Origin of the sequence: Paenibacillus glycanilyticus, from assembly GCF_023715145.1 — a bacterium.
In the GTDB taxonomy this organism is placed as follows: Bacteria; Bacillota; Bacilli; order Paenibacillales; family Paenibacillaceae; genus Pristimantibacillus; species Pristimantibacillus glycanilyticus_A.
This window is the reverse complement of sequence record NZ_JAMBNP010000001.1, coordinates 1,034,112-1,091,782: the sequence shown is the minus strand read 5'-3', so window position 1 is coordinate 1,091,782 and position 57,671 is coordinate 1,034,112. Positions and strand designations below refer to the sequence as shown.

Sequence of the window (57,671 nt, the reverse complement as noted above, 5' to 3'; positions counted from 1 at the left end):
GATGATTGAATTCCGCGACCGCAAGGCGAAAGAATTCGGAATCAAGATGCTTGTCCACTCCAATCAGGAAGGGATTGAGCAAGGGATCAACCCGTTTGATCATGGTTCGGCGTATACGGATATTATGAAAACCCAAGCCCTGAAGCAAGGGTTGGACAAATACGGGTTTACGGCTGCTTTTGGCGGCGGAAGACGCGATGAGGAAAAGTCGCGCGCGAAGGAGCGGATTTTCTCGTTCCGTAATAAGAATCATGCCTGGGATCCGAAAAATCAGCGGCCGGAAATGTGGAAGCTTTTCAATACCAGAATCAACAAGGGAGAAAGCATCCGCGTATTCCCGATTTCCAACTGGACGGAGAAAGATATCTGGCAATACATTCGCAGAGAGAACATTGATATTGTGCCCCTCTACTTTGCGAAAGAACGGCCTGTCGTTAACCGTGACGGGCAGATGATTATGGTGGATGATGAGCGGATGAAGCTCCAGCCGGGCGAGAAGATTGAAACGGCTAAGATGCGGTTCCGCACATTGGGCTGCTATCCCCTTACTGGAGGTGCCCCGTCAGAGGCGGACACGCTGGATGCAATCATTGAAGAAACGCTTGGTGCGGTATCCTCCGAACGGACAACAAGGGTGATCGACCAGGAAGAAGCGGGAAGCATGGAAAGACGTAAACGGGAGGGCTATTTCTAAGATGAAGAGTCTGCTTAAATTTATAACTTGCGGAAGCGTGGATGACGGTAAATCCACCTTGATTGGACATATGCTTTACGAGGCTAAGCTCTTGTTCGCCGACCAGGAGAGAGCGCTCGAGCTAGACAGCCGGCTGGGCAGCCGCGGCGGCAAAATTGACTACTCCTTGCTTCTTGACGGGCTTCTTGCGGAACGCGAGCAGGGGATCACGATTGATGTGGCTTATCGGTATTTCACGACGGATCACCGTTCGTTCATTGTAGCGGATACGCCGGGGCATGAAGAATATACGCGCAACATGGCCGTAGGCGCATCCTTCGCCGATCTTGCCGTTATTCTGGTGGACGCAACTAAAGGAATTATTACGCAAACGAAACGCCATACGCGGATTTGTGCCCTCATGGGGATTAAGCATCTGGTTTTGGCGGTAAATAAAATGGATTTGGTCGATTTCGATACGGATAAATTTGATGCCATCAAAGAAGAATTCTCCCGCATCACGACGGAATTCCAGTTTGAGAGCATTCAAGTGATCCCTGTTTCCGCAACGGAAGGGGATAACATTACGACCAAATCGCCTAATACGCCTTGGTACCAAGGGCTTGCTTTGCTGCCGTATTTGGAGAGCGTTGAAGTTCATGCAAGCGACGACGCGAAGCCATTTATGATGCCTATCCAGCGTGTATGCCGACCAGACCACACCTTCCGCGGATTCCAAGGCCAAATTGAAGCCGGCAGCATCGCGGTTGGCGATGAACTGATCACGTTGCCTAGCCATGAGAAGGCGAAGGTGAAACGGATCTTGGTAACCGACCAAGACCGGAATTCGGCTCATGCCGGGCAGCCGGTTACCATTCAATTGGACCGGGAAGTCGACGTGTCCCGCGGCTGCGTATTTACGAAGGACAATCAGCTTCAAGAGGCGGACAGCTTTAGCTCCACGATTCTGTGGATGGATGATTCGGTATTGACACCGGGCAAAGATGTTCTGGTGAAGGTAGGCACAAAGGTTCTTCCTGGCACGGTAACGGCCATTAAGCACAAAATCGATATTAATACGGGCAATACGGTTACCGCAGATCAATTGGTTAAGAATGAGTTGGCAGTATGCGAAATCTCATTGTCGGATGGAATTGTTTTTGACTCGTTTGAAAAAAACAAAAGCATCGGCGGGTTTATTCTCATTGATCGCGTAACGAATATGACTTCCGCTTGCGGCGTTATTGACGAAGCTCTACAAAGCTCTGACAATTCCGGCCGGATGGACACGGAAATCACCAGAGATGTTCGTGCCCAGCAAAAAGGACAACAGCCGTTAACGATTTGGCTTAGTGGCTCCGTTGCGGACAATACGGCTATTGCGAAGGCAGTCGAGAGACGGTTGGTTGCGAGAGGCTACCATACGATGCTAATCGATAATAGTGCAGGAGAGTCTGTGCGGCAACTGGCGGCTTATGCCGCATTGCTAAACGATGCGGGACTTCTTGCTTTGGTACCGGCCGGTTCTGCGAACGAGAGCGACCTAGCCATTGCGAAAGAAATGATTGGCCAAGCCTTCTTGCCAATCGAGGCTGCTATCAATAGCAATTTGATCGAGGAAGCGGCAAAAGATATCGTAAAACGTGTTGTGAAGGCTCTCATTCAAGATAGTTATACAATTTAAAACTTTATCAATTTTTTAAGAGCACTGTGTTGACACAGTGCTCTTTTTTATTTAGAGAATTTCTGATGTTTTATTTCTTTTGAAGCGGCGGACCGGATATGATGACATGATATTTGGTTTTGGACAGCTCGATGATTTCTTCAGGCGTTTTGCCGATAACTTCTTTAAACGATTGTTCTTCTCCAGCAGGGATGAAGGTCGCCTGCATATGCAGCGGAGTATCGCTGAAATTGGCGAAAGTATGCGCTTTGCCTTTCGGAATGACAACGACATCGCCTGCTACGGCATCAAACTCTTCCCCCTCCAAATAAATATGCGCGGTGCCTTCAAGGATGCGGAAAATTTCGTCCGTGCGCTGGTGGATATGAATAGGAGGTCCGTTTACGTCGCCATCCGTAGCATAGATAATGGCATCCACAATCGCATACGCGCCATTCGTATCCTCTCCCGATACGCGAATCGTTGTTCGTTCACCTGGAATATGGGTCTGGTAGAGCCACTCGATATCCGAGCTCCGATGAAAAATGGCGACGCGGTCTTTCTCTGTTTGTTGCTGGTTATTCAATGGTAATTCAACTCCATTTATAATTTTATTTATAAAATATCTATTAATATATAATATAATACTAGGATATTCTCGAAAAGTCGTAATGGCTTGGTAATATATAACATAAAGGTCGTGCGCGAAGCTGAAACGAGGCCACAAGTTCAAAAGAAATCGATATGCATCGTAAGAATCTGAGATAGTGTGGTGACGATTTCACGATATACGATAAGGCTGTATTCATAATCCCGAATTGGAGGTTTTTTATGAAACGCCGCATCGTCATATTGACAGCGCTTACTTTGTTGTTGGGAACCGGTAATACAGCTCCGTTGTCTGCTACTGCTGCTCCTTCTTTGCCCGTAATCAATGAAGTGGCTCAAACACCATGGATGGTTAAGGATGATCAAGGGAAGTTAAAGTCGGAGACGGAATTGACGATTCAAAACCCAGGAGCTTCCTTCGATGCCTGGGCAAAAATCAAGGTCGCGGGGGAAGATGCCTACGTACAATCCCTTGGCAAGCTTGAAAACGGCAGCAACAGCAAAACCGTGGACGTGCTGGAATTACATCAAGACGGAGACTCTGTAACCTTCGAAATTTATGACAATCCCGCATGTAACGGAGCCCCGCTTGTCTCCGAAACGAGGGAACAGAAGAAAATCCCTCATTGGAAGGTGTACGTCGCCCATGACATGCACACGGACATCGGCTACACCGATTACCAGGAAACATTGAACGAAAAGACGTTCCCGGGATATCTCGATGATGCATTCTCAGCCATTGAAGCGACTCGGGACTGGAAGAAACGGGATCAGTTCAAGTACCCGGTAGAGGCTTCATACATGCTCTACGAATCGGCTTGGAACCATCGGGACGCCGAATGGATCGAGCAGCTCAAAGAACATCTGCGCGAGGGGACTATCACATACCCGGCAAGCTATGTCAATGAGGTTTATGCCAATATGGGAACGGAAGAACTGGCGCGAATCCCCTACTTTTCGCAGCGATATTTGAATGACAAACTCGGTATACCGTCAAACAAAGTTATGTATATGTCCGACGAACCCGGCTTTTCCTGGTCCGCCGTCGATGTCATGGTGGAAGCTGGCGTGAAATACGCCATGATGAGGCAGAATCCGGACCCTCTGCACCCGTACCCCAAACTGTTCTACTATCAGGGACAGAACGCGGAAAATAAGCTTCTGGCCTATAACTATGGACATTACAGCACGGATGAGATGGATTTCAAAAATCCTGACAGCAACGAGGTCATCCAGACTGTAACGGACAAGCTGCTCGAGTACCCTGCAAGCACCTATCCTTATGACGCCGCAATCGCCGATTTCACAACGCCGTATGATAACAACGGCATAACAACGACCGTGAAGGAAAACATTCGCAAACTCAATGCCCGCAAGGACAGCAAGGGCCGGGAATATGCTTTTCCTAAATTTATCTCCTCGACAGTGGAGGATTTCTTCTCTTACGTCGACAGCACCTATGGCGATCAGATTCCGACCTACAAAGGCAATATCGAGAGTTGGTGGAATTATGGCGTATCCTCTACTTCAAATGAGACGGCTATTAATAAGGAAAATCACGACAAGCTGCCGGCTGCGGAATTTCTTGCCACTATGGCAAACGTTACGGCTCCAGGCACGACATACCCCTATGAGGATCTGCTCGGCGCGTACAATAACATGATCCTCTACGACGAGCATACGTGGGGAAATGCCTCTCCGCAGGCAGACGATCTATGGAAATGGAAAAGAAATACCGCTATCGCCAGCAATATGACGGCTGATCGGATTCTATCCGATTCGATGGATTCCCTCAGCTCGCAGATTCCTACAGACGGTAAAAGCATTGCCGTCTATAACACGCTCTCTTGGAAACGCACCGACATCGTCCGAGTGAATAGAGAAAAGCTGCCCGTTCACTTTGAAATCGTCGATACCGACACCGGTAAACCGGTTAAGCACCAGATCCTTGAAGACGGGACGGTATTATTTGCGGCTTCCGATGTTCCGGGCTTAGGCTATAAGGTTTTTGGCGTGCGTGAAACGAAGCAAGACCGTGAATATTCCTCGAAGCTGAAAGCAACAAAGGATACCTTGGAGAATGAATATTACAAGGTGGTTTTTGACAAGACAGGCGCTATTATCAGCATTGTTGACAAAAAGAACGGAAAACGCGAGATGGTAGATTCCGCATCAAAGCACCGGTTGAACGAATTCGTTTATTATACAACCCGGAAAATGGGGCCGGAAGCATTCAGCGAGGATACGGTCGAAGAAGCGCAAATGGCTGGAACAGCCGGTCCTGTCATGGGAATGGTAACGGCTGACGGAGGGACTAAGGGAGTCGACGGAATGAAGCGCAGCGTCATCCTGTACGAAGGCCTCCCTCGCATCGATATTGTTAACCAGGTTGTGAAGAGCGATGCTCCGTCTCTTGCGCAGAAGGATGAAGAAGGCTTCTTCACCTTCCCTCTTCAGGTACCGGATTTTACTTTGCGGCACGAGATGCCGACAGGGCACGTGCGGCCTCATGTGGATAAGGATATCAATAATCCGGACAATGAACAGTTCTATTCCTCGAGCACGGCTTATTACACGGTTAACCGATGGATTGACGCTTCAGATGGTCAGGGCTACGGCATTACGCTATCTCCTGTGTCGAACCCCATCGTAGAATACGGCGAACGCCGTTCAGCGATCGGCGATTGGGATTACAATACGGAAAAACCTTGGATCTACAGCTTTGTGTTCAATAATAAATGGCATACGAATTTCCAAAAAACGCAGCCTGGCCCGGTCACGTTCAAATATTCGCTGACCTCTCACGGAGGCGGCGATTGGAAATCCGGCAGGGCCGATAAATTCGGCATGGAGGCGTCCAGTCCCCTTCGTTCGACGGTTATTCAGCAGGCTCAACGCAAAAGGGCATTAAGCGGCAAAAAAGCAGGCTTTATCAACATTGACAAAGATAATGTCGTGTTGACGACGGCAAAGCTCGCCGAGTCGAACGGGGAAGGCATTATCCTGCGATTTAATGAAACGTTAGGCGAGAATACCAAGGTAAAAGTGGACTTGAGCTTATTAGAGCCGGTGTCGGCCACTGAGACCGATCTTGTGGAAAATGACAAGGAAGCGATTCCTATCAAAGATTCGACCATTTCCTTTACGATCCAAGGGCACGGATGGAAGACGATTCGGATCAAGCGAGGAGAGCAGCCCCGCAAGATAACGGGTGTCAAAGCGGTCACCGATGCATATGGCACTCAGATCATTTGGAATTCCGTTCCGGATTTGAATTTGTCTTACTATGAGGTATTTCGCGGTAAGGAACCATCCTTTATACCCGGAAAAGGCAACTACATCGGTTCGGTAAGCGATACGCATTTTTTTGATGCTCAAGTAACTAAAGGGAAATATTTCTATAAGATTCGCGCCGTGAACCCCGGAGAGAAGGGAGCTTTCTCAAATGCAGCTCAAGCGGCCGCAGGAAAGATTGGCGATCAACAGCCGCCGACCCAACCGGGCGCGCTTCAAGGAGAAGCGTTATTTGGTACCAGAGTGACGTTAGCCTGGGTACGCTCCAAGGATAATGTTCGCGTTAAGGGGTATAAAGTTTACCGTAACGGTTCGGAAATTAAGGATTTGGGGCCTATGTTCAGTAGCTATCTGGATACCGACGCGAGCAGCGAGCATTCCTATGAGTATACCGTCAAAGCCTACGACGATAAGGGGAATTTATCCCTGTCCTCTAATACTTTGAAAGTCACGACTCCGGAATGGGTAGTTCCGGACGGCAACATTGCCCGCCTGGCATCCGTTACCGCATCGTCGGCGTACCATGCGGATTACGGGGCAGCAAAGGTCAACGACGGCGTATCCGGCATTCATGGTTCTGGAGAGTGGGCATCCAACGCAGAGTTGAACCCATGGGTGAAATTAGAATGGAACGAAGCAAAGAAGGTCCGGCAGGTTATTCTCTATGACCGCATGAACCTAGCGGATAATGCGAATAAGGGCCTACTGCGATTCAGCGACGGCTCCTCGCTGGAGGTATCGGACATTCCGGCTGACGGCTCGGGTAAAGTGATTACTTTTCCTGAAAAAGCATTCACTTGGATGAGCTTCGAAGTTACGGGAGGCACCGGCTCACACGTCGGTTTGTCGGAAATAGAAGCGTTTGAAACGGCGGATCCGGCAAAGACTGCTGTCGTGACCGCTTCTTCCGAATATAATCCGGATTACGGCGCGGCAAAAGCCGCCGACGGTATTATTGCTGTTCAAGGAACCGGGGAGTGGGCTTCCGCGGGGGAATTAAATCCTTGGATTCAGTTAACTTGGAGTGAAAACATGACGATTAGCAAAATGACGTTGTATGACCGTACGAATCTGCAGGATAATGCGAACGCCGGCACACTGCTGTTTAGTGACGGCAGTGAAGTTGAGGTCGACGGCATTCCGACGGACGGATCCGCTAAAGAAGTGGATTTTCCAGCCAAAACGGTTACTTGGGTAAGATTCGAAGTGAAAGGCGGTACGGGAGCCAACGTTGGCCTATCGGAGATAGTAGTGGAGTAGATGAATAACGTCATTATTGGGGCTAGGGGAAACCTTAGCCCCAATTTTATTCTGTTTTGCGGCAGCGCCTGCGTACAATCTCAATGCGCCCTCGTCAACTATTCTGCTAACAACACCCATACAGTTTGTGTTCATTTGTGTTAGAATAAGAAAAAACTAGACGAGGTGTCGTTATGCTGCCATTACAAAGAAAACAAGCGTTACTTGCCTATCTGGCCGACAAGGGCGCTGCTACATTAAAGGAGATGAGTGACCGCTTTGGTGTCTCGGAGATGACGATTCGCCGCGATTTGAATGCTTTGGAGCAAGAAAACCGTATACGTCGTTCCCATGGGGGAGCGGTCTACGAAACACAAAAGCAGGAAACGGGCCAGGACGAGCCGGAGATGGCAGACAAGCAGGCCGTCAACCAAGATATCAAGGACCGGCTGGCCGCCTATGCCGCACGGATGTTTGTTCGGAGCGGAGATACCATCGTGCTTGAGAACGGTACTACGGTATCGAGAATGGCAGAGCAGTTGACCCATCTGGAGGAGTTGACGATCTTGACCAACGGGATCGATACCATTAGCCGTTTTCGTCCATATGCAAGCGATAAGCGCATGATGATTAGCTGCGGAGGCATGTTCAGGGACATATCCGGCACGTTCGTCGGACCCGTGGCGGAGGAATTCTTCTCGCGCTTTCACGCCGACACCTTGTTCTTGTCCGCACTTGGTTATACACCGGAAGCGGGTTTTACGGATCCGAATCTCATGGATACGCAGGTAAAAAAAATAATGATACGCTCTGCCGAAAAAGTCGTGATGCTGCTTGATTCCTCCAAAGTCGGCAAACGGTTTTTCTCGCCTGTTGCCGCTCTGACGGACATCCATGTCTTCGTGACGGACGGGGGCTTGACGCAAGAAAATAGAAAACTCATTGAGGAGAGCGGGGTGGAGCTTCACATTATCTAGAGCGGTTGTCTATGTGAATATTTGTTCACGATAATCTTTGAAAGGTTGTGTTAGTTTGTGTTAGTTTATGTTATATTATAATAAACCAACACAAAGGAGCTGCATCATCTATATGTTATCAAGCTATGATAAAGAGCCCTTTATCGCGATTCGAGGATGGGAAGACGAGGCTTGGCACGGGTATGAAGCGATTGGCGGCGAGCTTTCTGCCGCGATCGAGCGCCTTGGGAAAAGAAAAACCGTAGTTGTTCTGGAATGTTACCCAGGCGTTCGACAGGAGGAAGTCATCGCAGGCTTCCGTCGAGCTAATCATTCCTTAACCGTTGTTAAAGCAGAAGAGGCGGCGTTGACCCCTGATGCGGTCGACAATATAGTAGAGCGTTATCTTACGGATGACCGCGTATTCGGTTATACGGCGCCTTTTCGGATCGAAGAATTTTATGATTCGGAACGGATCTCTTCTCTTCGCAGCCGCATTGATGGGTTGGAGGAAGGCATCGTTCTTGTCATTGGCTTCGGGGCTTCGCTAATCGCCAGGGGAGACCTGTTTATCTATGCGGATCTAGCCCGTTGGGAGATTCAGCAGCGTTACCGGGCGAGAGAACTCGGCAATTGGCGCGCTGGTCGTCAGGAGGACGATATTCTGCGCTTATATAAGCGGGGGTTCTTCTTCGAGTGGCGCATGGCGGACCGGTTAAAGAAGAAGCGGCTCGGCGAAATCGACTACTATCTGGATACGAACGCGCAGGATTCTCCCAAGATGGTTACCCGTCAGGCGCTGTTTGAAGGGCTGGCCCAAGCGGCAAGCCGTCCGTTCCGGCTGGTTCCTTATTTCGATCCCGGCGTATGGGGAGGAACATGGCTGGAGAAGCATATCGATTTGCCCAAACGCGAGCATCCCTATGCCTGGGGGTTTGACGGCGTACCGGAGGAGAACAGCCTGTATTTTCAATATGGCAGCACTTTAGTAGAGTTGCCGGCGATTAATCTGGTAATCTTCCAATCTATTAGATTGCTTGGCGAGAAGGTATACGCGCGATTCGGGGCTGAATTTCCGATCCGTTTCGACTTCCTCGATACCATAGGCGGACAGCCTTTAAGCCTGCAGGTTCATCCGACAACGGAATATATCCGCGAGCATTTTGGAATGACCTACACCCAAGACGAAAGCTATTACATTCTGGACGCCTCCCCGGGAGCGCAAGTTTATCTCGGGCTGCAGGAGGGCATCTCTTCCAAGGAGATGCTCGAGGATCTGCGCAAAGCGCAAGCGGGAGGGTACACGTTCCCTGCGGAGAAGTACGTCAATTCGTTCCCGGCAGCGAAGCACGACCATTTTCTCATTCCCGCAGGCACGGTGCATTGCTCGGCCGCAGGCTGCATGGTACTGGAGATCAGCGCCACGCCTTACATTTTTACCTTTAAACTATGGGACTGGGATCGGCTTGGGCTGGACGGCAAGCCTCGCCCGGTTCATTTGGAACATGGCGAGCAGGTTATTCGCTGGGATCGAACAACGCCTTGGATAGAGTCGGAATGCGTCAATAACATAGAGTCTATTGGGGAAGGGAAGGGCTGGCAGGAAGAGCGTACGGGGCTTCATGAGCTTGAGTTTATCGAGACGAGGCGGCACCGGTTCTCCGAACCCGTCTTGCATACGCAGAACGGAAGCGTCCATATGCTCAATTTAATTGAAGGAGAAGAAGCGACGATCGAAAGTCCGGACGGATCCTTCGAGCCTTTCGTCGTTCATTATGCGGAAACGTTTATTGTACCGGCATCCATCGCTTCCTACACGATTCGGCCTAGCGGACCGAGCGTGGGCAAGACGTTAGCTACGATAAAGGCGTATGTCCGAGCATAGGAGGCGCGGCGCAAATGACATTATCTTTGATCGTTGCATTTGATGTGGGCGGGACGCAGATTAAAGCGGCCGCCTTAAGAAATGGAACCATTGCGGAAGAAACCGCCGGTCACTATGAGTCGCAGGCCGATCTTGCAGCCGGGCCAATGATAGCCCGCTTTGCGGACGTCTTCGCGGACATTCTCCGCAAAGCTGGGCCGGATGCGGTGGTAGAAGGATTAGGCATTGCTTTTCCCGGACCGTTTGATTATGAAGAAGGAGTCAGCCTCATTCAAGGGTTAGGCAAATTTGACTCCTTGTACGGATTGCCTGTCGGACAGCTGCTCGAGGAAGCGTTGCGCGCGGATGAGCGGACGAACGGAAGACTCTCGCAACATTTTCGGATCGCTTTCGAGAATGACGCGGCTTTGTTTGGTCTTGGCGAGACAAGCCCGGGCGGAGCGGCGGAAGGGGCCGATCGAGCCGTCTGCTTGACGATCGGCACGGGACTGGGATCTTGCTTTCTAGAGCGCGGACGATTGGTGAAACACCGCCATGATGTGCCGGCCGAAGGCTGGTTATATACCGTTCCTTATCGGGAGGGCATTGCAGACGACTATGTCTCCCGCAGAGGCGTGCTGCAGCTGGCCGGCCAGCTGAATCTGGATGCCGGGCATCTGGACGTTAAAGGCTTGGCATACTTGGCGGATGCTGGCGATAAAGAGGCGTTGCTGCTGTTTGAGCAATTCGGGCTGCGTATGGCGGATATCTTAATCCCTTCGCTGCTCCGTTTTAATCCCGATCGCATCGTGCTTGGCGGGCAGATCTCCAAGAGCGCGCATCTGTTCGTGCCTGCTTTCCGGGAGGCTGCGGCTAAGTCCCACTTGCAGGCTGAAGTTCGCGTCAGCCGCGATACGTTGTCCAGTACGCTTCTTGGCGTATACGGATTATTGGGGCTGCCGGACGAGAACGAAAAAAACTGATATGAATCGCAAAAATGTAGTCTATCGCTTTATTTTGCCTGGCGCTATACTGATCGCAAGCAGGGAGAAGAACACTTGATTAGGGGAGAGGCAGCAAATGCAAACCGCAAAGAAAAAGTGGAAAATGTACGTGATTCATCACTCTCATACGGATATCGGTTATACGGAAAGACAGGAAAAAATCGAGCAGTATCATGTGGATTTTATCAGGCAGGCCGTAGCGATCTGCGAGGCATCGCATACGGAACAACATCCGGAATGGAAAGGCTTCAAGTGGACGTGCGAAACATTCTGGGCGGTCGAGAAGTTTCTCGAGAATGCAACGGATGAAGAGAAGAGTCGATTTGTCAATGCCTTGACCAGAGGAGACATCGAGCTGTCGGGCACTTATTTGAACATGACGGAGCTTATCCAATACGAGCTGCTTACCGAGATGCTCGCAAGAGCCGGAAAGTTCGCCGCGCCATATGGCCTTAACGTTAGATCGGCAATGACCGCGGACATCAACGGCTACAGCTGGGGATATGCGGAGGCCTTGGTTGATGCCGGCATTGAGCATCTGCTGAGCTGCATCCATACCCATCATGGCATGTTCGCCATTGGCCGCAAGCAATACCCGTTTTATTGGGAGGCGCCAAGCGGCAAGCGAATTCTCGTTTGGAGCGGCGAGCATTATATGATGGGCAATGATCTGGGGATTAATCCCGACGGAACGTTATCCTACTCCGTACGGGACGAGACGCCGGTTTGGGGCATAGCCGAGGATCATTGGAGGCTCGCCGAGACGAGAATAACGCGTTATCTCGAGCAATTGGAGAAGGAAGAATATCCGTACGATTTTATATTGGTAAACGTCATGGGGCTTCTGCGGGACAACGCGGCTCCGAACGGCCGCATTATGAGCTTCATTCACGAGTGGAACGCGAAGCATGGGGATCGCGTCGAGATTGAGATGACTACGCTGAACCGCTATTTCGATCTTGTTAAGCAGCAGGATGTTGAGATCCCGGTTTACAAGGGAGATTGGCCGGACTGGTGGTCCGACGGCGTGGCTTCAACGGCGATGCATACGCAAATCTTCCGCAACGCCCAGCGAATGATGTCCGTCGTTAAGCGGCTTGATCCGGAAGGCAAAAGCGTTCAAGCTCATGAGATGAAAGAAGCCGAGCAGCAATTAATGATGTACGCCGAGCATACCTGGGGGTATCATTCCTCGATCTCCGAGCCGTGGCATCAGATGGTGCAGGAATTGGGCGTCCGCAAAGAAGCCTATGCCGCGAATGCAAGCCGGCTGGTATACCGGTCGCTGGACCGAGTGCTGCAGGACCGAGGGGACGTGCTGCTAAGGCCGAACCGGGAATTTACTTATAAAGTGATCAATTCGTTTGACTACCCCGTTGAGGATCTCGCCTTCTTCTACCTGGAAGAGCAGTGGGAGGCCGATTATTTCCGGAACGGCATGGAAGTCATCGAGGAACAGAGCGGGGAGATTGTGCCCCACCAGCAGGAAAAAGTAAGCAGAGGCTATCAAATTGCCGTTATGGCCAAGCTAGGCGCGCGGGAAGAGAAGCGATACGTTATCCGCAGCGCCACTGCTCCTGCCGCTGGACGCACCACGAGCAGCACGCGCCTAGTAGGCGCCGACCGCATCCATGACATTCCTGATCTTATCCCGCAAGCTCAAGCGCCTGACCTCATCTCCATAACGGAAAATGGCATCGAATCCGCCGAGGTACGAATTTCCTGGCAGCGCGGAGAGGGAATTGTATCGTGGCTAGACAAACGTACGGGCAAGGAATTAATTGATGCCGATCAGGCCTGCGGCGCCTTTACGCCCGTCTATGAAGTGACCAAGGGCGAACACGGCGACCAGATGACCGTCAGAAGAATTATGGGCCGAAACCGCAAAGGGATGAACGTCCAGCGCTTCTATGGCCAGCTTACCGGAGTTAAAGAAGTAACAAACGGAGCTTTGTATGCCATCGTGGAGCTTACTTACCAAGTGGAGGGAATGAGTCATTACTCGCTCTTCCTGAAGGTTTATAAAGGCCAGCCAAGAGTTGACGTGTCCGTCCGAATGCACAAGATGAGCGTCTGGGAGCCCGAGAACGTGTACATTTCCTTGCCTTTCCTGCGGGAGGACAACGGGGAGCTGTGGTTCGATAAGGCAGGGGCAGCCATCCGGCCGGGAATCGATCAAATTCCGGGTACGTTGACGGATTTCTACTGCATTCAGGAAGGACTGGCGCTTGCCGCGCCGTCTGGCGGCCTTGCGCTGGCCACGCCGGACACTCCGCTCATGCAGACAGGGCCGTTGGAATTCGGCGAGAGAAGAGTTCAAGGCCAGGAGCCTCGGGATCGCAAATCCTTGTACGCATGGGTTCTGACCAATTATTGGGAGACGAATTTCAAGGCGACGCTGGGCGGGTTCTACGAGTTCCGCTATACGCTTCAATGGGGTAAGCCGTTCGATGCGGTAGACGAAGCCGTGCGCGCTAATCATTCTGTAAACGCGGGTACGGTAGCTTTTAGAAGTATATAATTCAGCAAGCACAAGAAGGGCGGTATCTCGCTTGGCGAGAAGCCCTTTTTGTGCTTGTCCGTGCAGGAAGGAGTCTCGTATGCATCGCATTCTGATTGTTGACGACGAGAGAATAGAACGAGAAGGCATCCGCAATTTGATTCGAAAATTAAAGCTGGAGCTGGATCCCCTCGTGGCGGAGAACGGCGAGGCTGCTCTTCGCATTGTGCAAAGCGAGCCGATTGATATTGTCATTACGGATATCAAAATGCCATTTATGGACGGTCTCGAATTGTCCGAGAAAATTCGGGAGGAGCACCCGGATATCGAGCTTATTATTTATAGCGCTTTCAATGAATTTGAATACGCAAGAAGAGCTATGCGCGCCAATGTTTCGAATTACTTGTTAAAGCCGATTCAGGTGCCTGAATTTCTGGCGGCAATTCAGCGGGCGACCGACGCTTGCCTGGAGAAGGAGGCCGAAAGCAAGCGGGAGCTTGAGCTGCTGGAAGGCTACCGCCTGGGCATGGCTTACGAGAGAGAAAAAATGCTTCTGGATGCCATAAACGGAACCAGACCGAGCAAGCCTCTCCCAGCTCCTGCAATAGACGACGCGGAACCGGAGTTCATCCATCTCTTGCTCGTGGAGAGCCCGCGGCTGTTTTTCGATATGTATAATGACGATTTTATCTCAATGCTCCATGAACGCCTCAGTCTCCCTTTCGACTATTTGAACGTGAATGAAAATCAAAGCCTTCTGTTCGTCCGCAATCCCGTTCCGTTGTCAAGGGAAACCCTCCGGTTCTTAGCCGAAACCGTCTCCTCCAGCACCTTGGAGCGTTTCCGGCAGCAAGTGGGCATTATAGTAGGCGCCCCTGCCGAGGGATGGGAGAGCGTTCATCCTGCTTACTGCGGGATTGAGCGTCTGCTGGAGTTCAAGTTTTTCATGCATGAACAAGCGATCTTGTTTGCCGAAGAGCATTTCTCCGAATCCTCTTTTGACGAGGCCGAATTACAATCGATTTCGGATAAAATCTACCAGTGCTTAAATTTCAGCGACTTGCGGGGCGCCAAGTACGGGGTCGAGCTGCTGTTTTCCTATTTAAAAACTACCGGTCATTTCTCCTCGCTGTACACGAAGTTTTTAAGCTCGGAGATTATGAACAGGGTGCTGGTTAAAGAGCGTAAGAAAAGTCTGGCAGTCATTAATGATTACTTGGACAAGATCTCCCGAACGTCCTCCTTGCATGAGCTGAAGGAGCTGATGTTTGGCGTCTTCGACCTTGTCGATTCCAGCTCGGGCACCAAACACAAGGAGGAATCCGCCAATAAGATCATTGAGCAGATCAAGCAGATGATCGAGGGACAGTACGATCAGGATCTCTCCCTTGAAGGAATTGCCGAACAGGTCTATCTTACGCCCAGTTATTTAAGCTACCTTTTCAAGAAGGAGACAGGTCAAAGTTTGATTCGGTATATTACGCAAGTACGCATGGACAAGGCCGTGATGCTGCTCAGAGATACGAATATGAAAATTGTAGACATTTGCCAAAAACTTGGTTATCGCAATTCGAACTATTTTATCCAGTCCTTTCGTCAGCATTACGGCGTAACCCCGGCGAAATACAGAGAAAGAACTCCGTAAAAAAGTGGCTCAAATCATAAATATGTGAGATAGAAGGCGTTTGCATAAGGCTGGTATGATGGACACGTTACAAGTTAAATCATTGGAGGTTGGGGCATGAACAGAAAAAAATGGCTCATCTTGCTTAGCATGACGGCACTCCTCGGCATGAGCGCTTGCAGCGGCGGGAATAACGGTCCATCGTCAAATTCTGGGACGGAACCGGATAATTCGCAGCCGTCCGCCGAATCCGGCAACGCGTCCGTTACGGACGGACCGTTCACCAAGTATCAGGACACCGTCAAGATTACGCTGGGACGGCAAGGGGTGTCCGGCAACAACTTGCCTGCCGGAGACACGCTGGAGGACAACGAGTATCTTAAATACGTGGAGGAACGTCTCAACGTTGACGTCCAGTACGAATTCTCGGTTGAGGATCTGAAGGCTTACAATCAGAAGGTCACGTTAGCTATTGCCAGCAACAGCATACCCGACGTGATGATCGTCGACGAGCAGCAGTTCCACCAGCTGGCTAAGGCTAATATGCTGGCGGATCTTACAGACGTCTATGATACCTACGCTTCCCCGTTGATCAAAGAGTACTACAATTCTTATACCGGAGACCGCGTGCTGAACACCGGCAAAATCGACGGCAAACTGTATGCGCTTCCGAACACGAATATCGACGGGAATTTTCAGCTGCTCTGGATTCGCAAGGATTGGCTGGACAAACTTAAGCTTGAGCTTCCCAAGACCGTTGATGATGTTAAAGGCATCGTCAAAGCTTTCGTCGAGCAGGATCCCGACGGCAACGGCGTGAAAGACACTGCCGGTCTTCTGGGAGATCCGGGGATTGTCGGAGACGGAGGATTCTTCACCTTTGATCCCATATTTAACGCCTATCATTCCTATCCGAAGAGCTGGTTTAAAGATGATGAGGGCAATGTCTTCTACGGCTCTACTACGCCGGAGACCAAGGAAGCTCTTGGCGTATTGCGCGAGATGTATGCCAGCGGTCTAATCGACAAGGAATTCCTGACGCGGAAATGGGAGGATAACGCGGGGTTGGTATCGAGCGGGCGCGCGGGCATTTTATTTGCGCCTTGGTTCGCCGGCTGGGCCATGTCCGATGCGGTTAAAGCCAATGCGAATGCCGACTGGGTACCGTTAGCGGTTCCGCTCGATGATGCAAGCCAGCGGAACATCGTACCTTCCGTTCCTTCCGGTTCGTTCCTTGTCGTCAATAAAAACGCGAAGAATCCAGAGGCTGTCCTTAAGATGCTGAATGTGGAATATGAGGGCATTCGCTTGATTGATCCCGCGACCCAGGAGCTTTATAAAGGGCAAGGCGTAGGTTGGCTCAATTACCCGCTCAACCTGCAGCTTGATTTCCAAGATTCGCTTGCCAGAGACATTCCGATCTACGACAAAGTCCTTCAGGACAAGAATACGAACGATCTGCCTGCCCGCATCCTGCCTCGTGTCGAGTCGCTTCTGAAGAATCAGGATAATCCGAAGAAGGATATGGCGGCGTACGCGGATTCGCTGGCGTTCTATACCGCTGCCGCCGTAACCGGCGCCAAGGAATTGAAACGCATTGATCCTGTTTTCTACGGCAATACCGAAACGATGCTCAAGAGAGGCGCAAACCTGGATAAGCTTGAGAACGAAACCTTCTTGAGAATCATTACGGGCGCTTCGCCACTGGATGAGTTCGATAAATTCGTCTCAACGTGGAAATCCATTGGCGGAGATAAGGTTGCTGAAGAAATCTCGGAATTAGTCAAACAGAAGTAATCAGGCCGATTATCGCGTTGCTATTGCTATTCAGGGGCTGCCAGGAAGGTGAGGCGGCCCCGTATTCATGAATTCAAATTTTTCGCGTGGGTGGAGATGTAATGAGAAATCGCACGTTTATCCGTAATTACCACATCATGATGATGCCCGGCATTGCACTGCTTCTCGTGTTCAGTGTCATTCCGATGTTCGGCATCGTAATTGCGTTTCAGGATTTTCAACCGACGCTTGGCATTTTTCATTCGCAGTGGGTGGGCTGGGAGAACTTTAATTATATGTTTGCCTTGCCGGACAGCCGCGTTGTTTTTGTAAATACGGTCATCATTGCTTCGCTGAAGATCGTATTCGGCATGGCCGTTCCGTTCACGTTCGCTTTGCTTCTCCATGAAGTGATAAATATGAAGTTCAAACGGATCGTTCAGACGATCGTTTATCTGCCGCATTTCATGTCCTGGGTTATTCTTTCCGGCATTATGATCAATTTGCTCAGCCTGGATGGCGTCGTTAACCAAGCGGTGCAGCTTTTCGGCGGAGAACCGGTTATGTTCCTGCAGAGCAACAGTTGGTTTAGAGGCGTGCTGGTTGCGAGCGACGTGTGGAAGGAGTTTGGTTTCAACACGATTATCTACGTTGCCGCTCTTACTTCTATTAACACGAATTTATACGAAGCGGCTGCCATAGACGGAGCCAGCCGTTTTCAACGATTGCTCTATATTACGATCCCTAGCCTGCTGCCAACGGTCATCCTGCTTGCGACCTTGAGTCTTGGGAACGTGCTCAACGCCGGCTTCGAACAAATCCTGAACCTGTATAATCCAATTGTCTATCAGACGGGCGATATTATAGACACTTACGTGTATCGGGCAGGTTTGCAGGAAATCCAATATGGCTTGGCCACGGCTGTAGGCTTGCTGAAATCTATCGTCAGCTTTCTTCTGATCGCTGTCTCTTACGTGCTTGCTGCCCGCTTCGCCAATTACCGCATCTTTTGACGGGAGACGATTTAAATGATTCGTGGAACGAACCGGTATGCTGATCTGACGATCTATCTCATTTTGAGCGTTATCGCTTTTTTGTCTATCGCACCGATAATCAATACGCTGGCCATCTCGTTCAGCGGCAAAATACCGGCGATGTCGGGGCAAGTCTATTTCTGGCCGGTTGACTTTAATCTGAGCGCGTACGAGTCGATTCTTAGAGACCGCAGCTTCTTTCTATCCTTTGGCGTTTCGGTTCAAAGGGTGCTGCTTGGCGGGGCCATCAACTTTATCATTACGGTATTAATGGCGTATCCGTTATCCAGGACCGCCAAGATGTTTCCCGGCCGAAATATCTACATGTGGTTTGTCATATTCTGCATGTTGTTTAGCGGGGGATTGATTCCTTGGTATATGACCATTTCTTCGCTTGGTCTGCTGAATACACTCTGGGCGCTCGTGCTGCCTACCGCCGTTCCCATTTTTAACGTGATTTTGCTGATGAATTTTTTCCGGGGCATACCGAAGGAGCTGGAGGAAGCGGCGAGCATGGACGGAGCGGGACCATGGAGAATGCTGCTCGTCATCTTTGTCCCGATTTCCTTGCCTGCCTTGGCCACCGTAACGCTATTCTCGATCGTCGGGCATTGGAACGCCTTCTTTGACGGCATGATTCTCATCAATCACAAAGAGCACTGGCCGCTTCAAACCTATATTCAGCAGCTAATCATCAGCGTCAGCTCGATTATGAATACAACAGACCCGGAAGAAATAAGGCGGTTGACGAATATGTCAAGCCAACTGCTTAATTCCGCTAAAGTCATGGTGTCCATGATACCGATTCTGCTCATTTATCCGTTCCTGCAAAAGTACTTCGTGAGCGGCATCGTGCTTGGGGCGGTAAAGGAATAGAGGAAATCGGCGCTTCGAGTGGAATGTACGATGGTCGGATTGGCGAAGCCGTTAAGCAACGTGCATTCTTAATCCGCGAGGCAGGATCATGCACAAATTGAAAGGGCGGAAATGCCGTTGCTTGCGAATTGGTTCAACTCCATCAAACTAAGGCACAAACTGTTTTTTTCTTATATGGCCGTGATATTAATACCGCTTACGATTCTGGGAATCTATTCTTATCAGCAGTCCAAAAAGCTGCAGCTGGAGCAGGCACATATTGTATTGCAGGACAACTTAAGAAAAATCGACGATAACCTGAGCTACAAGCTCCAGAGATTTAACTCGGCAATTGAACTAATCAGCTATAACCCGAACTTCTCTCAGATTTTCAATAAGGAATACAACAGTTACTACGAGATGTACATAGATCTGAAGGAGACGGTGGATCCCCTTATTAATACCACGACGTCCTTGAACAAGGACATTGAACGGATTGTCATATTCACGGAAAACAACTTGACGCAACGGATGAATTCCATCATGCCGATTGCTTCCTTGGAGCATGAAGATTGGTATGAAGAGGCCATGCAGACGATAGATACGCATTGGTATGCGCGCGGCGGCAAGGTTTTTGGAGTCAGGCGAATCTTCGGAGATGTGAATTACGAGAAAAAGAACCTTGTCTATGTAGAGCTGGTTCCTCATTTTTTGTCCAGCTCTTTGGATCTCTCCGACATTAAGCAGGCGATAGCGGTAATTACCGATCCCCAAGGCAAGGTTGTATACACGACGGAGCAGGATACGAATGCGGGAATGACTTCGGGCAAGCTTGCGGAGATGCGGCTTCAGGAAGGAGTTAAAGAGCTTCCGGGGTATATTTTGCTGCAGCGCCAGCTGAGAGAGTCCAACTGGACGTTGTCTTTAATAGTCCCCGTCGAGACATTGACCGTCAGTCCATGGAAAATCATTCGGGCAACCTTGATTATCGAAGGCATCAGCGTTGCCGTGCTCTTACTTATCATAGGCCTGTTCACCCGCGGATTCGTAAGAAGGATTCAGCGCCTTAATCATAAGATGAGATTAGTTGAGGAAGGCACGCTTACGATCAACTTGAAAGTTCATGCTAGCGACGAGATCGGAGAGCTGGAATCCCGCTTCGGCAAGATGCTCGCGAGCATCAACCTGTTAATTGAGGAAGGATACCAGAACAAGATTACCCAGAGAGAGGCCGAATTAAGAGCCCTCCAAGCGCAGATCAATCCTCATTTCCTTTATAATTCTTTGTCGGTTATTAATTGGAAGGCTATTGACGTTGGGGCTGACGAAATAAGCCGGGTGGCAGGATTTTTGTCCACGTTTTATCGCACGACGCTGAATCAGGGGAAGGATCATATCCTTGTCAAAGACGAATTGCTGAACACGAAATCTTATCTCGAGATGCAATTAATCATGCATGATTACAATTTCGACGTCACCTACGAGATTGACGAGGAGATCGTCGAGCAGCAAATCATTAAGCTCATTTTGCAGCCAATCGTGGAAAATGCCATCGAGCACGGGATCGACCAGAAGCGAACCGGAAGAGGGCTTCTGCGGATCATTGGAAAATTGGGCGAAGACAATGAAACTCTTGTATTCACAATCGAGGATAACGGCCCGGGGATTCAACCCGGCATAGCCGAGGCGCTGCTGACCAAACAGTCTGAAGGCTACGGTCTTCGCAATGTCCACGAGCGAATAAGGGTTCAATACGGAAGCCCATACGGAATTACCATTGCCAGCGAGCCCGGGTGTTGGACGAGAGTGAACATTACTATACCTAAATGTAGATAAATAGGATTAAAGAAGGAAAGACAATTCACTCTTTGTGTGGATTGTTTTTTTATGGCATTGGCTACGGTCCGTTTACACCTTGCGTAATTCACAAGAAATGAGAATGAATCGCATGTTTTGGGAAGAATTCCAGTCCATTCTCCAATAGACTTGAAGCAAGAGGGAAATTCGATTGGAGGTATTTAAATGGCTGGATGGACTGGTCTAAAAGACTTATTAATCGCGGAAGTGAAGCAGCGCAGCGATGAAGCATGCTTGGTAGAAGGCTTTCTGGAACGAATTGAAGGATCGGGTGATAATCAATCGGAATTAATGACGATCTATGCGGAATTATGTGCTTTGGAGCCCATGCGCGCAAACATAGATGAACCTGATGAATTGGAGGAAATCCGGCTCCTTCGCCCAGACGGTCCTCGTCAATTGGACAGTGAGCTCAGCCATGAACAGTGGTCAGATAAATTTTATGGCGCATGGCTCGGGAGAGCGATTGGCTGTGCGCTCGGAAAACCGTTGGAAGGGCCCGATTTCATGGCCGGTTCGCATGGCAGAGCAGGCTGGGAGAACGTGCAGTTATGGTTCAAGGGAGCGGATGCTTGGCCGATTAACGGTTATACTCCGGGCCAATCCGCAGCGAAGGACGAATTCGGGATCGAGCTGGCTTCCTGGTGTTCTGCCAGTACAAGAGAACGTATTTCCTACATGGAGACGGACGACGATATTCGTTACACCGTGCTTGGTTTAATGATGCTGGAAAGAAAAGGTCTTGAATGGGACTCGTGGGATATAGGAAAGCTCTGGCATGAAGTCTTGTCCTATAGTCAGGTTTGTACGGCTGAAACGCAGTCTTATCTGAATTTCGCCCAAGTCACGTATCATCACGGAGGACAAGGCAGGCCGGCTGATTGGGCGCGGAAGAAAAATTGGGTGCGTACGTACTTGAATCCCTATCGCGAGTTTATCGGCGCGCAAATCCGTGCTGACGGCTTGGCTTATGGAGCAGCAGGCCAGCCTGAGCTAGCCGCTGATTTTGCTTGGCGGGATGCCTCCTTCTCTCATGTTCGTAACGGAATTTATGGTGAAATGTTCGCGGCAGCCATGATTGCGGCCGCATTTGCGGAATCGAACCCGTTAAAAATCGTGGAGATTGGTTTAAGCGAAATTCCCGCAAATTGCCGTCTTGCACAAGATGTTCATAAAGCAGTGGAAATTGCGCAAGGTACAGAGGACCAGCTTGACTTAGTTGCGAAGATTTGGGAGGCATTTAAACACTACGACCCTGTCCATACGAATAATAACGCTGCCCTGGTAGCTGCATCCCTGGTATTTGCCAAAGGTGATTTTACAAAGGCGATTGCTACGTCGGTTCTAGGCGGGTGGGATACGGACTGCAACGGAGCGACGGTAGGTTCAATAGTGGGTGCCTCGCTTGGTGCCAAGCAATTGCCTGGCCATTGGGCAGAGCCTCTTCACGATACTTTATATGCGGCTGTTATCGGCTTTCACCCGATTGCCATTTCGGAGTGTGCCCGCAGAAGTCACGAAGTCTATTTGAAATTGAAGCAACAGCAGAAAGCACGCCGTTAATGCCCGTAAGCACCAGCGCCCGAGTGAGGAAGGATTCTTCCTCGTCCGGGCGTTTTTCAGTTACAATGGGAAGGAAAGCGGATTATGATCGAAGGAAGGTACGGCGCATGATACTGCACATTATCTATGAGGATAATGAACTTCCCGTTAATATTTTCAAATGGACGCCGAGCTATGAGCTGGAGACCCAGCATCATCATCAAAGCTTTGAGATGGGCTTGTGTCTCTCGGGGAGCGGGCAGTTCTACTTTGGCGGTACGGTCTATCCCGTAGTTCCGGGCGATATCTTTGTTGTGAATATATTGGAAAATCATATTGCCCAATCGGACCAAGGCTTTCCTTGCGAGTTTATATTTCTTAACTTTGATTCGTGGCTGCTTGCCAAGGAAGAGCCCGAGCTTATGGTGCCCTTTCGCTATTATCCGTTTCATGTTCAGAACCGGTTACACGGTAAAACCGATAGCATGGAACGTCTGCGGTCGATGATCAAGCTGATTTATACGGAGAAGGAAGAGCGTGCTCCCGGTTATCGGACGGCGGTCAAAAGCCTGCTGATGGCCATATGCGTGGAGCTTCTCCGTATGTCCAAAGAAGAAATCAGCCATACGACATGGCTGGACGGCATGCGGAATTATGAGCATATCAGACCGGTACTGCAGTATATGGATCAGAATTACCAGAAAGAAATTAACTTATCTCAACTAGCCTCGATATTTCACGTTAGCGAGTCTCATTTATCCCGATTGATACTGGAAGCAACAGGAAGAAAATTCAAAAGCTATATGTCCACCCTTCGAATACAGCATGCCAAGCGATTATTAGCGACGACCGTTATGCCGGTTACCGAAATCTGCTATGAGTGCGGATATCAAAGCATGGCCACCTTTTATCGCAATTTTAAACAGTTCGTAGAAATGTCTCCCGAAGATTACCGGCGTGTCATGCTGACTACGGTCTGATCGTTATAACAAACAGCCGCAGAAGCATGGCTCCTGCGGCTGTTTGTTATGGTTTATTACCTAGTTGACGAGGCCCTGCGTGTCACCAGCTAAGATGTCTTTTAACGCCCAACGTGTCGGTAACGTCAATCGTCAGATTGCGCATGCTCCACCGTCCGCGCTTGTAGCTATTGCCTTGATCGTCAATGAATTTTGAAAGCGGCACGCTGGATTTGCCGGAAGTCATCATCGGTGCTACATAGGTATATTTGTGGTCAATCGTAATTTTCGCGTCATACCATACAAATCCGGTTTCGTTTTGGATAAGCAGATGGTTATTCGTAAGGCCGATGTCGGCAATTGGGATCGAGCTCTTTGGAGCGGAGACGCATCCGGTCATTAACAAGACAAGGGAAACAATTGCCAAGCATAATGCGACTTTACTCTTTGCTGGCTTTCTGATAGAACTGTACAGATCTGTCCGCATTATCTAGATACCTCCCCGTTGGATTCGACAGACAGGCCGAGGTCAAACAATAAATTAGGCGCTCCGGGGTGGCCGCGGTGCACTTCAACGGCAATGACATTAGTCCCCTTTACAAGCTTGTTCAAATGGGCTTTTAGATCAATTCTGCGATAGTAGGTAAATTCATTTGGAATCGCGAGTGAGGAATCGTTCAGAACCCCGGTTAGAATGGAGTCCCGAGAGACTTCCTGGCCGTTTAGATAAACAACGTAACCATCCTCATAGGCGATATGCAGAAGTAAACCGGACAATTTCTTCGGATCGCCATTTAAGTCAAACGTCCTGCGGAAATAATAGGTTGGAGACGAGCCGGATTCCAATTTGGTCTGAATATAGGTCTGCAGCTCTTTGTTAGTCGTATAACCCAGAGGAGATCTGCCGGTCTTCCAGCCGGAATCATCGTATTCCGGACTGCGCCAATCGGATGACGGCAGGGGAACCGGTTCCGTGTGGGATGTTTCGATAATCGGACCTTCTCCCACCGGGTCCACCCCTTCCGGAATGGTCGATTTGATTGAATCGTCACCTAAATGATAGTGCCATAAGGATTGAATGCCCACCAGGGAGATGTCCTGTTTTTCTCGCAATGTGCTCAGGTCCCACGAAGCCAGGTTATCCGCATTTAGTTCCAGTTGATCCAGAACCTTCCCTTGTTCCTTCTCGGCCATCATGGTTAAGGCGTTACCGTGCGCCTCCAATACCGTAATTAAAGGCTTTTCATCCAGCTCGGACAAGTCCCATATTTTCCAGTCCTCGTATTCCGTAGACTTATAATCGGAAGGTGCTTGTGTAACCGCCAAATCAAGCACATAGACGGAATTGCGGATGAATACCGCGCTTATTCCCGCTTTCCTAAACGTTGTCCAAACCTCGGGAAGCTTCGGATCCTCGCTTAGCCACGCAAAGGCAAACGTTTGCTTATTTCCAGCAATCGTCTTGCGGATCCATTCCAATTGTCCGTCTCCGGCATCTTGCAGCCGATCGGCATTAAGAAAGAATAGTCTTGCGGTTCCTTTCGTAATCGAGTAGACCGATTTCCCATAACCCGAGAGAGTTTCGGTCGGCACATGCGGATAAGCTTGGTTAAAGCTCTGTTCCGTTGCAGAACCGTCATAGATTGGGTAAAGCTGGAACGACTGCGCTTCCGGATGCTGCTGCAGCAATTGGTTGGACGCGGCAAAATACGAAACGTCCTTGAATTGCTTGACCCAATCCCCGACTTCTCCTTCCTGCTGGCCGAAATAGCCAAACCGAAACGATGCCGCGGCCGCGACGCTTGACTTGGAGCCCTCCATGGGTACCCTTGTCCAATAGAACGAGCAGAACAGAATCCCAATCAACACGAGAAACGATAAGGAAAGCTTGTATTTATATAAGGACGCCATAAGTTTAACCCTCTCCTCCCGGTAAAGTGTTCGGCAGGGCTGGCCACCACATGATAGCGTGGTAAACGGTGGGCCAAAGAATGATCATATTGGCAATAAAGGCAATCACAAATCCGAGTGTCCAAGGCTTCAGATCGACCTCTTTCCGTCCGAGCGTCCAATGGAGTATCGCCCATGTGCAGAGCCAAACGACGAGCCCCGCCGTTTCTTTTCCGGTGTAGGGACCGATGGCCCACCAAGAGGGGATCCAGGAACCCATCTTCAGCAAAATAGGATTAGCCTGCAGCGGATTGTAGTAGCTCCATAAGTGAGTGACCGTTGTCGCTGCGATGCCAAGCCATACGGAAATCAGAATGGCGGCGACTTCACCCGTTTTCCGTTGTTTTGATTCTTTCACTTTTTTTCGCTCCTATCGACTATGTTGAAATCACACCATTTTCAGTTTGGTCATGCCGATTCCGCACGCAAATCCGATTAATAAACAAATCCAGAATAGCGTGACCAGCAAAGCAATGATTCCGGAAAGCATCGAGCCCGCCCCGAGATTATGCCGGAACCGGCGCAATAAAAAGGCCGCCGCGATTCCCAAGGGAAGCGGGTACAGCGAGACGAATTCCTTGTATTCCATCACGATTAAATGCACCTCTGGGCTATGGTACATCAGCCATTGCTGGGGACCGTCCGGTCCGCGGTAAGGGATGTAAAGCCAATTGCCGAGCGCGATGGTTACCAGAACCAATAGGCTCGTGAGCCAGAGCACCCATTCCAGATTGGCCGCGGCTCCTTTCTTGCCCCGCAGCATCGGGTAGGTCAGGTGAAGCGCTTGGCAGCTCATAATCACGGTGACGGTCGCGCCTAATCCGTGCAGGACGGCCTCCAGCTTATGGTTGCTGAGCCCGATGATATTAAATAAAGGGATCGATAGAAAAAGCAGCGCGGCTACGCTCGCTTGCGTAACCGCCAAATCTTTTGCAGTGAACATGGATTTCATCGGCTGTTCAACTCTTTCATATTGGAATGATGATGTCGATTATTGTAGAAAAGTTTTATCAGAGGAATGTTAATAATATATTGTGAAATTGTAAATGTAGAGCTATTTATCGAAGAGTTATATGTAGCGTTTTTTTTGTCATTGCTATGTTTTTATTGCAGGCATGATGAATTTAATGGTTAAAATTGGGTTTCTTGAAAATTTACATTCTCTTAACTTCAAAAATAATACTTTACTAGTATAATAATTTTGGCAGTTGGACATCAGGATCTGTGAATTCCGCAAACCTTTCGTGTTAAACAGGGAGAGTAAGCATAACAACGGATTTGGTGGTGTGTCGGAAGTCAGCGGGGTAAGGAGGAAGATGATATTGGTTTTGAATTGAGCATGGAAGAAACCGAGCAGGGTTCCATCGTTCTGACTGCTAATGACGGAGAAGGGGATGACAAAGTGAAGGTTAAGTTAAAAGCCAAGTGGAAAGGTTTAACTCTGGCTCTATTTGTATGTACGGCTCTATTCACTATAGGTGCTTACAACGTGTCGGCTGACAGCACGATTATCAAGGGACCTTATTTGCTGTTCGAAGGACAGAACAGTTCGATGAGCGTCATGTGGCAGACAAGCGACAACCAGCCGAATACAATCAAGTGGGGGACGGATACCTCTTATTCATTAGGGGAACAGTCCGTCGAAACCTATGGTGCGGACAACCAGCACAAGTACACCATCACCGGGCTGCAGCCTGGTACGAAGTATTACTATGAGGTGGAAGGTCAAGCCGGCTCGTTCGTCGCCGCACCCGCGGATGACGCTACTTCCGTGAAGTTTCTCTCTTACGGAGACAGCCGTACCCAACCGGCTTATCAGGATCAGGTAGCCGACCTGGCTCGGAAGGCGTATACCGAAGACCCAGCCTACCAATCCATTCTCTTGAACAGCGGGGATATTGCATCAAGCGACTCCGAAAGCAACTGGACCGCTCAATATTTCGTTCCTGAATCTGCCTATCCGCAGATGCATGCTCTCCAAACAGAGGTGCCAATGATGGGGGCAAGGGGTAATCATGAGGGCGTTGGCTCCGTTTATGAGAAGTACTACCCGTATCCCTATGTGGAAGACTTCTACTGGTCCTTCGATTATGGTCCGGTCCATGTTTCGGTAATCGACGAATATGCGGACTTTAAGGAAGGCTCCGCGCAGTATAACTGGCTGGAGAACGATCTTGCCACTACGGACAAGCCATGGAAAATCGTAATGGGCCATCAGCCTGCCTGGGGCGCCGGTACGCACGAGAACAATACCGATGTTCAAGAATACATTCACCCTCTCCTGAAGAAGTTCGGGGTACCGCTTTATCTGAACGGACACAATCATAACTATGCCCGCGCTGAAGTTGACGGGATCGAGTATCTGACTTCCGGCGGCGGCGGCGCTCCATCGTACGATGTAGACCCAAGCTGGCCGAATATCGTCAAGGCCGATAAATCGTACTTCTTGACCTTGTTCGATGTTCAAGGGGATACGATGAAAGTGACCTCCAAGCGGATTGACGGCACGGAAATCGAGACGATCACGGTTCACAACACACCGCAGGAAGCTCTGGATATTGCCAAGGCAACTCTTACTGCGGATAAAGATACGCTGCAAACGGACGTTTCGGACAGCAGCGTTAAGCTTGGTCTAACGGCTATTGACAGCCATGATGCCAATGTGGATCTGTCGAATGTCAATAAGAGCTACAAAACGGATAAACCGGATTTAGTTTCCATTACTTCGGACGGAACAGTCACCGTTAAGAAGAAACCCGTGTTTAATGAATCGGTTCAGGTTTGGGCCGAGATCTATAACGCAGGCGAGATTGTGAAATCCAATACGGTAACGATCAATGTCAAAAATCCGGACGGGCTGGCCGAAGCAACGCTTGCATCGGATCACGATACGTTGACCGGCGATGCGAATTCTTCCGCTAAGCTAAGCTTAACGGCGAAGGACAATTTGGGAGCGGCCATGGATCTTTCTTCGGCCGAGGTCAAATACACTTCCAGCGCCGATGATATCGTAGCTATCTCTGCTGACGGCATTGTTACGGTGAAAAATAAACCTCTTCGCGCTACGTCCGTATCGATTGAGGCGGAAGTAACCGTGCAAGGAAAAACCGTTAATAGTAATAAAGTATCCATCCTTGTCGGTTCGTTGCCGAATGGAGATTCCCATTTGCTCGTATCGCCATTAAAAAGCCCATATGACGATATGGAAGAACGTGCGGACGGTTCGCTCGATATGGATAGTTCCGACTTGGAAATTGTACAGGAAGATAGCGTGCAACAGATCGGACTTCGGTTTGCGGGTCTGAGTCTTCCTAAAGGGGCAAAGATTGTTGACGCCTATGTTCAGTTTTCCGTTGATGAGCCGGACAAAAACCTTAATCCGTTTGACGTGAGCATTTATGCGGAGGCAGTTGCCAATTCGCTTCCGGATAAACCGGGCAATATTTCTTCACGTGTGAAGTCAAGCGAGTTTGTAAGCTGGAAGGATATACCGGAGTGGACAGTGGAGCATGAATCCGGTCCAAATCAACAAACTCCTAACCTGGCATCCTTGGTTCAGCAAATCGTAAATATGGATGACTGGAAGGAAGGGAATGCCATGACATTCCTTCTCACCGGTAAAGGTACAAGAACCGCTGAGTCTTTTGAAGGCGCAGGCAGCAACGCGGATCAAGTCGCACATCTTTATGTTGTTTATACAACAGAGGGAACAGACGACGGCGGCGGAACCCCAGGCGGCGGAACACCGGGCGGCGGTACACCGGGAGGGGGCACTCCAGGTGGAGGCACTCCAGGCGGCACACCGGATAACGGTGGTACTTCGGGTAACGGTGGTACGGGCAACGGCGGAAATCCTGTCATTCCGGCTAACCCGTTCAAAGACGTCGACTCGCATTACGATTGGGCGAAAGACGCCATTTCAGTGCTAGCCGATAAAGGCATTATTAACGGCACGACATCCACAACCTTCGAGCCGGGCAAGCAAATTACGCGAGCCGATTTCATGGAAATGCTCGTTCGCATGCTGGACCTGAAGGCGGACGTGACGTCCAACTTCAGCGACGTGAAATCAAGCGACTACTACTATCAAGCGCTTGGCGTCGTTAAGGCGCTTGGCATCGCGAAAGGTACGGGCGACAACGAGTTCAATCCGCGCGCGAACATCTCGCGTCAGGACATGATGGTTCTCATGAGCCGCGCGATGGAAGTGACCGGCAAGCTGGCCATGAGCGGCGATCCGGCAGAGCTGAACGGCTTCAAGGATAAATCGAAGCTCGCGCCTTATGCGGTCGATGCGGCTGCCGATATGGTAAAAGCGGGCATCGTTCAAGGCAACGCTTCGGCGCTGAATCCGACGGGTCAAGCAACGCGGGCGGAAACCGCGCAAATGATCTACCGTCTCTATCTGTTGCTGCAGAAGTAAGGCAGCCTGAATAGTTAAACCAGAAGCATAATTAATCTAAATGGCGGCGTGAGGGTGTCTATCCTTTCGCCGCCATTGTATGTTTTGAATTTGCAGCCTTAGGAATTTACGAGACCTTAATATGAAATTAACGTTCGGCACACATTTATTTAATAGTATTAATAAGTAGGTACAAAGATATTGGTTTCAGCCTGATTTGCCTACTGGCAAGTGGTTATGGGCCGCATCCTAACATAATGAAGAAATGAGTGCATCGTGATGCTTACAAAAGGGTTCAGAAAACTAGCGGCATTGATCCTGGGAATTGCCTTATTGCTTATCGGAGTTACTCCCGTTTTTGCTCACGACATGTACCTTGGAGCATCGAAATGGGCTTTTGGCAAGGATCGAATCTTGTCCACGATAGAGCTCGACCCCGCTATATTCCAACAATTGAAAGGGATTAAGGAGCTTGGATATGACCTTGAGAATCTGAACGATGAACAGCTTGGCGTTATAACGGGCGACATTCTTCAACCTTATATCGACGAGAAGCTGTCTGTTTCCATCAATGACCGAGAATATCCGATAAAGGTGGACCACTTAAAGAGAGAAGGAACATTTTGGGTTATCTGGCTGAGAATTAATGATGTCCATTTTGATTGGACAGAAAATAAAGTAAAAATTAACTACCATCTATTAAATGAAGAAACCAAGGGCCAGCATGTGAATATTGGCTATATCTATTATACCGATGCGGATGACGATTCGGTTCAGGGGGTCTTCGACAAGACCCAGCCGGATTTGCAGTATATATTCGATTCCAACCATACCGTATGGGAATTTTCCGACAAATCCGCCGCATTTTTGTCTGAGATCTCTACCTATTTCATGCTTGGAATCAAGCATATCTTAACCGGCTATGATCATATCGCTTTCTTGCTTGCTTTGATTGTGATTGGACTATCCGCGAAAGAGGCTTTAAAAATTATTACGGCGTTTACGGTGGCGCACAGCATTACGTTGCTGCTGGCAGCCTTGCATATCGTCAATCTCAACTCCAGGTTTGTCGAGAGCGTCATTGCTTTATCCATCTGTTATATCGCGGTGGAAAATCTGTTCATGAAGCAGATCAATTATCGGTGGCTGGTTACCTTTATGTTCGGATTGGTGCATGGCTTCGGATTTGCCAGCGTGCTTCAGGAATATGTCGCGGACAAATCGAATCTTGTTCGATCCGTCGTTTCATTTAATGTGGGCGTAGAATTCGGACAGCTGTTGATTCTGTTCATCACGCTTCCGCTTTTATATGTGATAAAGAAAAAATTCTCTCTTCGAAGAGTAACCGTGGTATCATCCGCAGCCATTTTTATTGTTGGATTCCTTTGGTTCGTCGACCGGATGTTCAATTTGCATCTTGTACCATTCTAAGAACAGGAAGAGAGAATCTCATGAAGAAAAGAATGCTACTTGCTTCAATTCTGACGACTATCATGGCCTTCCTTACAATTTCAGGCACCAGCTTGGCTCAAAGCAGCTCCGATGACATCGCACGCGAGTACAGCAAAAAAGCGAACCAATTTTTTGCTGCCAAGGATTACGAACAGGCGGCTAAGACGCTGGACGAGCTGCTCGATAAGGAACCGGATCTGAATAATGAAATGGTGTACAAGCAGTTGACTCATATCTACGACGATTACTTGTTTGATTTTGAGAAGGCGTTGTTTTTTTACGAACAATATCTGAACCGCTTCCCCAATGGTATCTTTTCGAAAGATTTTCAGGACAGAATAGCTTATCTCAAGGAAAGACGATCCGAATGGCCGATCATGCAACGTTTTAGAAGCATTCAGCTCGAAGACGACAATATGACCGTGCAGGAAAGTTTGAAGGAAGTGGAGACCATTCTTTCGCAGCATGCGGACTCGGAGCTTGCGCCCGATATGCAGCTCTACTTGGCTAACAAGTATTTTGAAACCTCCGAATACAAAGAGGCGGAAGAGCATGCGGAAAAATACATGGACGGCTTCGGCAAGCCCAGTCTGTCAAGTGAGGATAAGTCCTCAGCCTTGCAGTTGTATGCCGACATCCTCCTTAAACAGCATCGTTTCGGCAAGGCCATTCGGGCTATTGATCAGGCAATTGCGTTGAACGGACCGGGTGAAGACTTTAATTACGCGTTGAAAAAAAGCGAGATTATTAAGCAGCGTAACATGCTGTATGCCTTTATTGGTTCTCTTCTGTATGCTCTAACGGTGGTTGTGATGTTGATTTCGCTTCGATTTTGGCGGTATTTTCATTTACGCAGCTATGCAAGTCAGCTTGCCAGGCCGTTGCAGCTGCTTGCCCTCGTTACGCTTGGTCCTATGTTAACCTTGTTTATCACGCGAGAACCGGACACGAACATTCGATTTTTCTGTTGGCTGTTTGGCTTAGCCGTCTTTTTCGTGATCGTTACAAGACTATTTGCTCCGTTCTTCGAGAAATCAGGCCGAGTCGCTTATATTGGCCTAAGTGTCTTGCATATAGCGGCCGCTTCGTTCCTGGCTTATTACTTGACGATTTACAGCGGAAGGCAGACAAGCATTAACGCGTTAATAGAAATTTATGCCGATCCGCTGACAACGCTATTCAAATGGTTAATGTGGGGTTCAATCCTTGCGATTTTATTAATCAGTGCCGTTTCCAGTTTTGCTTTCTCCAAAAAAATGAATGGCTCATCAGGAGGGCTCATAAAGTGATTTCATCTTTCTTTCCGTTCTTGAGACTAGGCATGGAACATATATTAACCGGCTATGATCATTTGTTATTTATCTTTTCTTTGTTAATTGCAAGGCAAACGATTAAACAATACGCGGCGGTTATTACGGCGTTTACCGTCGCGCACTGCTTAACCTTGACCTTAACGGTGCTTGACATTATTAACGTACCGGCTATTATCGTGGAACCGGCGATTGCCCTTAGTATTTGTTATGTTGCTATCGAGAATATTTTCAAGAAAAATGTGAAGAAGCGTTGGATGATTACTTTTGTATTCGGGTTAATTCACGGAATGGGATTTGCCGATTTATTAAAAGGGATGCATTTGGCGAAAAACTATTTAGCGTTTAATATATTTAGCTTCAATTTAGGAATAGAGATCGCTCAGCTGGGAATTCTTGCAATCTTGCTGCCGCTTCTTCTTTTGATTCAGAAATGGAGATATTCAGCAAGAGTAGTCCATATATGTTCAGCGATCGCTTTTTTATTAGGTGGCTTATGGTTGACCGAAAGACTACTTTAACGAAACGAATCGCATGGGTTCTGGTTAAATCATTGAAGATAACCGTGTAAGGGATCGGAATTCTGAGCCGGTTAAAACTTAATCGCAAGAGAATGGAAAACCCCGCCGAGCATTCGGCGGGGTTTTTAGGCAACTTGGAACTTGCTTACGATTTGACAAACTTGACGATTTCATCGTTGAATTTGTCTTTTTCTTCAAAGAAGAGACCGTGACCGCTATTTTGGAACGGGATAAGCGTGGAATTCTGAATGCCTTTATGCAGCTGTTCCGCTATAACGAACGGTACCGCCTTGTCGTGAACGCCGTGCAAAATGAGCGTAGGGACTTTGATCGTTTTCAGGCCTGCGCGCAGATCCGTTTCCGCGACCGATTGTATGCTTTCAATCGTCGCGCGTGGATCTGAGGATTGTCCCATTTGATCGAACCATGCCCGGAAAGCCGGGCTTGGTTGTTTGTAGAAGAAGTCGTCGCCGAAGCTTTTCAGCATGTTAGGGCGGTCCGCATTTAGGCTGGCCACGATGTTATCGATATCTTTCTTCGTAATTCCGTATGGATAGCCTTCGCGCTGGCTCCAGCTAGGGGAAGCGGCTCCGAACAGCATCAGCTTGGACACCGCATGTCCTTTATGTCTAATCATATAGTTCGTCGCTACCGTGCCGCCCATCGAGAATCCGGCTAGTGTCACATCCTTTAATTCAAGCTTGTCGATGACCTGGCGCACGTCGTCCGCGAAGGTATCCATATCATAACCATCATAAGGGTGATCGGACTTGCCGAAACCACGCAGATCTATTCCGATGAAGCGAATTCCTTTTTTAGGCAATACGGTTTGTTGGTATTCATACATTTCGTGATTGGCCGGCCATCCGTGGATGAAGACCACGGGTTTACCTTCGCCTACGTCCTCGACGTACAGCTTTACGTTGTTTCCGACCGTTACGTAGTGGCCGCTGCTCGTATTCACAACGCCGGATGAATAATGCTGCGCATCCGCGACATGCGGTCTTATAAGGCTCGTACCGATTCCTGTTCCCGTACCAATAAGTGCAATTGCAAGCGACAGCGTCAATACTTTTTTGCTTTTCAACGTTTTCATCATCATTTCCTCCTCAAAGTTGTGGGTTTTGCGATCCGTCTGTTCTACCTCACCTCGTGGTAAGTTTTGGTTGGTTTGCTCCTTTATAATATTTGTGCACAAATGGTTTGTCAACAAATTAATTTGGAGAAATTCGGTTTGGTGCGAGCTTTAATGTAGAAATAAAATGATCCGAATATTTAGTATATAAAACATGGTATTTTGGTACCGACAATCTAATTGTTTAAAATTAATTTGTTGACAAACTAATTTGGAGGGGGTATGATCAATGCATAAAGTTTGTGAACAAATGATTAGTTGGCAAACGAAATCGAGGAGGAAATCATAATGCATCATCAAACGGTTATTATAGGAACGGGTCCTGCGGGATTAACGGCGGCCATCTATTTGGCTCGGGCGAATCTGTCACCACTCATTATTGAAGGATCGCAGCCGGGCGGACAACTTACGACAACGACAGAAGTCGAGAACTTTCCCGGTTTTCCGGAGGGGATCACGGGGCCAGAGCTCATGGAGAATATGCGGAAGCAAGCCGAGCGATTTGGAGCACGAATTCAATCCGGCTACATAACCCGGGTGGATGTATCGAAGCGTCCGTTCACGTTGTACTTGGAAGGCGGCGGCGAAATCACGGCGGACGCGGTAATCCTATCGACCGGCGCATCCGCGAAAATGGTCGGCATTCCCGGCGAAGTCGAGAATATCGGCCAAGGGGTTAGCACCTGTGCAACCTGTGACGGATTCTTCTTCAGAAACAAGAAAATCATTGTCATCGGAGGCGGCGATACCGCGATGGAGGAGGCGCAATTTTTGACGCGATTTGCTTCCGAGGTCCGCCTTGTGCATCGCAGAGAAGAACTTCGTGCATCTAAAATCATGCAGGACCGTGCCCGCGGGAACGCGAAAATCGAATGGAGCCTTAATTCGACTCCGCTCGAAGTGGTAGCCGGTGACAAAGGAGTAACCGCTCTTAAAGTCCGCAACAACGCCACAGGGGAAGATGAGCTTCTAGAAACGGACGGCATCTTCCTTGCGATTGGCCATCGTCCGAATACCGGATTCTTAGGCGGCCAGATTCAAACCGACGAGCACGGCTATGTGAAAGTCGTTCCGGGAACCTCCCGTACGAATGTTCCCGGCGTATTCGCCTGCGGAGACGTCATGGATCCGATTTACCGCCAGGCGATTACCTCGGCAGGCAGCGGCTGCAAAGCGGCTTTGGATTGCGAAAGCTTCTTATTCGAGCACAGCAGTAATTAACATGGACAGCAAGAAAAAAACTAATTATCTAATGGAGGTTATTATGATGACACAAGAACGTACTGGTATTGCAACAATTGGCGGACAACCGATTACATTAATGGGACCGGAATTGAAAGTCGGGGATAAAGCGCCTGCTTTCACTATTAACAAAGACCTTATGACTGAAGTCAGCCTTTCCGACTACGCAGGCAAAATCAAGCTTATTTCCGTCGTACCTTCGCTAGATACCGATGTATGCGACGCGCAAACACGCAGGTTTAATCTAGAAGCGTCGAAGCTCGGAGATGACGTGGTCGTTTTGACTATTTCGGTTGACTTGCCGTTTGCGCAGAGCAGATTTTGCGCGACCGCCGGCATTGAGCGCGTTGTTACCTTATCGGACTACAAATACCGTTCCTTTGGCGAGGCCTATGGCGTCTTAATTAAAGAATTGCAGCTTGATCAACGGGCGATCTTTATCGTCGACGCCGACGATACCATCCGCTACGTCGAATATTTGAGCGAACTGTCGGATTCTCCAAACTTCGATGCCGCTTTGTCAGCCCTGCGCGGTGTTACAGAATAAGTAACTCTAGACCTGGAAAGCCCTTTGACAATTGTTGCTCATAGGGCTTTCTCTATTTTCTAATCCGATTTCTGTCAAGCGACTAGGAAGCACATTGTTTTTTTGGAAAAGGGAATGTAATATGAAGGACAATGGGCTGAAGATAAAACGTAAGAGGAGGGATAATCAATGAAACAAGATAATAAGGGACCTCATATACCGTTGGATGCTCATTTGTGTTTTTCGTTATATGCATGTTCAAGAGCAATTTTTCGCATGTACCGACCGTTGCTGGACGATTTGGACTTAACCTATCCGCAATACTTGGTTTTGCTTGCTCTATGGGAGCAAGAAACGATGTCGGTCAAAGATATCAGCGATCAATTAGTCCTGGATTCCGGTACATTGACACCAATGCTGAAGCGCATGGAAGCAGCGGGACTTCTACGGCGAGAACGTTCGAAGGAAGATGAACGCGTCCTGCATATCCGGATTACCGACAAAGGAATTGCGCTCAAAGATCAAACGATGTGCGTACCGATGTCGCTTCTAGAAGCAAGCGGGATGACCGAAGCGGAAATCGGAGTACTTAATAAAACGATCCAGAAGCTGCTTTATCAGATAAACGAAAAATCATTGGAGAAATAAGATCCCTCTCGGAAAACAGCGTACTCATGGTTCATGAAGCCTGAGTATGTCTAGTTGACCGGAGGGATTTTATCTGTCATTAAACGATATTCAAATGAAACATTAAGACATGTATGGTCGAGTTGAAAGGGAGCGATCTTCATGTTGAAGTTTCGTCGTATGAGTATCCGATTCCTAAGAATGGTTTGAAATTGATAAAAAATTTGAAAGATTATGTATGGAGAGAGCACGGCATTACGCTTATAAGTTTGCGGCTTATTGATGATAATGACGACGCTTCAAACGGTAGAGAAGTGTTGACTAATGAGGAACATTAGCACAATAAACCGCCTTATTCAACAAGGCGGTTTTCTTATGCTTAAAAATCAACATCAGAGTTTAACATAGCCATCTGTTAAAATAAGAAATGCGGCCATCTTCGTAATCCAAGGGGCTGCATTTCAAGAGGGGGATGTGTTTTGATTTGTCGGTACCTGTATCCCTAATTTACGTACCGTCTGTAATCCTTCGTCCTGCGAACAAGCCTGCAGTGCGACATATAGAGGCGTGTGCTTTTCTTTTGCGTATGACTGTTCGTATTCCTTCTTCTAATGCAAACATAATGCCGCTTGGATACCGAATACACGCGAAAGCCTCTGCGGATGCACCGCCCAACCCAGCCGGAATCCGTGCCGACCTTTTTGAACTCGGGAAACGGGACACGCTTCCAGACCGACTTCCGAAAGACCAACGTGCCGCCCTTTATGCTGCGCGCGTATTTCCTTTCTCCCCCCCTGCGGAAAACCATCAGCGAACGAGTTGCCTCAAAGTAAACGTAAGAGGTATGTTTCCCCACGATGGACGCTTTGCCGCTTTTGATTGCACGGGCAGTTTCACGCAAAAATTTGGGCCCGTAGTAATCGTCATCGTCAAACTTGGCGATGATGCCGTCCTGGGCCATATTGATGGCGTAGTTCAGGCATTTGCCGAGCTTGTATTCCTGGGGAAGCTGGATCACTCTCACTTCGTTCTCCGGATATTGGCTTGCCCTTTCCTGATAGAGTTCGATATCCATTTTATCGTTATTCAAGACAATAATCATTTGTTTGTCCTTCCAAACCTGCCGATCGTAATTGTCGAATACATTATCAATGAATGAGGATCTCATCGTACATGCGATTACGGTGATCATCTTACTTGTCATCTCCATTCGGCGCAGCCAGAAGCTTGGCTTCGCGTCGGTTCCATAATGTATTTTTTTTAATTTTGTACAGTTTATTATCGATGATTTTTTGGTACAAACTTAAGAATCGATCCGTCATGATGTGGTCGGAGTAGCGGGTTCTGGCATAACGTCTGCATTCGCTGGCTTTGGGCAGCCTCTTCTTGCGGTATTTAACCTTCATCGCCATGTCGGATGTCGTTCTGCATAGGAGCTGAGGCATTCCTTTAAGCACCTCGGCAACGCCGCCTTTCTTGAAGCCTAGTACGGGCGTGCCGCTGGCCAGCGATTCGATGAGGACTAGTCCGAAGGGTTCATCCCAAGTCGACGTGAACAGGACGCAGCTTGCGTTGGCGAGCAGCTCGCGTTTGCGGTCTCCGCCGACAGGGCCGATATAACTGATTTTGCTGCCCAGATGAGGTTTGATTTTAGCATTGAAATAGGCTTTGTCGTTCATTGTGCCGGCAATGATAAGCCGCATGCCTGTTTTTTTGGCAACCTTAATGGCGAGGTGTACGCCTTTTTCCTTGATTAATCTTCCCATGAAGAGCAGGTAGTTTTGTTTGTCTTTCGTGTAGGTGTAATCCTCCATGCGGATACCATTATGGACGGCATAGCCTTTTCGTTTTCCGTATTTACGGAGGATGAATTTGCTGACGTATACCCGAAGCTGCACGTCTCCCTTGATCCCTTTGGAATGGGAATTGCTGATAGTCGGAATAGGCGGGTTCGCTTTCGCAACGATACCGTAGTGATCGTGTATGATATCCACGTCTGGCGGGAGGTTTTTAATAATAAAATCCAGCTGCTTTTTCGGATCATCCGACTCATATTCGAACGTTTGGGTCGCATTCGAGGTTGAGCCTTTCTTAGCAAACAGAAACACTTCATGCCCCCGGTTGACCAACTCTTCCGTTAAATAATGCACGTCGCGCTGCGTGCCTCCGTAATCCTTCGGAGGTACAGGAATCGTATTCGTCGATATTTGAGCAATTCTCAAATGTCTCTCAACTCCTTAGGTCCATATCTTCCCATAGGCATTCCTTGTAGGATATGAATGGACTCCTGTGCAGGGCACGGCGCTTTCACCAATTCCAGCGTCCTAATTTAATCCGCGTACAGTATACGCCCATACCAAGTGAAGGTCATTTTAATAGAATAATAGAAGTTGATAGAAAGAGGTGAGAAGCCGTTGAAGGGATTGATTCTCTGCGCAGGAAAAGGAAGCCGTTTATATCCGTTTACCAATAATCGGCCAAAGACGCTTATACCTGTCGCAAATACGCCCCTGTTGCAATTATCAATCATGAAATTATTGGAGCTTGGAATAGATCGTATCGGCATAGTTATTCATCCCACCCAAGAAGCCGACATTCGCGGGCGATTCGGCGAAGGAGAAGCATTGGGAATCGCGATTACGTACATCTACCAGCAAGAGCCCAAGGGGATCGCGAATGCGCTGAAACAAGCGGAAGGCTATATATCAGGCGAAGCATTCCTGCTTCTTCTGGGGGATAATTTGATTTCCGCTCCGCTATCCGATCTGAAGAACGATGTCGAGCTTGGCGGTGTACAAGCGTCCTTATTGCTCGCGGAAGTTGCAGAACCACAGGATTACGGCATAGCGGAGATCCAAGATTCGCGTATCGTAGGCCTGGAAGAGAAACCGGAGCATCCGAAGTCTAATTTAGCGGTAATAGGAGGCTACGCGTTTACGAATGAGATCTTTGGCGCCGTTAACGAAATTACTCCCTCTAAACGGGGCGAGTACGAAATAACGGATGCGATTCAGTGGTTAATCGAGCAGCGGCATGTCGTCGCTTACCATGTTACGGACCAATTAAACATTGACGTCGGTACGAAGGATCGTTGGCTGCTGGCTAATCGGAAATTGCTGAACGCGGAGGCATTACAGAAACGGGTGCACGACTCTGTCCGGATGGAGCGCTGCACAATCGTAGAGCCGGTATCGATCGATAAGGACTGCGTGCTGAAGGATTGCCGGATCGGCCCTTACGTTTCGGTGGGTGCGGGCTCCAGGATAGAAAACTGTCATATCGAGAATAGCATCATTTTGAATGGGGTTCATATGAAAGATCTCCCATTTCCTATTAAAAATGTCATTATCGGTGAACATTCCATTGTCGCTGGGGGACTGATTGATAAAGAGGTGAAGGAGCCTTGAAAATTCTGATTATCGGTACGGGCTATGTAGGGGCCACGACCGCAATGGTTTTTGCCGAGATCGGCTGGCAGGTAACCGGACTTGATATCGATGCGGGCAAAATCGAACGGCTGAGGCAGGGACGCTTGCATTTTCATGAACCTGGCCTTGAAGACCTGATTGCCAAGCATGTACGAAGCGGCCGCTTGCAGTTTACGACGGATAAAAAAACCGCCATCGAAGAACACGACGTTATTTTCCTTTGCGTCGGAACGCCATCGCTGCCGGATGGAAGCGCAGACCTGCGCTATATTGGGCAAGCCGCCGAGGATATCGGGCGTTCCATGAAAGGCTATAAACTTGTCGTCACCAAAAGCACCGTACCCGTCGGAACGCAGGAGCAGATCAAAAAGTGGATAGAAGCGGCGCAGCAATTGACCTATCCCTTCGATGTTGCTTCCAATCCCGAATTTCTGAGAGAAGGCAAAGCCGTCGAAGACGCTTTGCGGCCCGACCGTATCGTGATCGGTACCGATAGCCAGCGGGCAACGGAGCAGCTTCAGAAGCTGTACTATTCTTTTGCGTGCCCTTGGATTGTAACCACGCCGAGGACCGCAGAGCTTATCAAATATGCATCCAATTCGTTTCTCGCAACTAAAATATCGTATATGAACGAGCTTGCGAGACTCTGTGACGAGCTGGAGGTCAACGTAAAGGAGATTGCCGAAGGGATGGGCCTTGATCCTCGGATCGGGTCAAGTTTTCTGCAAGCCGGCCTGGGGTACGGAGGTTCCTGTTTTCCTAAGGATGTCTCTGAATTGGTTATGACTTCGAGAAAGCATCATGTAAATCTTCGTATCTTGGAGGGAGTCATAGAAGTCAACCGCACGCAATACGCCTATTTGCTCGACAAGGCCCGGTCGCGGCTCACGGGCTTCGCGGACAAAACCATTACGATACTGGGGCTTGCGTTCAAGCCGGATACAGACGATATTCGGGAAGCGCCGGCTATACGGATCATTGATCAATTGTTGCTCGAACAGGCCAACGTTCAATTGTTTGATCCCATTGCGGCTTTACCGGCGCACGCTTCCTACAAGGCGGTGAAGGTCTGTACGTCGGCCGAAGAAGCATTAAGAGGCGCGGATGCGATTATACTATGCACGGAATGGCCCGAGTTCGGACAGCTGGATTGGAAGAAAGCAAAGGCGTTCCTCGGGCAACCCAACTTCTTTGACGGGCGCAATATGATGGATGCTAAGCGGATGCGAGAAATTGGTTATTATTATCAGGGCATTGGCAGCGGTACTACTTGACGATCTCGAAAGTAAACCCAAACCTCTTTAGTAGTATAAAAAAAGTGAAGTTATTCTTTTAGTGATCATTAAGGTGCCCTGTACCCAAATGATCACTATTCATGTTCTTTATTAGTTGATCAGAAGAGTTGGAGGAGCCTCGAAAGAAATGATGTTTTTATATAATACAAAAAAAACGCCAGTTTAAGACAATTGTCTTAAACTGGCGTTTTATCTTATTAATCGTTTTATTCAAATGAGGTGAGGAGTTCTTGGTTTAAAATCTCCAGGATCCTTTCCAGACTCAAATTGTTACTTATGATTCGAAAATCGATCAAACCAAAAAACTCTCTTGGTGTTTCGTCAATGATGGGACCAACGTTAGATGGTTCATAACAGACTTGTAAAACTTCGCATCCTCTAATGGAATATAAAATGTTGGCAGCAGCGTTTGTCAGTTCATTATCCAGCTTTAATGTAAACCTCGTGTTGTCTAAAAGGATGCTGTGACTCAAAAATATCCCCCTTTATTTGTAAATTTTTATAGGGGTAGTATATCACGAGTACTTTCATAATGTAAGTGTTTGCAAAAATTAAATAGGACTAAAGTCATGGTTGGAGATCGAGACAAATAATAGGCAGGAGATAATATCGTAACTCCGAATTGTTAAAGTATAAGGTTTATCTTTGTTATCATGAACGGTGACAAGATTTTTGTTTATATAAGGAGATGAAAACTATGGAAAAAAACAAAGTACTAAGAATGGACAATGTTGGCATCGTTGTAGAATCTCTTGATAAAGCAATTTCTTTTTTTGAGGAGATTGGCTTGAAGCTCGAAGGGAGAGCTGCAGTCGAAGGTGAATGGGCTGGTCGCGTAACCGGGCTCGGTACACAGAATGTAGAGATTGCTATGATGGTTACCCCAGATGGTCACAGCCGGCTTGAACTATCGCGATTTCTCAACCCACCTACGATAGCAGATCACCGAACTGCTCCTGTAAATGCCCTCGGTTATCTCCGCGTCATGTTTACCGTTGAAGACATTGAGGAATTGGTATCCAGACTTCTTAAGCATGGCGCTCAGCTCGTTGGCGAAGTAGTTCAGTACGAGAACTCGTATAAGCTCTGCTACATTCGCGGAAGCGAAGGACTTCTAATTGGTTTGGCGGAGCAGCTTGGTAATAAATAAAGAACGATAGTTCACAACAATAAGCCGGCAGCAGATCAGTGATCCGTTGCTGGCTTTAATTGAAGTAGAGAGCAGTTAATCGTATAACATACAAATTCGACAAATGACAGTCAATGACATTGAGACCATACATCAAGTCTTTCAGCATAACGGGATTGAACGGCAGGTGGATGACATCATGAAATGCTGGGAAGAAAATCAGTCTGGTGAAAAAGTAACCTTGCTAGCTTTTTACGATGGCCGGTTCGCAGGAAGCTTACATCTTATTTCAACTTCGTATTATCCGCCCTTTGTTGATCAAGGGATACCCGAAATTAATGATTTTAATGTCATTGGACCGTTAAAAAGACTTGGTATCGGCAATAGGTTAATGGATGCGGTTGAAAAGATAGCGTTCGAGAAGTTCGGCAAGGTCGGAGTTGGGGTGGGAATGCATCACTACTACGGGCCAGCACAGCGTTTGTATGCAAAACGGGGATATGTGCCAGACGGCAGAGGGCTCATTTATCATAATGAAGTAGTGATGCCATTTGTTAACGTTTGTGCAGATAACGATTTGATCTTGTACATGACAAAGGACCAGAAATCAAGTTGACCACAAAATATACATAGTAGTATATAAAGACAAAACCACTCCTGACAAATGGAGTGGTTTCTTTGCATAGAACCTACTATTTAATCAAATTAAGCAAGATTCTAAACTATTATCCTCGATGCTTCCAATGATATCGACTAGATGCCTAATTATGGTATGGTTCAGTGTAACGGCTCTATCAGCGGGAATGCAAAAAGACTTTGTGATACGTATATTATAAAATTTTATCTCAATTGTAACGAACTATCAATTTATTGGATATATAGTCGAAGGGAGTGAGAAAGTGGCGGAGGATATAGAAAAAATCTACAAAAGTTATGCAGATAGCGTCTACCGATATTTACTTAGCCTCACTCATGACGAAGATTTGGCTGAGGAATTAACGGAGGAAACATTTTACCGCGCTGTTTACTCGATTCATACTTACAACGGCTCCTGTAAAATAAGCGTTTGGCTTTGCCAGATCGCTAAGCACGCGTGGTATCAGGAACTTGGGAAAAGGAAAAGGAATTCAAACCAAGAGCTGCACGAAGAAATCCCTTCTCCGAATAGGTCGCCGGAAGAAGCCCTCCTGTTCCAAAGCAACAAAATGGACTTGTATAAAGCCATTCACCAATTGAGTGAGCCAATGCGAGAAATAGTACATATGCGTATATCCGGTGAATTTTCCTTCGCAGAAATAGGTGAAATACTAGGCAAAAGTGAAAATTGGGCACGCGTTACTTTCTACCGAGCAAAACAAAAAATGATGGAGGTAATATAAATGATCAAATGCCATATTGTCCAAGATCTTTTGCCAAGTTATATAGACGGCTTGCTCAGCGCGGAAACTGAACATGACCTCCAGCAACACTTACAGGAATGCGAAGCATGCCGTGAGCTACTTGCTAAACTGTCCACTTCCATAGACAACGCCAATTTACATGTAAATAAGAAGGAAATTGATTTTTTGAAAAAAGTGCGAAAAAAAGCAACGAAGAAAGTGGTTACGGGATTAACAGTACTCCTGCTGGTTTTTGCGCTGTTTACTTACCTTATGGCCATTGGCTCGCCTATCTCCAAGAAAGATCTCATCTATAACACGAGCGTTGAGGGGGACTTGTGGCAAATAAATATGGAGCTTACGAACGGAAAAGCCTTGCTTGTAAAAACAGAACCGATTTATGGAAAAAAAGACAGAAATGGTATTAAGCCTATTGTTGGTGTTCTTGTAAAACCTCGCGAATTGCTGCCGTCACCGATCTTGGAAAGCGACAATACCTCCTTTATGTTTGGCAGCACGATCGAGAGCTTCAACAAGGGGGATTATAAAGTCATTCTTCGGTTAGGAGACGGTGATATTGTTTTTACATCAGATAACTATGACAGGTAATGGGAGAATATAGATCAAATCGGTAAGCTGATGCCCATTCGTTGCCAAACCCATGGGGTCGGCACACATAGGGGGATTGCCAATCAGATTCTCATCACCGGGAAAACAGACCCAATTGTTTGTGCCCTGACGCAGGATGATCAGATTGCCGTCTGCATTCACTTCAGCAACAGTTGCCTCTTTGGTAATGTGTTGTGGAATCCTATCTTCCTTACAAGATATTGCAGACAGTCGTCATGTAATAGTGTGAAGGCATAGCCAACAACAGCAAGTAAAAGGACCCGCAGTGGCGGATCCCTATAACCACAAAATATAAAATTAGATATGTGATGGAGCTGTCGATTCTAAGTCGGCAGCTTTGTTGCGTTAAACGGACAGTTTAACTCAAAAGAGTAAGTAACAGCTGGTTTTATTGAGCTATTGTTCCGACGTCATTAGTTTTCTCCAGAAATCCATTTCAAATACACACGTTGGACACAGGAACCTCCTATACTTCAACTTGTAAGAACAAATGGAGGTGCTGGCCGATGTTAAGAATGCTACATTTCAGGTAATCCGGTTGTAGCATAAGGTTAAAACAAAGGGTCCCATCGTCAGCACGGATGCTGACCGTTATCCTTATTCTGATTAAAATGCAGCTCAATTAGGTCATTTGAAACCTTTAAGGTTGAAGGCTCGTTTAGTAGTAAACTAATTTATATTGAAGGGGTAATACCCTCTACGAAAGGGATGTTATATATGAAATTTATACAACAAAAAAGAATTGGGTTAGCCCTTGCTACGGCATTATTAGCTTCTCCGTTGGTCCTGTCACTGCCAGCAGGTCAAGTAGCTGCGGCTGCAACCAAAACGAAATTCACCATCACGGATCAATCTTTTAGCATTGAGGGAGTTAAGAGTAACATTGGTACCATCAACAGCGACGGCTCCACTTATATTGCTTTGCGAAACTTGAATAAGGCGTTAGGATTAGGAACAAATTTTGATAAAACGACTCAAGTGGTTACCGTTACCGGGCACAGCCGGACCATGAAGCTGGATCTGAAAAACGACACCGCGAGCTTAAACGGACAACTCATTAATGGTTTGCATGTAATCACACAGGATAATACGACATATCTGCCATTACGCTCTTTATTGGAACGCATGGGTTATGAAGTGACGTACACATCAGGTTCTAAACAAATCGGCATTAAGGTTATTGCCGAGAACAAGTTGACGATCCAAGCCCACTCGTTAAGCGATAACAGCGGCGGCAAGAAGCGTTTGGTTTATTACCCTGTCATTTCTGGTATGGGAAATACGGAAGTACAGACCAAAATCAATGCGCTGTTGAAGCAAGAGGCTGAGAAGACAATAGCCTTAGCAAGCCAGCATAACGAGTATGACACCATCAGCAACAGCAATCTTAAGGGAGCTTTCGAAGTTACGTACAACGAAAAAGGAAAGCTTAGTCTTTACACTTATTACAGCATCGATTCAGGCGGAGCGCATGACCTCCACACGCTCATTCCTCACACGTTTGATCTAAACACGGGGAATGAACTCACCTTAAAGGATGTGACCGAAGGCAAGGCGAATTATGTTACGATCATTAACGATCAGATCAAAAAACAAATTAAAGACCGTAAGCTTGAGGTGATCACGCCTTTCAAAACCATTAAGGCAGATCGCGACTTTTACCTGAGCCATACCGGAGTAGTCATTTACTTTACAGAAGGTGAGTTAATGGGAGCTGCACAGGGCTTGCCTAGGTTCGTTATTCCTTACTCGGCATTTAAATAAGGATTTATTATTAAGAAAACAGATATTGGGGAGTAGTTTGCCAACATGGCAACTGCTCCTTTTTGATTAATATGTAGCATTCCTATGTCGAAGCAGAAACTTCCATAGGTGAGATTGTGAGAAGCAAGGCTGGGAACAGTAACAACATTCCATAAAAGCTCCTCAATTATTCAATTCAAAGCAGTAGCTCAAACAATAAACCGGTTAGACAGCCGCCAGTTAACCCTCCATCTGGTCCGATAATCTCCTAGTCCCAAAATCCCTTTATGTGGTAAAATATGGCGGTGCTGTAATATGGACCGGAAGGAGTGTGCCAGCCATGGACTCGAATAGACTTAAATCCTTGCGCGTGAAACAACTCATTTTCATCAATGCCTGTCTTTGCATCTCATTCCATTATCCGGCGGTCTCTTTCTTGTTCTACAACCGTCACCTAGGGATATTTATCGTATAGGCGTTTTTTTATATGGGGTTTTGTTGCTTTTCGAATTTTGGAGCCTCTTTTTTCCGAAGCATCTTCTCTTCATGCACAGCCCCCGGTTTATGCGTGAAATTGCGGAATATGAGCGGAATAAGTTAGGCAAGAAGCAAGATCGAAAAGGGCGGATTGTGAGACTATTTGCCTTAACGTTCTTGCTAGTGAATCAATTGGTGACCTTTACTCGCATAAGGAATGACAGTCCCATGCAAATTCGGGAGGTGTCCGGGTATTGGACGATTATAGCTATTCTAGTTTTAATCTTTGCCTTATTGGGCAACGCGGCCATCCTATACCGCATTCACAAAATCGATAAAACAGAGCAGGGGCAATTCCGCTGGTTTACCCTTAAATCGTTGGCACTGGGAGTTATCTTAGGTCTGGCCTCTGTGGTTCTTTTGAGTATAGGGTTTGGAATCGTGTTGAATTAGTTACGTCCGTCGGGTGTTTTCTGATGAACAAAAGGGCAGATTTCCAATGCTTCAAAACTCGTTCCTTTAAATTGAATTAATAATGACCTTTAGAGCAGTTACAGTACACGGTAATTATCCCGTCTGTCAAACCGCAGAAACATTGGAGGCTATCGCCTGCCGGGTCAAGCGTACAGGCCGTATTACACCGCTGTGAATACAATGAGTTGTAATCCAAACCTGGAAGGGGATAATTTACAGTGAACCGTAACTATTACATGGGTAATGTAGGTAGTATGAATGAAGCTAATTTTTGTCCCGATTGTCCAACGCAAACGATCTATGATCCTCCAATTATCCAATACGAAAACTACTACCACCCACAGCTTGTGAAAGTCATTCAAAATATTGAAACGGTGAAGCAACATCATTGTTGTCCTGTTTATCAGCACTATTACACGCATACGGAGAAAAATGTTATGGTGTCGAGCGTGAAAAGCGGGAAACAAGTTAAAGCATCGTCCAAGAAACGTTCGAAAAAATAGACCTAAATGATAATGAAGACCCGTAAGAATGGACACTTATCGTCCATCTTGCGGGTCTTATGTTTGTTAAGTATGCTTTATGACCGGCGGTGACTTTTCCTCTGAGTTTCAGTCTTTGATAAGAACGTTTGTTAACTACATAATGCCACTAAGGTGATTGGGATTAGCGGCGCGTTTTAGGTCATAGACCACATCTATACCAACCCTAAAATTTATTAATTTGGTATATGGTTTGATTTCATATTATAGTGGAGCTATCAAAGAGCAATAAAATACTTCGCATCATATTGGAGGAGATTACAAATGAGCAAGAATCAAATCGGCGTGGTTGGATTAGCCGTAATGGGCAAAAACTTGGCCCTGAATATAGAAAGCAAAGGCTTTACGGTAGCCTTGTATAACCGTTCTCCGGAAAAAACGAAAGAACTTCTGGCCGAAGCACCAGGCAAGAACTTTGCGGGCACCTACAGCATCGAAGAATTCGTACAGTCTCTGGAGGTACCTCGCAAAATTTTAATTATGGTTAAAGCGGGAGCACCAACGGATGATACTATCAATCAGCTAGTGCCTCATCTCAGTCCTGGAGATATCATTATCGACGGTGGTAATGCTCACTTCCCGGATACGCAGCGCAGAAACCAACAATTGGAGGCTCAAGGCATTCGTTTCATTGGGGCAGGGGTTTCCGGAGGCGAAGAAGGAGCGCTCAAAGGGCCGTCTATCATGCCCGGAGGCCAGCGTGATGCCTATGATCTTGTAGAGCCGATTCTGACCGCCATCTCCGCCAAAGTGAACGGCGATGCTTGCTCGACTTATATCGGGGAGGGCGGCGCCGGCCATTATGTCAAAATGGTGCATAACGGCATTGAGTACGGGGATATGCAGCTGATCGGCGAAGCTTACCATCTGCTCAGAGACGTGCTGAATGTGGATGCTGACGAATTGCATAGCATTTTCAGTAAATGGAACGATGGAGAGCTGGACAGTTATCTAATCGAGATTACTTCGGATATTTTCTCCAAGAAAGATCCGGACACTGGCAAACCAATGGTGGACGTAATCTTGGATTCGGCCGGCCAAAAAGGAACTGGCAAATGGACCAGCGAAAGCGCGCTTGATCTCGGCGTCCCGCTTTCGATCATAACGGAATCCGTCTTTGCCCGGTTCATTTCTGCAATGAAAGAGGAACGCTTAGCAGCAAGCAAAAAGTTGAGCGGTCCCGCGTCACAGAAATACGAAGGTGAGCGTGATGAATTTATTGAAGCCGTAAGACAAGCTCTGTATGCTAGTAAAATCGCTTCTTACGCGCAGGGATTTGCTCAGATGAAGGTTGCCTCGGAGCATTACGGTTGGAATTTGAATTATGGCAACATCGCCATGATTTTCCGCGGAGGCTGCATTATCCGAGCAGGCTTCCTGCAAAACATCAAAGACGCATACGACAGGGATCCGGCGTTGAACAACTTATTCTTAGACGAATATTTCGGCGGCGTCATCGAAAAATACCAGGAAGCGTGGCGTAAAGTCATTGCGATCGCGGTAACCAGGGGTATTCCTGTTCCGGCATTCTCTTCGGCGCTTGCTTATTATGACAGCTACAGGACGGCAAATCTGCCGGCCAACCTGCTTCAAGCACAACGGGATTACTTCGGTGCCCATACGTTTGAACGGGTGGATCAAGATGGAAGCTTCCATTTCCAATGGTTGCAAAGCAACAACTAATTCATAAACGCAATTGATTATTTGAAGCCAAACGGGAGAATTCCGTTTGGCTTTTTCATGCAAACATATGGAACTAGTATGAACGTTGTGTTGTTTATTGTATGATTAGGTATTAAGATTCGAACATGGGAGGAAGACATGTCCTGGAGTAAATTGAAGCAACAACTGGAGAGTTTTCTCTGTCCAGCCTTATTGGGGAAGGTCGAATATATTGCGACAAGCTACCGTTATTTACCCGATAAAGCAGGACTTAGCTATATCGCTGTAGATAAAAAGAAAGTATTTAACATGAATGACGGAACAACATTCATCAGATGGTATCAGACGGAGCTCGAGATTAAGAATGATCCCAATATCCAAATTCCCGTTACCAACGAAGAAATCGAAGCGGTCAGAAAGGATACAAAAGGACAAGTTCCGGAAGATCGGCTAAAAGTTATTGCCAGAGGCAGAAAAGTATCCGTATACGCAAAGGAGCTTTTAGCCGCACAGACCTCATTAAGTAAATCAGACTTTGTAGCGGAAGCTAATAAGTTTTTATCCCGCCCTATAGAGGAAAGCTTGGAGAGCAAAGATATCCTATTTAATATTCTGGCTTTGGTGGACAGGCGGGTTGGCAAAAAGCGCCTCTTAAACATGAGCGAGAAGGTAAAGCTAAAGCATCCAATCGTTCAGTATTTCTATGAATTACGGCTTCGTACGTTATGACAGCAGCCGGAAGAATGATTTAAGCTTTCGGTTTATTTACTCACCTTAGGAATCCGTATGAGACGCACGTACCTTCACCAACAACGCTCTCGATCTGTACGGACGCATGGCTTCCGAACAAATGCTCCAGCCGCCTCTTCGTATACATCGACGGCTGTTCGGATCTCGGGATCTTCTTCCGGATCGTGCTGGCCTTTATTTATCCGGCAGTAACCACGCTGTCTCTGCTTGTCTTCCTCTGGTCGTGGAATAACTACTTGCTGCCGCTGATCGTCATTAACAAGCCGGAAATGTACACGATTCCTCCCGGCATCACGACGCTTGGTTCGGCGTACAGAACCGATCTCGCGGCGCAAATCCTTGGACTGTCGATCGGAACGCTGCCGGTGCTCGTTCAATTCGCCATCGGCTCGAAAAGCTTCTTTCGAGGGTTACGGCTGGATCGGTGAAGGGATGACGTCGAAGCTTCTTCATATATAAAAATAGCACGAGCCTCCGGAATCTGAATTCCGGAGGCTCGTTTATGATTTAATTCGCGATTGCGGTCCGACCGATGGCATCCAGGCGTTTCTTCGTTTCCTCGTAGACGTCGCTAGGAAGCGGGCCAAGCTCGGCGAAGCGGAGATTTTCCGCCAAGTGGACGGGATTCTTGGTGCCGACAATCGTTGTCGTCATGGAAGGGTGGGACAAGGTGAAGCGCAGCAGAAACCCGGTACGCTGCTCGCCATGTTCCAATAAATCGTCGAGCTTTGCTTGCTCCCATGCGCTCCAGCGATCCTCCGAGCCGCGCCCGATGCCCGGTTCGCCTTGGCCAACGCCGCCTCGTACGATGATGCCGGCTCCCGTATCAGCAGCTTTCGAAATCCATTCCTCATGCTCGCGTTCCAGAGCGGAGTAGGGCAGCTGGAACGTATCAAACGTTCCCCAGTCCACGAAGGGAGGAAGGTTCGGAAGGTAAGAGGATACGCCGATGTAACGGGCTTTGCCGCTTGCTTGAATTTCCCTCAGCACGTCAACCAGCTCGCCTTCCTCGGCTTGCTGCACCGTTGGTCCATGCAGCTGCAGGATATCGACATAGTCGGTTTTCATGCGTTTTAAGCTCGTATCGATATTACGAAGCAGATTATCGCGCGTCCAAATATGGGAGGTCTCGTCATGATCGCCGCGGTTTGTAATACAGCAGCCGCATTTCGTAGCCAGGATGTATTCGTCCCGGCGGTGGCTGATGAAGCGGCCAATGAATTCCTCGCTGCGGCCATAATCGTAAGAGGTATCAATCAGGTTGATGCCTGCATCCAGCACGGCATGCAGGATGCGCCCCGCATCGGCGACCTCGATTGGTCTTCCGCTCCATACGCGCGGGCCGCGAATTTCCATGGCGCCGTAGCTTAATTTCGTGACTTGTAATCCGGTTCGGCCTAATATCGCTTTGTCCATCCTTGCAGCTCCTTTTCCCATTTTATAACATCTAAGTTGTTTATATCATTAGAAGGATAGACTGGCAACCGCAATAATCGAGGTCCTATAATCGAACATCGCTGGAAGGGCCGCTGTTTTCATTGCGGCGCGCTTCTTCGAGCTCTTGCTCCCAGGTCAAATGCCGGTAAGGCGCGGCGGCTTTGTCCGTGTCGAACCATTGCATGAAGTCCTGCCACATGGGCGTTGTCCAGGCGGCATCGATTTGCGCCGTCGTATACGTGCTGCTGTTCAGGCGGGCAAAGCCAAACACGTCGCGGACCTGCGATTTCTCCGCGTGGGTTGCGGTCAGCTCGGCCAAGTGGGCCGGAATGAAGATAACGCCTGACGGCGTGCCTAGCACGACGTCGCCCGGGAGGCAGACCGCCCGGCCGATGCGGGCGGGAACATTCATGCCAACCATCGTGACGTCGGCGATCGCGGTCGGATCGCTGCCTCGATAGAAAACATTAATGTTCTCGATTTGCTGAACCTGCTGATTATCCCGTATGCCGCCCCAAATAACGGCTCCTCCGGTCTTGGTGCGGGTTGATATAGCGGTGGACAGGTTGCCGCCCACGTAGGTGCCCTGATAGATTTTATCGAACAAATCAATGACAACGACGTCCTCTTCCTCCAGGCAGTCGATAACCCATTGGTTAAAGAAGCCTCTGCGATCCTCCTGCTCATGACCGTAATTCAGCAGCGTGTCATGCAAATCGGGACGTTTAGGCACCATAACGGCCGTAACCGCGCGGCCGACCATGATCTTGTTCGGATGAATGATCTTGAAATCGCCTTCGAATTGATAATGATACCCTCTGGACCAAAGCGGCCCCCATGCTTCCTCAAGCGTAATTCTGCTTAATCTTCCGAGCACGCTGGACGGCACTTTGGGACGGCCGTCCGGGAAGCGCTCGCCTTCCCATAGCGGAGACAGCTGGATGGTATCTTCGGCATTATTGAATTTCATATCGAACACCTCGCTTTATATGATAAATGCTAACTGTTTAGCTCCATAGACGGTCATTGGACCAATAGCCGTTCCACTCGTCGGTAGGGAGCCATAGTCCGGGAATTTCGGGGTGCAGATGCTGGGCAATAACCTCGTCGTTAAGCGCTTCGATGCCAAGACCTGGCGCGTCGGGCACATGAATGAAACCGTTCTGGACAAGCGGCTTTGGCAGCTTGCTGACAATCAGATCATCCCACCACTCGACATCGACGGAATGGTATTCGAGCGCCAGGAAGTTTTCCGTGGCGGCTGCGGCATGTACGGCCGCAAGGCAGGCGATAGGGCTCTCCGCCATATGGATGGCCATCGCAACGCCGTATTCCTGGGCCATGTCGCCGATTTTTTTCGTTTCCAGGATGCCTCCGGTCGTCAGCACGTCGGGATGAATGACGGATACGCCGCCGGCTTCCAGGAGCGGCTTGAAATTCTCCTTGAGATAAATGTCCTCTCCGGTGCAGATGGGGGTCGTCACCATGCTTGCGAGCTGGGCATATTGATTCGTGTATTGCCACGGGATCATGTCCTCCATCCAGGCCAAGTTGTATTTTTCGATTCGGCGTCCCAGCCTGATGCAGTCCTGCAAGCCGATGTGTCCGAAGTGGTCGATGGCAAGAGGGACCTCGTAGCCGATGACCATGCGAACGTCGGCCACGTATTGCTCCAGCATGTCGAGCCCTTTCTCGGTTACGTGAATGCCCGTAAACGGATGAGCGATGTTATAAATATCGTAGTGGCGGTTGCGTATTTCCCGCAGCTCCTGCTCCGTGTAGTTCGAATGCTTGCGGGAATACCAGGATTTGGACAGAGCTTTCATTTCCCCCAGAAAGCCCAGCGGGGCGCTCAACGCTCCGGGCTCATGGAGGATTTGATTGATGCCAAGATCCATCTTGAGGAAGGTAAACCCTTGTTCCATTCTTTTTTGCAGCGCCAAGCCCATGGCTTTCCCCGTATCCTTGCCGTCGACGTCGGTGTCGCAGTACATGCGGATACGGTCGCGGAACTTGCCGCCCAGCATTTGATAGATCGGCATGCCGTAGGCCTTGCCGGCGATATCCCAGAGGGCAATCTCTATGCCGCTTACGCCGCCGCCTTGCCGGGAATGTCCGCCAAATTGCTTGATTCTGCGGAACAGCTTGTCGATATTGCACGGATTTTCGCCAAGAAGCCTGCTTTTGAGCTGAAGGGCGAACTGTTTGTCGGCGCCGTCGCGCACTTCGCCGAATCCAACGATGCCCTGGTTCGTGAATACTTTGATCAAGCTGCAATGCATGGGAGCCCCTGCAATATCGGCAAACCGAATATCGGTAATGCGAAGCTCCGAAGGTTTGGAGTAGGTGTTGACATGTGCTAACGTGCTTTCATAGGTTTCCTGTTGGGTCATGGGCAGGGCTCCTTAAAGTAAATTGGGTATTTGATAGAATCGACAAGCGATTATAGCAACATGCTTGCACCATCGAGTCGAATGGTGGAGCCTGTCATAAACGAGGTTTCGTCTGAAGCCAGATAGCAGGCCAGCGATGCGACGTCCGAAGGCAGCCCGACACGTCCCAGGGGAAATTTCTTGCGGCTGGGATTACGATGGGACGCTTTGAATTTGCCGACGTCGATCGCTCCGGGCGCAATCGTATTTACCGTAATGCCATAACGCGCGAGCTCGACGGCGCTTTCTCTGCCGAGCATTTTGATGCCGCCTTTCGACATGCAGTAGACCGCGTCGAAATCGGTGGGTCTTTTGCCATGGACCGAAGAGACGTTAATAATGCGGCCGAAATTCCGCTGCTTCATATAAGGAATAACCGCCTGCATGCATTGCCAATACCCCTTGAGATTGATGTTCATGACGCGGTCGTATAGCTCTTCGGTATAGTCGAACCAATCGAGATTAAGCTGCAAAGCGGCATTGTTGACGAGAATATCGATGCCGCCGAGCTCCGCCGCCGCCCGATCGACCATGCGAACGATCTGCTCCCGGTCGGCAACGTCGGCCTGCACGATCATGGAACGGCCGCCAAGCGCCTCGATTCGTTGCATCGTGTCTTTGGCTCCGGCATCGCTGGAATTATAGTGAACAGCAACCTTTGCGCCGCGCTTTGCGAGCTCGCAGGCAATGCCTTTGCCGATGCCCGTTCCCGCGCCCGTGACAAGTGCCGATTTTCCTATCAGGCTTTGGTTCATTGCGATCGCGTCTCCCCCTCGGCAGGCTTGTTCATGCGATGATCCATATAATGGAGGAGAAAGCCGCCGTCGAGCCGAATATCCGCTCCGTTCAAATAATTAGCCTGCTCCCCGGCAAGGAAGAAGGAAAGATCTGCCAAATCGCCGGCGGTTCCGAGCTTCGCGGCGGGTACCTTGTAACGGTAATCCTCATAAAGTCCCGAAAGATGACTCTGAAAAGCAACGTCCGAGCCTTCAACGGGGCCCGTCTCAATCACATTGACGCGGATGCCGGACCGGCCGAGAAACAGTGCTGCTTCGCGAGCCAGCATCTTTACGGCGCCTTGCGAGGCGCTGTAAGCAAAGGACGCTCCGGTCGGCTTTTCGCTATGAATGGAGCTGACGAAGATAACGCTGCCGCTGCCCCTCGCCGCCATCCGCTTGCCGAAGGCCTGGGTGCAGAAGAAGGCGGATTTGGCATTTCTCCGCATGATTTCGACAAATTCTTCCTCCTCGCAGCTTTCGACACTCGCGGGTCTTAAGCAGCAGCAATTGTGAATCATGACGTCTACGGGGCCAAGCTGCTTCTCGGCCTGATCAAGCATAGCCGATAAGTCGCGGCTGCTGCACAGATCGGCATGGGTAACGAGCGTCTCTGAGCCCGCGGCTTTGCAGGAAACAAGCACGTCTTCCCACTCCTTGTCATCTTGAAGACTGTTCAGAATCAGGTCCGTACCGCCTTGGCTGAATCGCGAGATAAGGCTTTCGCCGGACCAGCTGTCGGCATCCGCGATGAAGACTACTTTCCTGGGCAAACCGTGTACACCTCCTCATGAATCATGGATTTCCTCTGGTCACCGACTTGCGTTACATGACCATCTTACCGAGCGATTGAAACGAAAAGCGATACCGTAAAATTATGATTTTGTTTGTTTTTTTACGGTCGGCGATCCGAAATGAAAGCGATTTATTTTTATCTTGACAATCCCCTTTGAAGCGAATAGCATCAAATTATCGATTATCGATAATCCATAAAATTCCCAAATCTCAAGGTGGTGAGAGCCCGTGTCCAGCAAAACAGCCAGTTCAGAGCAAAGTCCAATCTCTCTAAGCGAGCATGTCTACATCACCTTGAAAAGGCAGATTATGAAGGGTGAGCTGTTGCCCGGACACCGCATGATCGTTCTGGATATCGCCAAACAATTCAGCGTCAGCCAAGCACCGGTAAGGGAAGCGCTCGAGAGGCTGAAGCAGGAAGGACTCATTGTTGGCAAGATGAATAAAGGATCTGCCGTCTCCGAGATTACCGCCCAGGAAATACGGGACATTTACGGGCTCCGGCAAATGGTCGAGGGACACGCGCTTCGCGCCACGATGAAGGTATTGGACGAGAAGGATATTGCATATCTTGAAGGCGTCATTGACGGTATGCGGGAAGCAATCGATCAAGAGGATCCGTACCGGCTGGTCGAGCTGGATATGCTCTTTCACGGCTACTTTTATTTGCGAAGCGGGAATGAGCTGATGTACGACATTTGGAACAGCATCAAATCAAAGATTATGCGCTTTATTACCGTCACGAACAAGGATCACCCGGGCTACACGCTTTCTGACTCACATACCGAGCTGTTGGATCTTATCAAATCGGGCGACGTCGATCTTTCGGAAACGAAGCTGATAAGGGGATTGGATTTCTATAAAAATTACACCGGAGAGTAGCTCTGGAGCCGCAGATACGTATTCATCCTTTCTCAAGAGAGGAGTGTCGATGATGAAGCAAGGGGTAATGGTTCGTGCCAGAACGCTGAGCGACCTGCTCCCCGGCACGGCCGGCGATATGAAGAGGAGCCTGGAAGAGAACGGGCTCCACGCTTATTATGCTTACCCGGCTCTGGCGCTGTTTAGCGTTCATACCGCAGAGGTTGATTTGTGGTCCCGAAGATACGCTGTTGATGAACTGTATGCCGTCATCAAGCGTCACGGACCCGGCAACACGGCTGTCCTTCCGGATGACAAGGGGCATGTCGGAGTCATTTTCTCGTGGGACAACCGCGAATCCATCACGGAATTATACCGCAGCATTTGCAACCAAGAGCATGGCTTCCATCTTCCGATCGCGCTTGGCATCAGCAATCCTTACCCGCATCTATCTGATCTGCATCACGGATACGAGCAAGCCCTCCTCGCCACGCAGCACCGATTCTACCAAAATCATTCGCAGCCCATTTACTTCAGCAGCATCACCGAGTACGCACACGATACCGAATATCCCAAAGAGGTGGAGGATGAGCTTCTGCATCTCCTGACGGGACACTTGATGACCAAATCCTCAGCAACCCGGCTAGCTGTGGAAGGCTTCTACGAAAGGTTGACCCGATACGGTCCGCTGCCGGTCAAAAAAGTCGTCGACGCAACGCTTCAGCTTCTGGTCAGCCTGCAGCTTCGGGTCAAATCCGCATTTGGCCAGCCCCATCTATGCAGCACGCCGGATATTACGGCGCTCATGCAGCTGCAGACGCTGGAGGAATTGAAAGACAAGGTGTTCGAAGCGATCAAAGGAATGGGAGGGAAGTCTTATGCCTCCGACAGCCTTAATCGCAACCTAATTAAGAAAGCGGTTACATTAATGGAGGAAGAATACGATAAGGCATCACTTCATTACGTGGCCGAAAAGGTATTTATTACTCCCGCCTACTTAAGCTCCTTATTCAAATCGAAAATGGGCGTCACGTTTATCGAGCATCTGACCTGCATTCGAATCTCGAACGCCAAAAAACTGCTCAAGCAAACGCATCTGAAAAACTATGAGGTCGCGGAACGGGTCGGCTATCAAGACTCCCGTTACTTCAGTCAAATTTTCAAAAAGAAGGTAGGTTTGTCGCCAAGCGAATTCCGCGATGCGAATTGAATGAAACCAACCATCGCGTTAATAACGAGATCATAGG

At 48.6% G+C, this 57,671-nt stretch carries 47 protein-coding genes (1 of these 47 only partly in view); 34 read left to right on the top strand and 13 right to left on the bottom strand.

The window, feature by feature from the left end:
- Positions 1 to 694, top strand: the 3' portion of a protein-coding gene (cysD, locus tag M3194_RS04975) for a sulfate adenylyltransferase subunit CysD (RefSeq protein WP_251652008.1). The gene continues 230 nt to the left of window position 1, outside the view; 694 of the gene's 924 nt are visible here — the last part of the coding sequence; the start codon falls outside the window, past its left edge; it ends in the stop codon at positions 692 to 694.
- Between the two features lies 1 nt (position 695).
- Positions 696 to 2,357 (top strand): GTP-binding protein, encoded by a 1,662-nt coding sequence (locus M3194_RS04970; protein ID WP_285889082.1) that lies wholly within the window; start codon positions 696 to 698, stop codon positions 2,355 to 2,357.
- A 70-nt stretch (positions 2,358 to 2,427) separates the two neighbouring features.
- Here M3194_RS04970 and M3194_RS04965 read toward each other — a convergent pair whose 3' ends face one another.
- A complete protein-coding gene (locus tag M3194_RS04965; protein WP_251652006.1) occupies positions 2,428 to 2,922 on the bottom strand; it encodes a cupin domain-containing protein in 495 nt (164 codons plus the stop codon).
- Between the two features lie 245 nt (positions 2,923 to 3,167).
- Between M3194_RS04965 and M3194_RS04960 the strand changes: the two genes are divergently transcribed.
- The 12 genes from M3194_RS04960 to M3194_RS04905 all read left to right on the top strand — a co-directional run bounded on the left by M3194_RS04960 (position 3,168) and on the right by M3194_RS04905 (position 23,470).
- Positions 3,168 to 7,499, top strand: coding sequence for a DUF7402 domain-containing protein (locus M3194_RS04960; protein WP_251652004.1), 4,332 nt, complete (start codon positions 3,168 to 3,170; stop codon positions 7,497 to 7,499).
- Between the two features lie 173 nt (positions 7,500 to 7,672).
- Complete coding sequence (locus tag M3194_RS04955; RefSeq protein WP_251652002.1) at positions 7,673 to 8,455, top strand: DeoR/GlpR family DNA-binding transcription regulator; 783 nt, start codon at positions 7,673 to 7,675, stop codon at positions 8,453 to 8,455.
- A gap of 112 nt (positions 8,456 to 8,567) precedes the next feature.
- On the top strand, positions 8,568 to 10,319 hold the full coding sequence (locus M3194_RS04950) for a class I mannose-6-phosphate isomerase (RefSeq protein WP_251652000.1): 1,752 nt from the start codon (positions 8,568 to 8,570) through the stop codon (positions 10,317 to 10,319).
- Between the two features lie 14 nt (positions 10,320 to 10,333).
- Positions 10,334 to 11,281: an ROK family protein gene (locus M3194_RS04945; RefSeq protein ID WP_251651998.1), complete on the top strand. Its 948-nt coding sequence runs from the start codon at positions 10,334 to 10,336 to the stop codon at positions 11,279 to 11,281.
- A gap of 97 nt (positions 11,282 to 11,378) precedes the next feature.
- Complete coding sequence (locus M3194_RS04940; RefSeq protein WP_251651996.1) at positions 11,379 to 13,823, top strand: glycoside hydrolase family 38 N-terminal domain-containing protein; 2,445 nt, start codon at positions 11,379 to 11,381, stop codon at positions 13,821 to 13,823.
- A 79-nt stretch (positions 13,824 to 13,902) separates the two neighbouring features.
- The gene (locus M3194_RS04935; RefSeq protein WP_251651994.1) at positions 13,903 to 15,447 is read left to right on the top strand and encodes a response regulator; all 1,545 of its coding nucleotides are present in this window, start codon (positions 13,903 to 13,905) and stop codon (positions 15,445 to 15,447) included.
- A gap of 96 nt (positions 15,448 to 15,543) precedes the next feature.
- Positions 15,544 to 17,223: an extracellular solute-binding protein gene (locus M3194_RS04930; protein ID WP_251651992.1), complete on the top strand. Its 1,680-nt coding sequence runs from the start codon at positions 15,544 to 15,546 to the stop codon at positions 17,221 to 17,223.
- Between the two features lie 101 nt (positions 17,224 to 17,324).
- Positions 17,325 to 18,215, top strand: a complete 891-nt coding sequence (locus tag M3194_RS04925) for an ABC transporter permease (protein ID WP_251651990.1) — start codon at positions 17,325 to 17,327, stop codon at positions 18,213 to 18,215.
- 15 nt (positions 18,216 to 18,230) lie between these two features.
- Positions 18,231 to 19,112, top strand: a complete 882-nt coding sequence (locus M3194_RS04920) for a carbohydrate ABC transporter permease (protein WP_251651988.1) — start codon at positions 18,231 to 18,233, stop codon at positions 19,110 to 19,112.
- A gap of 117 nt (positions 19,113 to 19,229) precedes the next feature.
- Positions 19,230 to 20,927 (top strand): sensor histidine kinase, encoded by a 1,698-nt coding sequence (locus M3194_RS04915; RefSeq protein ID WP_251651986.1) that lies wholly within the window; start codon positions 19,230 to 19,232, stop codon positions 20,925 to 20,927.
- 186 nt (positions 20,928 to 21,113) lie between these two features.
- A complete protein-coding gene (locus M3194_RS04910) occupies positions 21,114 to 22,511 on the top strand; it encodes an ADP-ribosylglycohydrolase family protein (protein WP_251651984.1) in 1,398 nt (465 codons plus the stop codon).
- A 107-nt stretch (positions 22,512 to 22,618) separates the two neighbouring features.
- A complete protein-coding gene (locus M3194_RS04905; RefSeq protein ID WP_251651982.1) occupies positions 22,619 to 23,470 on the top strand; it encodes an AraC family transcriptional regulator in 852 nt (283 codons plus the stop codon).
- An 82-nt stretch (positions 23,471 to 23,552) separates the two neighbouring features.
- On the opposite strand, the gene M3194_RS04900 is transcribed toward M3194_RS04905, so the two are convergent.
- Genes M3194_RS04900 through M3194_RS04885 form a run of 4 tightly spaced genes read right to left on the bottom strand, consistent with a single transcriptional unit; the run spans position 23,553 to position 26,351 of the window.
- On the bottom strand, positions 23,553 to 23,936 hold the full coding sequence (locus M3194_RS04900) for a hypothetical protein (RefSeq protein WP_251651980.1): 384 nt from the start codon (positions 23,934 to 23,936) through the stop codon (positions 23,553 to 23,555).
- Positions 23,936 to 25,360 carry a hypothetical protein gene (locus tag M3194_RS04895; RefSeq protein WP_251651978.1) on the bottom strand — a complete coding sequence of 475 codons (1,425 nt, stop codon included), beginning with the start codon at positions 25,358 to 25,360 and terminating at the stop codon, positions 23,936 to 23,938. The genes M3194_RS04900 and M3194_RS04895 overlap by 1 nt, the downstream gene beginning before the upstream one ends.
- A gap of 4 nt (positions 25,361 to 25,364) precedes the next feature.
- The gene (locus tag M3194_RS04890) at positions 25,365 to 25,757 is read right to left on the bottom strand and encodes a hypothetical protein (protein WP_251651977.1); all 393 of its coding nucleotides are present in this window, start codon (positions 25,755 to 25,757) and stop codon (positions 25,365 to 25,367) included.
- 30 nt (positions 25,758 to 25,787) lie between these two features.
- A complete protein-coding gene (locus M3194_RS04885) occupies positions 25,788 to 26,351 on the bottom strand; it encodes a hypothetical protein (RefSeq protein WP_251651975.1) in 564 nt (187 codons plus the stop codon).
- A gap of 387 nt (positions 26,352 to 26,738) precedes the next feature.
- Here M3194_RS04885 and M3194_RS04880 point away from each other — a divergent pair, with 387 nt between their 5' ends.
- The 4 genes from M3194_RS04880 to M3194_RS04865 all read left to right on the top strand — a co-directional run bounded on the left by M3194_RS04880 (position 26,739) and on the right by M3194_RS04865 (position 33,084).
- The gene (locus M3194_RS04880; protein WP_251652152.1) at positions 26,739 to 29,822 is read left to right on the top strand and encodes an S-layer homology domain-containing protein; all 3,084 of its coding nucleotides are present in this window, start codon (positions 26,739 to 26,741) and stop codon (positions 29,820 to 29,822) included.
- A 258-nt stretch (positions 29,823 to 30,080) separates the two neighbouring features.
- Positions 30,081 to 31,232, top strand: coding sequence for a HupE/UreJ family protein (locus M3194_RS04875; protein WP_251652150.1), 1,152 nt, complete (start codon positions 30,081 to 30,083; stop codon positions 31,230 to 31,232).
- A gap of 20 nt (positions 31,233 to 31,252) precedes the next feature.
- A complete protein-coding gene (locus M3194_RS04870; protein ID WP_251651973.1) occupies positions 31,253 to 32,542 on the top strand; it encodes an outer membrane protein assembly factor BamD in 1,290 nt (429 codons plus the stop codon).
- Positions 32,539 to 33,084 (top strand): HupE/UreJ family protein, encoded by a 546-nt coding sequence (locus tag M3194_RS04865; RefSeq protein ID WP_251651971.1) that lies wholly within the window; start codon positions 32,539 to 32,541, stop codon positions 33,082 to 33,084. Before M3194_RS04870 ends, M3194_RS04865 begins: the two co-directional genes overlap by 4 nt.
- Before the next feature lie 145 nt (positions 33,085 to 33,229).
- Here the strand turns inward: M3194_RS04865 and M3194_RS04860 are convergent, their stop codons facing one another.
- On the bottom strand, positions 33,230 to 34,180 hold the full coding sequence (locus M3194_RS04860) for an alpha/beta fold hydrolase (protein ID WP_251651969.1): 951 nt from the start codon (positions 34,178 to 34,180) through the stop codon (positions 33,230 to 33,232).
- 327 nt (positions 34,181 to 34,507) lie between these two features.
- Here M3194_RS04860 and trxB point away from each other — a divergent pair, with 327 nt between their 5' ends.
- From trxB to M3194_RS04845, 3 genes are all read left to right on the top strand, one after another.
- On the top strand, positions 34,508 to 35,440 hold the full coding sequence (trxB, locus tag M3194_RS04855; protein ID WP_251651967.1) for a thioredoxin-disulfide reductase: 933 nt from the start codon (positions 34,508 to 34,510) through the stop codon (positions 35,438 to 35,440).
- Between the two features lie 46 nt (positions 35,441 to 35,486).
- Positions 35,487 to 36,008, top strand: a complete 522-nt coding sequence (tpx, locus tag M3194_RS04850; RefSeq protein ID WP_251652148.1) for a thiol peroxidase — start codon at positions 35,487 to 35,489, stop codon at positions 36,006 to 36,008.
- A 168-nt stretch (positions 36,009 to 36,176) separates the two neighbouring features.
- Positions 36,177 to 36,635 (top strand): MarR family winged helix-turn-helix transcriptional regulator, encoded by a 459-nt coding sequence (locus tag M3194_RS04845; protein WP_251651965.1) that lies wholly within the window; start codon positions 36,177 to 36,179, stop codon positions 36,633 to 36,635.
- Between the two features lie 481 nt (positions 36,636 to 37,116).
- On the opposite strand, the gene M3194_RS04840 is transcribed toward M3194_RS04845, so the two are convergent.
- Together M3194_RS04840 and M3194_RS04835 are read right to left on the bottom strand one after the other, a co-directional pair.
- Positions 37,117 to 37,806, bottom strand: a complete 690-nt coding sequence (locus M3194_RS04840; protein WP_251651963.1) for a glycosyltransferase family 2 protein — start codon at positions 37,804 to 37,806, stop codon at positions 37,117 to 37,119.
- Position 37,807: 1 nt separating this feature from the next.
- The gene (locus M3194_RS04835; RefSeq protein ID WP_251651961.1) at positions 37,808 to 38,836 is read right to left on the bottom strand and encodes a glycosyltransferase family 4 protein; all 1,029 of its coding nucleotides are present in this window, start codon (positions 38,834 to 38,836) and stop codon (positions 37,808 to 37,810) included.
- Between the two features lie 168 nt (positions 38,837 to 39,004).
- Here M3194_RS04835 and M3194_RS04830 point away from each other — a divergent pair, with 168 nt between their 5' ends.
- From M3194_RS04830 to M3194_RS04780, 11 genes are all read left to right on the top strand, one after another.
- Positions 39,005 to 40,021, top strand: coding sequence for a sugar phosphate nucleotidyltransferase (locus M3194_RS04830; RefSeq protein WP_311289586.1), 1,017 nt, complete (start codon positions 39,005 to 39,007; stop codon positions 40,019 to 40,021).
- Positions 40,018 to 41,316, top strand: coding sequence for a UDP-glucose dehydrogenase family protein (locus M3194_RS04825; protein WP_251651959.1), 1,299 nt, complete (start codon positions 40,018 to 40,020; stop codon positions 41,314 to 41,316). Before M3194_RS04830 ends, M3194_RS04825 begins: the two co-directional genes overlap by 4 nt.
- A 718-nt stretch (positions 41,317 to 42,034) precedes the next feature.
- The gene (locus M3194_RS04820; protein ID WP_251651957.1) at positions 42,035 to 42,487 is read left to right on the top strand and encodes a VOC family protein; all 453 of its coding nucleotides are present in this window, start codon (positions 42,035 to 42,037) and stop codon (positions 42,485 to 42,487) included.
- 178 nt (positions 42,488 to 42,665) lie between these two features.
- Complete coding sequence (locus M3194_RS04815) at positions 42,666 to 43,082, top strand: GNAT family N-acetyltransferase (protein ID WP_251651955.1); 417 nt, start codon at positions 42,666 to 42,668, stop codon at positions 43,080 to 43,082.
- A 283-nt stretch (positions 43,083 to 43,365) separates the two neighbouring features.
- Positions 43,366 to 43,845, top strand: coding sequence for an RNA polymerase sigma factor (locus M3194_RS04810; RefSeq protein ID WP_251651953.1), 480 nt, complete (start codon positions 43,366 to 43,368; stop codon positions 43,843 to 43,845).
- Positions 43,846 to 44,454, top strand: a complete 609-nt coding sequence (locus tag M3194_RS04805; protein WP_251651951.1) for a zf-HC2 domain-containing protein — start codon at positions 43,846 to 43,848, stop codon at positions 44,452 to 44,454. It begins immediately after the preceding gene.
- A 738-nt stretch (positions 44,455 to 45,192) separates the two neighbouring features.
- The gene (locus M3194_RS04800) at positions 45,193 to 46,239 is read left to right on the top strand and encodes a stalk domain-containing protein (protein WP_251651950.1); all 1,047 of its coding nucleotides are present in this window, start codon (positions 45,193 to 45,195) and stop codon (positions 46,237 to 46,239) included.
- A 1,148-nt stretch (positions 46,240 to 47,387) separates the two neighbouring features.
- Positions 47,388 to 47,672, top strand: a complete 285-nt coding sequence (locus M3194_RS04795; protein ID WP_251651948.1) for a hypothetical protein — start codon at positions 47,388 to 47,390, stop codon at positions 47,670 to 47,672.
- Positions 47,673 to 47,975: 303 nt separating this feature from the next.
- Positions 47,976 to 49,394, top strand: a complete 1,419-nt coding sequence (gndA, locus tag M3194_RS04790; RefSeq protein ID WP_251651946.1) for an NADP-dependent phosphogluconate dehydrogenase — start codon at positions 47,976 to 47,978, stop codon at positions 49,392 to 49,394.
- 138 nt (positions 49,395 to 49,532) lie between these two features.
- Positions 49,533 to 50,102, top strand: a complete 570-nt coding sequence (locus tag M3194_RS04785; RefSeq protein ID WP_251651944.1) for an SF0329 family protein — start codon at positions 49,533 to 49,535, stop codon at positions 50,100 to 50,102.
- A gap of 185 nt (positions 50,103 to 50,287) precedes the next feature.
- Positions 50,288 to 50,551, top strand: a complete 264-nt coding sequence (locus M3194_RS04780; protein WP_251651942.1) for an ABC transporter permease family protein — start codon at positions 50,288 to 50,290, stop codon at positions 50,549 to 50,551.
- A gap of 79 nt (positions 50,552 to 50,630) precedes the next feature.
- Here M3194_RS04780 and M3194_RS04775 read toward each other — a convergent pair whose 3' ends face one another.
- The 5 genes from M3194_RS04775 to M3194_RS04755 all read right to left on the bottom strand — a co-directional run bounded on the left by M3194_RS04775 (position 50,631) and on the right by M3194_RS04755 (position 55,541).
- The gene (locus tag M3194_RS04775; protein ID WP_251651940.1) at positions 50,631 to 51,539 is read right to left on the bottom strand and encodes an aldo/keto reductase; all 909 of its coding nucleotides are present in this window, start codon (positions 51,537 to 51,539) and stop codon (positions 50,631 to 50,633) included.
- Positions 51,540 to 51,624: 85 nt separating this feature from the next.
- The gene (locus tag M3194_RS04770) at positions 51,625 to 52,530 is read right to left on the bottom strand and encodes an RraA family protein (protein ID WP_251651938.1); all 906 of its coding nucleotides are present in this window, start codon (positions 52,528 to 52,530) and stop codon (positions 51,625 to 51,627) included.
- A gap of 37 nt (positions 52,531 to 52,567) precedes the next feature.
- Positions 52,568 to 53,953 carry a mandelate racemase/muconate lactonizing enzyme family protein gene (locus M3194_RS04765; RefSeq protein ID WP_251651936.1) on the bottom strand — a complete coding sequence of 462 codons (1,386 nt, stop codon included), beginning with the start codon at positions 53,951 to 53,953 and terminating at the stop codon, positions 52,568 to 52,570.
- Between the two features lie 50 nt (positions 53,954 to 54,003).
- The gene (locus M3194_RS04760) at positions 54,004 to 54,747 is read right to left on the bottom strand and encodes an SDR family NAD(P)-dependent oxidoreductase (RefSeq protein WP_251651934.1); all 744 of its coding nucleotides are present in this window, start codon (positions 54,745 to 54,747) and stop codon (positions 54,004 to 54,006) included.
- Positions 54,744 to 55,541, bottom strand: coding sequence for an SDR family NAD(P)-dependent oxidoreductase (locus tag M3194_RS04755; protein ID WP_251651932.1), 798 nt, complete (start codon positions 55,539 to 55,541; stop codon positions 54,744 to 54,746). The genes M3194_RS04760 and M3194_RS04755 overlap by 4 nt, the downstream gene beginning before the upstream one ends.
- Before the next feature lie 250 nt (positions 55,542 to 55,791).
- Here M3194_RS04755 and M3194_RS04750 point away from each other — a divergent pair, with 250 nt between their 5' ends.
- Both M3194_RS04750 and M3194_RS04745 read left to right on the top strand, forming a co-directional pair.
- On the top strand, positions 55,792 to 56,445 hold the full coding sequence (locus M3194_RS04750) for a GntR family transcriptional regulator (protein WP_251651930.1): 654 nt from the start codon (positions 55,792 to 55,794) through the stop codon (positions 56,443 to 56,445).
- 49 nt (positions 56,446 to 56,494) lie between these two features.
- The gene (locus tag M3194_RS04745) at positions 56,495 to 57,634 is read left to right on the top strand and encodes a helix-turn-helix domain-containing protein (RefSeq protein WP_251651928.1); all 1,140 of its coding nucleotides are present in this window, start codon (positions 56,495 to 56,497) and stop codon (positions 57,632 to 57,634) included.
- Positions 57,635 to 57,671: the final 37 nt, after the last annotated feature.

Excerpts from the sequence above, each read along its gene's own strand:
- M3194_RS04970 (WP_285889082.1), top strand. The coding sequence starts at position 696 with ATGAAGAGTCTGCTTAAATTTATAACTTGCGGAAGCGTGGATGACGGT.
- M3194_RS04960 (WP_251652004.1), top strand. The coding sequence starts at position 3,168 with ATGAAACGCCGCATCGTCATATTGACAGCGCTTACTTTGTTGTTGGGA.
- M3194_RS04955 (WP_251652002.1), top strand. The coding sequence starts at position 7,673 with ATGCTGCCATTACAAAGAAAACAAGCGTTACTTGCCTATCTGGCCGAC.
- M3194_RS04950 (WP_251652000.1), top strand. The coding sequence starts at position 8,568 with ATGTTATCAAGCTATGATAAAGAGCCCTTTATCGCGATTCGAGGATGG.
- M3194_RS04945 (WP_251651998.1), top strand. The coding sequence starts at position 10,334 with ATGACATTATCTTTGATCGTTGCATTTGATGTGGGCGGGACGCAGATT.
- M3194_RS04940 (WP_251651996.1), top strand. The coding sequence starts at position 11,379 with ATGCAAACCGCAAAGAAAAAGTGGAAAATGTACGTGATTCATCACTCT.
- M3194_RS04935 (WP_251651994.1), top strand. The coding sequence starts at position 13,903 with ATGCATCGCATTCTGATTGTTGACGACGAGAGAATAGAACGAGAAGGC.
- M3194_RS04930 (WP_251651992.1), top strand. The coding sequence starts at position 15,544 with ATGAACAGAAAAAAATGGCTCATCTTGCTTAGCATGACGGCACTCCTC.
- M3194_RS04925 (WP_251651990.1), top strand. The coding sequence starts at position 17,325 with ATGAGAAATCGCACGTTTATCCGTAATTACCACATCATGATGATGCCC.
- M3194_RS04920 (WP_251651988.1), top strand. The coding sequence starts at position 18,231 with ATGATTCGTGGAACGAACCGGTATGCTGATCTGACGATCTATCTCATT.
- M3194_RS04910 (WP_251651984.1), top strand. The coding sequence starts at position 21,114 with ATGGCTGGATGGACTGGTCTAAAAGACTTATTAATCGCGGAAGTGAAG.
- M3194_RS04905 (WP_251651982.1), top strand. The coding sequence starts at position 22,619 with ATGATACTGCACATTATCTATGAGGATAATGAACTTCCCGTTAATATT.
- M3194_RS04900 (WP_251651980.1), bottom strand. The coding sequence starts at position 23,936 with ATGCGGACAGATCTGTACAGTTCTATCAGAAAGCCAGCAAAGAGTAAA.
- M3194_RS04895 (WP_251651978.1), bottom strand. The coding sequence starts at position 25,360 with ATGGCGTCCTTATATAAATACAAGCTTTCCTTATCGTTTCTCGTGTTG.
- M3194_RS04885 (WP_251651975.1), bottom strand. The coding sequence starts at position 26,351 with ATGAAATCCATGTTCACTGCAAAAGATTTGGCGGTTACGCAAGCGAGC.
- M3194_RS04880 (WP_251652152.1), top strand. The coding sequence starts at position 26,739 with ATGGAAGAAACCGAGCAGGGTTCCATCGTTCTGACTGCTAATGACGGA.
- M3194_RS04875 (WP_251652150.1), top strand. The coding sequence starts at position 30,081 with ATGCTTACAAAAGGGTTCAGAAAACTAGCGGCATTGATCCTGGGAATT.
- M3194_RS04870 (WP_251651973.1), top strand. The coding sequence starts at position 31,253 with ATGAAGAAAAGAATGCTACTTGCTTCAATTCTGACGACTATCATGGCC.
- M3194_RS04860 (WP_251651969.1), bottom strand. The coding sequence starts at position 34,180 with ATGAAAACGTTGAAAAGCAAAAAAGTATTGACGCTGTCGCTTGCAATT.
- trxB (WP_251651967.1), top strand. The coding sequence starts at position 34,508 with ATGCATCATCAAACGGTTATTATAGGAACGGGTCCTGCGGGATTAACG.
- tpx (WP_251652148.1), top strand. The coding sequence starts at position 35,487 with ATGACACAAGAACGTACTGGTATTGCAACAATTGGCGGACAACCGATT.
- M3194_RS04845 (WP_251651965.1), top strand. The coding sequence starts at position 36,177 with ATGAAACAAGATAATAAGGGACCTCATATACCGTTGGATGCTCATTTG.
- M3194_RS04840 (WP_251651963.1), bottom strand. The coding sequence starts at position 37,806 with ATGATCACCGTAATCGCATGTACGATGAGATCCTCATTCATTGATAAT.
- M3194_RS04820 (WP_251651957.1), top strand. The coding sequence starts at position 42,035 with ATGGAAAAAAACAAAGTACTAAGAATGGACAATGTTGGCATCGTTGTA.
- M3194_RS04815 (WP_251651955.1), top strand. The coding sequence starts at position 42,666 with ATGAAATGCTGGGAAGAAAATCAGTCTGGTGAAAAAGTAACCTTGCTA.
- M3194_RS04805 (WP_251651951.1), top strand. The coding sequence starts at position 43,846 with ATGATCAAATGCCATATTGTCCAAGATCTTTTGCCAAGTTATATAGAC.
- M3194_RS04800 (WP_251651950.1), top strand. The coding sequence starts at position 45,193 with ATGAAATTTATACAACAAAAAAGAATTGGGTTAGCCCTTGCTACGGCA.
- gndA (WP_251651946.1), top strand. The coding sequence starts at position 47,976 with ATGAGCAAGAATCAAATCGGCGTGGTTGGATTAGCCGTAATGGGCAAA.
- M3194_RS04785 (WP_251651944.1), top strand. The coding sequence starts at position 49,533 with ATGTCCTGGAGTAAATTGAAGCAACAACTGGAGAGTTTTCTCTGTCCA.
- M3194_RS04775 (WP_251651940.1), bottom strand. The coding sequence starts at position 51,539 with ATGGACAAAGCGATATTAGGCCGAACCGGATTACAAGTCACGAAATTA.
- M3194_RS04770 (WP_251651938.1), bottom strand. The coding sequence starts at position 52,530 with ATGAAATTCAATAATGCCGAAGATACCATCCAGCTGTCTCCGCTATGG.
- M3194_RS04765 (WP_251651936.1), bottom strand. The coding sequence starts at position 53,953 with ATGACCCAACAGGAAACCTATGAAAGCACGTTAGCACATGTCAACACC.
- M3194_RS04760 (WP_251651934.1), bottom strand. The coding sequence starts at position 54,747 with ATGAACCAAAGCCTGATAGGAAAATCGGCACTTGTCACGGGCGCGGGA.
- M3194_RS04745 (WP_251651928.1), top strand. The coding sequence starts at position 56,495 with ATGATGAAGCAAGGGGTAATGGTTCGTGCCAGAACGCTGAGCGACCTG.